Raw genomic sequence first — 57,671 nt, 5'->3', positions numbered from 1 at the left:
GCCAAAATCATTTGCTGAACCAGAACTAAGGGCATACGCTTCATCGATAAACAGCACTCCACCTTTTGCGCTGTCTACCACATGAGAGGTTTTTATAGCAGTTTGTCCAACATAACCTGCTACAAGTCCCTGCTTATCTACTTCCACCAAATGTCCTCTTTCCAATAGACCAAGTGCTTTGTAAATGCGGGCAACAATCCTGGCCACCGTTGTTTTACCGGTACCCGGATTTCCCATAAAAATGCTGTGCAGGGAAAAGCGGCTCAATACATCTTTTCCTTCTTCCCGGTAGAACCTTACCAGCTTTACCATCTCATTGATCTCATTCTTAATATCGTTCATCCCCACGAGCGCATTCAATTCTTGCAAGGCATCTTTCAGCAAAAATTCATCTATCGGAATATCCGGAAGCTCACGATCCCGGGAGGCAAAAATCTTTCGGAAGTCTTCCATTTCCAGCGTTGTGAAGCTCTCTTTGTTTAATGATTTGGGATCTTTATGACGCATCACACGCAATCCCATATTTAGTTTTGCTTCGTCAATCCAACCATTTACCAGCCGGGCATTGCCGAAAGAACGGTCGCGGTTGCGGTATGCTTCCACTAGTTTTTCATAGAGGTATTTTTTGGCGTCCTGCGAAAAAATAAGGTTACGTTCTTTGAGTGCAAACTCAGCAATGGCATCGAGCTCCTGCGGCAGGTAGTCGGGAAATTCAAATACCTGGCTGAAACGCGACTTCAATCCCGGATTAGAATCAAGGAAGGTGTGCATCTCCTCCGGATAGCCGGCAACAATAATGGCGATGTCTCCTTTTCCGTCGCTTATTTCTTTCAGCAAAATTTCAATCACTTCTTTTCCAAAATCTTTGCTGTCATCTGACTTTCGTGCCAGTGCGTAAGCCTCATCAATAAACAGGACACCGCCACGCGCACGGTTGATCACTTCCTTGGTTCGCGGGGCCGTTTGACCGATATATTCAGCCACAAGGTCAGCGCGGTCTACTTCAACAAGGTGACCTTTGCTAAGGAGTCCCATCTTCGCATAAATGCGGCTTAAAAGGCGGGCAACAGTGGTTTTACCGGTGCCCGGATTTCCCGTAAAAACGGAATGCAGATTGAGCTTATCATCTGTTGCAAGTCCCTTTTCCGCGCGAAGTTTTGTAAACTCCAGATACCGGAGGTATTCATGAATTTTTGTTTTGATGGTAGAAAGCCCAATGAGATCATCCAGAATTTTTATTACCTGATCAAGTGTCTCAATTGATTCTGTTGATTGGTTGGGTGCTGTGATTTGATACTGAGGCGTATTCAGGATGGACACTTCTCCTTCTTCTGCTGCCTCCCCCACCGTAAATGGTACCACGCCAATCAGGTGGTCCATAAAAATAATTTCGAGAGTAAAATTGCCCGGATACCACGTGCCTTTAACATCAGAACCCCAACCGGTTGTAAGTGTATATTGACGGTTGCTGTCGGGATTCATGAAAAAGAATTCAATGCACTGTCCTTTTAGCTGACGGGCATCGTTGTAAAAATCAAAGTGTATTTCACATGGCCAGTTAACATCCGGCAGCAGGTTTTGGATCACTACTTCAGCCCATACAAAACGGGTTTCATCTTTGTTAAATTTTGAAAAGTATTTACGTTCCGTAACAGCCAGACCATTATTAGGTCCCTCATATAACTTCACCGATTGAATATTCAAATAAGGATTAGAATCATTGGTCACTCGTCCGCTATTGGCAACATAAAAAGTTTTTGAACCAACCAACATGCCATCTACCCATGCTTCCCAATAGTATTGTTCTTTTTTCCAGAAAGAGCCGGGAGCAGGGTTTCCCCAGCCTTCGCGGATGTAAACAATATTTTCATCGGTTTTTACTATGCGGTCTACCTTTAAGTCACAGATCTCTTTTCCGTTTGAATGAAATGCCTTCAGGTTCACTTTTATGTTCCATTCTTCTTCATCAAATTTTTTATTGAATAAAGAAAGCTCTGCATAAACATAGGTAGTGGCCGTTTCTTCGAGTACCTGCTGGTATTTGCGCTTACCTTCTGCCAAAGGATCAGCAGGGCCGAAAACTTTCAGGTCGCGGAATTTATAGTTTGTGGCCGATGAATTTTTAGGCATGGAGCTTTCTGATCAGATAAAGAAATGAATAATTTGGTTGGACACGGCTGCATTCATTAAAATGATTCATCTGAAACACATAAAATTATGTTGAAAATGTTTTTTTTACCCATTTTGGTTTCGAATGGAAAATGCAGATTCAGAAAAACAATTTCATATTCTTGAAAAACTGTGAAATTCAAACGGTTTCAGAAGAAACCGGAAATAAAACGACCGTTTGATGGCGAATGTTTTTATAGAAAGAAAATTGCTGCAACAACCTTTAATTATCCCGCCAAAAACTGCAAGCGGCGGGATAATCAAAAGATGTTATCAAGCATTGAGGGTGCTTAAAGGAACAGCAACCTTATAATAGCAAAATATTTTACTGGCTTACTTATCGCTTGCCGGCGACAATAAACTTCGAAAAAATCACCTGACTGCCATTGTTGACAGACAGTAAATAAGTTCCATTGGTAAAAGTGTCCGGAAGTTTTAAATCATTATTGTATTGCACTCCGTTAAGAGGTTGCTGATCGGAATACAATTCAACCCCAAGCAGGTTACTGATTGTAAGATGAGCAAGCGGTGCTTCCGAAGAAAAAACTGCGTTAATGTGAATGATGTTGTACGCCGGATTGGGATAGATCGTGATTGTGCTCTCCCTCTCAGATTCATAACTTGCAAGATCTGATTCTTTACAATCGCTTGTAAAAGTGGTCACTTTTGAATCTTCGGTGCAACCATTCAGGTTGGTAACCCTGCACTTATAATCTCCCGCAGTGCTGACTATATAAATACTTTGTGTTGCGCCCGGAATATTTATGTCATTTTTAATCCATTGGTATAAATAGCCGTTTCCAACATAGGCTGACAGCGTACGGGTTGCACCATTGCAAATGTTTTTGGAGCCTGTTAAAGTTACTTTTGCTTTCGGCTTGGTATTAACGGTAATGTCTTTTTCGGGAGATTGGTTAACGCAATTGTTGATATCAGTTATGGTAACCTTGTAATTACCCGTTGACAGAGGGTAATAGTTTTTGCTGGTTGCATTTTCGATATCTTTTGATCCTTTTACCCATTGATAATGCGGATATCCTGAATTAGCCCCTAGAAATGTAGCGGAGTTACCCTCACAAAAAACAGTAGGTCCGTTAGTAGTGACATTGACTGAGGGAAGGGGATTAACAACTACATTAACATATGGTGAAGCCTTACTACAACCATTGATATCAGTAACAGTCGCATTGTAAGATCCTGGATTAGTAACTGTAAGCAGGTGGCCATTTTTACCGGTAGACCATATGCACGTTGGATAAACTGAGCCGGCATCAAGTTGCACAGATTGGCCGTCGCAAAAAGTGAGAGGACCATCGGCGGAAATTACCGGCTGCGGTAAAGGATTAACGGTAATCGTAATGCCATCAGAAACCGATGAACAGCCATTCTGATCAGATTCAGTTACGTAATATGTTCCGGGATTTGTAACCGTCAGCAAAGTACTCGTAACACCGGTAGACCACAAGTAGGTAACATTAGGATCAATGTCTTTCAAGGTAAGTTCTGTGCTCGAACCAATACAGAATGCATCTTTGCCGGTATTCTTGATTATAGGAGTTGCAGGTTTTGGATTCACAGTTAAAGCGATGGTATCGGACGCCCAGTAACCTTCTTTTTTATCCCACACACGCAACCAATAGTTACCGCTGTTTTTTGCCCATATCTTTTTCGTGGTTTCTCCGGTTGACCAGAGATAAGCATAATGATCATTTTCTGACATCAGATTTACACTATCACCCTGGCAAAAAGTAGTAGAACCTGCAGCTGTTACGAAGGCTGAAGGCGGAGCATCAGGCACGTAACTGGAAGTGATCTTTATAATTCCATATGCTTTAACAGTAAAATTTGCTGGAAGCGTGGCGCTTTTGTGCAATACGTCACCATCATTCGCAATGTAATCAAGCGGATCGGCAGAAATAGAGGTATAACTTCCACCACCTTTAAAAACATCCGCTGTACTAATCTTAATGTCGGTGGCGGTGAGATTTACCAGCACAGCGGCTGAAGAATTATTATTGGAAAACTGCCAGCCATAAAGTGCCGGATAACTTACCGTATCATCTTTATCCACTGCTGAAACCATAGGTACCCCCTCAAAACTTAGTTGCGAAGCATACTTCATTCCATTTACTGTTTCATTGATCAATTGAATAGCATTACCCGAAGCAGTAAGATCCCACGCCGTAGTGATAGGTGGTTTGGGCGGTTGTTGAAAACTTCCTCCTGACTTAAACTTAAATCCTGCATTATCTGTGAAATAACCGCCGTAACCTGCGCTGCCGCAAACGGTATGAAAATTTACATTGGTAATTTTTTCACTTTCCAGAAAGTGCAGCGTTTGCGTGGCAACAAATAATGCATGTCCCCATGAACCATGTACAGGAACATTAAAATCCTGCATATTAAATTCTGTGATCCACACTTCTTTTCCCGGCCGAACTGTTGGCAGGTCTTCAGCAGACAAAATATTCCATGCCTTAAATGGACGGTAAAGAAATTCAGGAATATCCTTCACTGTGTATTTTCCATCCCCAGTACCCGTACTACCTTCATTTCCGGATGAGGAATAATATTCATGATAGGTAATAGCATCTTCACCTTCCAGCGTTTTCACCAGATCTTCATCCCACGTAACTCTTCGTTCCTGATTGTTACGGTTAAAAGCTCCTTGCGCTGCCACTTTTGCATTCGGGAAATGAGCATGAATGGAATCAATCCACTTTGAAGCGACTGTTCCATAGACCTGAGCATTCGGGAAAATCGAATAGATATAAGCGGAATCTTCATCTTCATCAAGGTAAAACTCATTACCTAATTCAATGTATTTTATGGCCATTCCGAGGGAATCTGCATAGTGCAGCATTTCCAACTGATAATCCAGTGTTGAACTGATCATATTAACCACAAATAGGGGAACAGCACCCGTGGCATCTAATAATTTCTTGAAATTTTCCAGTGTATTGTATTCAGGAGCTTCATTGGGCTTATGGTTCGGTGAATTAGGATCGTTTACAAACCATCCGGTTTTCCAATCCCACCAGTTGGCATTTCCGCCGGAAGGAAAACGAATCACCTTTGAATTCATCGCCGGCGCGTTTGTAAGCATTTTAGGATGGCTGATGTACATGCCATCACGGGTGCTGTTCTGACTTCCGATACCGGCCCAGTCTGACTGGATGGATCTGCGGTTCGATAATTTAGTAGTGTACGTTTGTCCCATTACCGGCATTTCCTGCAACAGGAGCATCAATAAGGGCATGGCCAAATAGCCAAGAGGGCGAAGTGTAAAATGTGGGTTCATTAGTTTTGAAGTATTGCTGAGGCTTATTAAATGTCAGCTAGAAAACCGGGTTTGGATTTTTAGCAGAAAATGTTGGCTAAGATATCAAAGATATTGGAATGATTGCTATAGGTTTTTTGCTCATATATAATTAGCCATTTTTGGGGGGTGCTTTCGTATAATGATCTGTTGAAATGTAAAAGCGAGATAGACGGGAATAGCGGAATTTGATATTTCTCTTTTTTCGAAGATGATTGCAGCCTCTGGCCAGGGAAACAAATTTTAAAAAGAAGTCAGTTTAGTTAAAAAAACATGCTCAGCTTATGGACTGTTTACTGAATGATTGTGTTAATATTTAAACCACGCGCCATTCTTCGTTGCGCATACTAAAAATTTAAAACAGATGTCGCAGGCATGGTAACTCCGGATAATTATTAATAGGATCCTTTAAATCAAAGGAACCGATGGTAGTTCAAAATATTTCGGCTAACATACAACGTGCACTTCCTCCACCGATACTTTCAATCGTGCCAAGTGGCGCATGAAGTAATCTTCCGTCTTTTTTAAGAATGTCTGCTTGTGAATCCTTCAATGATTGAAAGGCCTGGTCACTCATCACCCAGAATTTTTCACGGTCACGGTTCTTCACGAGCAGCATGTTTCCGGCGAATTGCAGCAACTGTTCATAGGTGATGGTAACAATTTCATGATGGGCTGACAATTGCCGGAGGAGATTTTTTCTTTCTGCTTCGTCCTTAATAATCTCGTCGCACACAACAGCCGTTTTTTCGCCGATGGCCATCAATACATTGGTATGATAAATTTCATTTCCGCTTTTATCAGTTGCAATAAAGTATACCGGGTCAAACTCAAGTTTCCCTATAAAATCCTGTAGCGGTTTTTTATGGGTACGTGAGGAAAGATTTGCATACGCCTTACGATTTATGCGATCGAGCACTAAGCTTCCGGTGCCTTCCAAAAACTGATTTTGTTTTTCGTATCCGGAAAAATCAATCGACTGGTTCAAATGAAATACATCTTTTAATAAGCTGATCCAATTGCTTCGTCGCTCCAACCTTCTGTTTGGCGCAAGCATCGGATACAATACCATATTGCCGTCCTGAAATGAAATCCAGTTATTGGGGAAAATGGAATCCGGCGTAACAGGATTGCCGGGGTCCTGTAATACGATCACATAAATTTTGTTGCTTCTAAGGAGCTGAACAAAATCATCAAATTCTTTGAGTGCTTTTTCATGAATGGTATCACCATTTGCTGCTGACGCATGCTGAAATATATTGGTGGAGGCCGTTTCAGTATTAAAGCCGAAATGTGCCGGCCGCACCATGAAAAGTGTGTCTGTAACCTGGCCGGCTGAACTTGATGTTTTCATTTATGGGATTGCAAATTACTATTTCGCTTTAACCCGCCTGATTCAGGTTAAAACAGACATTCATCATTCAAAAATCTTTGCTCTATATTGTATATTTAATGGGTTCTGGTTTTTCCGGGTTAAGGTTTGTGGAGCAACAACGTTGTATTTCGTCTTATTCCTTACCAGTAGGTAAATTTTTACTTTTACCTCGGGCCACAACCAAAATGCATACACGTATTGATGAAAATTGAAACGAATAAATCCCTGCAGTCCTATAACACTTTTGGCATCGCAGTTACTGCAAAATATTTTGCCGAAATAACATCAACAGAAGAATTTAAGGCGCTGGTTTCCGATCCGGAGTTTAAAAATGAAAACAAGTTAATTCTGGGCGGCGGCAGTAATATTCTTTTCACCAAAAACTTTGACGGCCTGGTGATCAAAAATTCCATTGCCGGAATTAATGTGGTGAAGGAAGATATTTATCACACCTGGGTGAAAGCAGGAGCGGGCGAGCCCTGGCATCCTCTGGTTCTGTTTTGTGTGGCACATAACCTGGCAGGCATTGAAAATCTTTCTTTGATTCCTGGATGTGTAGGCGCAGGTCCCATGCAAAATATTGGCGCGTATGGAGTTGAAATTAAGGACACCTGCGAAGAAGTGGAAGCAATGAATATGCTAACCGGTGAGAAGAGGATTTTCTCAAATGCTGACTGCGAATTTGGCTACCGGGAAAGTGTTTTTAAGCATAAGCTGAAAGATCAATTCCTGATAACAGCGGTTACTTTGAGGCTCAATAAAATTTTTAAACCGCATATCAACTATGGTGATATCAAGCGCACATTAGAAGAAATGCGGGTGAATGAAATCACTATTAAAGCGGTAAGCGACGCGGTGATAAAAATCAGAAGCACAAAATTACCTGATCCGAAAGTGATTGGCAACGCCGGAAGTTTTTTTAAGAATCCGGTTGTCAGTAAAAAGCAGTTCAACGCATTGATTGCAAAAAATCCGTTAATGCCCAACTACCCGCAAAAGGGCGGAGAGATGAAAATCCCTGCAGGCTGGTTGATTGAGCAATGCGGATGGAAAGGAAAAGTGGTGGGTCATACAGGAGCACATAAATCACAGGCATTGGTATTGGTGAACTATGGCGATGCAACCGGAGATGAGATTTATAACCTTGCATTGGATATTCAAAAATCGGTGCTCGAAAAATTCGGTATTGAGATTACACCGGAAGTAAACCTCATTTAAATAAGACTAAGGTTGAAATTCGTAACAACCTATATCCTGCTTTCCATCAGTACGGGGTTTTCCGTCCAGGTCTATTGTCAGGCCGTTTAAAACACCCGCATCAATGCAAGGCGATTCTGCAGAAAGATGATAATCATCATGGTCAAAGGGATCAACAAATAATGGATCCTGGTTATAAATACATTCCACGAAGGAAGTAACGGTTGTATCAATATCCTCATTCACTTTCAGCAGGCAATGATCGAATGTGAAATTGAATTCAGCAAGAGTAGTTGGATCAAGATCCAGCTCTTTTTCCAGCGAGCCATAAATTATACAATTCCTGAAGCCTGCATTGAGATTGGCCGGCAAAATCTGATCCATGCCCTGTTCATCTTTGTAAGCAAAATAATTACTTAACCGAGCCACAGGACTTTGATGATTAATAAGTACGGAAGAGTAGTTGGCAAAAGTGCAATTCTCAAATACATAGTTACCACCATATTCCAGTTGCACATTCCATTCCCCGCATCCTTGTATCAAACAGTTTTCAGCATAAATATCAGCAGTGATACCGAGCAGACCTGACGACAGGGTGAATCTGATTTGTGAGTTTCGCATGGTCAGTTTTGGCGCGGATGTTTCCTTAAGCGAATCAACCCTGATACCGACTATTGCTTCTTTGATAACTGCATAATTGATTTCATTATCATGACTGCTGCGCAAGAGGTGAATGCCTTCCCAATTACCCGGATCATCTACATAATAAGATTCTAAACGGTCTCCACGGAAGATGACAGAATCATTTGCCTGTCCCATCACCTTTAGAGTTCCCTGCACATAGAAACGCGAATCCGCATGCATAAAGATCCGGCAACCTGGTTGAATGGTGAGCACTTCATCAGAGTCAACCAGAATCGAATGAATTATTACGTAGGGCTTTTCAGGCGTCCAGGTTTGTGTACCGATCACTTCTCCATAAATGAAATTTGCATTTTGTCCCCAGGCCTGTAAAGTAACAGATTGCAGATTTCCGTTGGTTTCAAACAGCACGGAATCATACATTACATACGGATTATTTTCATCGTTCGGGTCAATGGTTACCGCTACAAAAATATAAATGCTGTCGTTGGCAGGAATTTCAAGATCAGTTAATTCATTCACCGGATAACCATCAATATTCAAACGATAAATAGATTGATCGCCGCCTCCCAGCCGGATGTTGCTGATGCTGATTTTCTGATTGTGCGGATTATGGACCGTGAAATACAGCGTAGTGGAACCGAGTGATGTAAATACAGTATCAAATGTAAGCGTGTCAGTAGAAAATGAAAGTTTGTCTCCTGAGTTGGTGGTGATGGTATCTTTTTTACAGGAATAAAAAATGATTCCTGTCAAGCATACAAATAGAACCGGTGAAAAAAAATTGCGCACGGATTTCATGAACGGCAAAGATCATTTTTTATTACGACTTGTCGAAAAGACGGAGGTGGCTCATCTTTATTAACCGGCACTATTCAATCATTTCACAGCACATGCAATCGTTGCAATGCTAACTTTTGTATCGGGAATGGCTAATATTATTTGCGCGCAAGCTTCGAGTGTTGAACCTGTAGTAATTACATCATCAGCAAGCAGCACATGCTTGCCTGCCAATAGATCAGGATCAGAGACTTTAAATACTGTACCAACATTCTGCCATCTTTCAAATCTTGATTTATGGGTCTGGGTTTCGGTAGCCGAAATTCTTTGCAAAGCATGTTTGCTCCACGGCTTCGTCATTGCTGTTGAAAGGCCTTCACTGAAAAGATCTGCCTGGTTGTAAGAACGGAGCAGCTCTTTCGATTTGTGCAAAGGAACCGGCACGATCAAATCAACGGTGCGGAAGTCAACAGACTGAAGCAGGTCATGACCATAAATTTTTCCGATGGCAACACCCACTTCTGTTTTTCCTTTGTATTTCAATTGGTGAACAAGGTGCTGAACACGGCTGCCTTTTTGAAAAAAATAACAGGCAGCGGCCCTCGTAATATTCACCCTTCCCCAGAAATGTTTTTCTATGGCATTGTTCCTTTCCAGGTGAAAATATGTTTTAGGAAGGTAATGCCTGCAGAAGGTGCAGATCACGTCTTCTCCTTTTTGAAGCGAATGCCCGCAGGAACCACACAACTGAGGATAGAAGAGCGAAATAAAATCGGAGAGATACTCCTGAACATTATTCATATTAATATTAATAAATACAGCGAAAAGTACTTAAAACCAATCACCTTTGCAAGCAATTGGTAAATGAATTTGTTACCCGTGATTTTTTTTTATTTCTTCACGGCTTCAAAAGGTGAAAACCGGATAGGTTGGTAGCTTAATATTTAGATAATTTTAAAATTTAGTGATGCCTGAAGAAGAAAAAAAAATCATCCCGCCGGCGCAAAGCGCTGTTTTTGAATTGCCGCCCGAAGGTTCATTGGGTTTATTGGCGTTGGGCGCCGTTGCTGTAAAACCATGGCGCCAAAAAAGAATAGAATCCGGCTTCGAAGAGCAACTGATTGAACGTTGCAAAAAGCAGGTGATAGAAGGTGAAAGAAAGAAGGAAGAACGCCAGAAAAGAATAGAAGAAGCGAAACTAAAAAAAGAGCAGGAGCAGCATGAGCAAAAGAACAGCTAAGAAAGTACTATTGATTGGTTGGGACGCTGCCGATTGGAAAGTGATCAACCCGCTGATGGACAATGGCATGATGCCCACTTTGAACAGACTGGTAAATGAAGGCGTGATTGCCAATCTTGCAACACTTGATCCTCCCTTGTCGCCGATTCTATGGACTTCCATCGCCACCGGCAAACTGGCTGATAAACACGGGATTCTCGGATTCGTTGAGCCGGATGCCGGCAAGATGCAGGTGCGTCCTGTATTATCCACTTCAAGAAAAGTAAAAGCACTGTGGAATATATTAACACAAAAAGGATTTAAGACCCATGTTGTTGGATGGTGGCCAAGTCATCCTGCCGAACCCATCAACGGTGTGATGGTTTCCAATTTCTATCAAAGGGCAGTGGCTGCTTACCAGGATCCCTGGCCCATGGCAGACGGTACCGTTTTTCCGAAAGAACTCAGTGCTGTTTTTGAACAGTTGCGGATTCATCCAAGTGAACTTACACTTTCGCATCTCGCACCTTTGTTTCCCAATTTTAAAAAGATTAACCAGGAAACTGATCCGCGACTTGCGCAAGGAGCAAAAATCCTGGCCAATGCTGCCTGCATTCACAATGCGAGCACCTGGATTATGGAGAATAAAGAGTGGGATTTTCTCGCAGTGTATCATGATGCTATCGATCATTACAGTCATGCATTCATGAAATTTCATCCACCGCAACGCAAAGGAATTCCGGATGCCGTTTATGAATTGTATAAAGATGCTGTAAGTGGCATGTATCGCTTCCACGACATGATGCTGGAGAGACTCTTACAGCTTGCAGGTCCTGATACTACCGTAATTCTGATGAGTGATCATGGATTTCATCCCGATCATTTGCGACCGAATAAATTACCGAAAGAGCCAGCGGGACCGGCTTACGAACATTCTCCCTATGGAGTTCTTTGTATGAGTGGAAATAATATTCAGAAAGACCAGCGGATTTATGGCGCAACATTACTGGATATAGCGCCCACAATTCTTACCATGTTTGGTCTTCCGGTAGGACAGGATATGGATGGCAAAGTGCTGGTGCAGGCATTTGAAAAACCTAATCCACCTGATTATATTGAAAGTTGGGAAAATGTGGCAGGGGAAGCAGGCATGCATCCTTCTGAACAACGTGAAGATCCGTGGGCTGCCAAGGAAGCGATGAATCAGTTAGTGGAATTGGGATACATTGATGCTCCCGGTGAAAATCAACAGAAGAACATTGAAAAGATTACGCGTGAGTCCAAGTGGTACCTGGCGCGGGTTTTAATGTATAAGAAAGAATACGACAAGGCCATTGAGTTGTTGGAAGAGATTTATGGTCAGGAACCGGAGATTCGCTATGGATTGTCACTGATCCGCTGCTATCAGCAATTGCGAAAAGTTACAGAGTTCAGGTCCATTCTCGAAAAAGTAAGACAATCAGATTCCGACGCCAATAAGTTGGTGCAACTCGATATGCTCGAAGGTGCTTTGCTTTTGCTGGAATATAAACCCAGGAAGGCTTTGGAGATGTTATTACAAGCGGAAGAAAAAGCTGGCCACATGTCGCAATTACACGTCCAGATCGGGAAAATATATCTGCGCAGTCAGCATTTGGAAGAAGCAGAGCGTGCTTTTGTTAAAGCGTTGTCCATCGACTCACAAAATGCAAACGCGCATCAGGGTTTAGGAGCTGTTTACCTTCGGCAGGGAAAATTTGAAGAAGCTGCCGAATCTGCTTTGAATGCCATCGGACTTCTTTATTATTATCCCATCGCGCATTACAATCTTGCAGAAGCACTCATGAATCTTGGTGAATATGAAAGATCGGCTGAAGCCTTTGAAGTTTGTTGCGCCATTAGTCCCGGCAACCGGAAAGCACATCTTTGGCTGATTAAAATTTATGAAGAGCAACTCAATCAGCCTGAAAAAGCTGAAGAGCACAGGAAATTTATTCGTGAGCGGATTAAAGGCGTGATTACGATTGTCTCCGGATTGCCACGCTCAGGCACCAGCATGATGATGCAGATGCTAAAGGCCGGTGGTGCTGATCTTATTACAGATGAAATCCGTCAGCCCGACACCAACAATCCGAAAGGCTACTGGGAATATGAAAAAGCGAAGAAGATGATGTCTGATATCTCGTGGCTTGATGAGGCTAATAACAAGACCATTAAAATAGTTGCGCCCTTGTTAACTTACCTTCCCGGGAAATATGATTACAAAATTATTTACATGCAGCGCGATATGGCGGAGGTCTTGAAATCTCAACAGGTGATGCTTGGCAGAAAGTCAGAAGTGCAGCAGAATGCTTTTCCCATTGTGCTGAGTGAAGCATTCAAGAAACAATCGGAGCAGGCGGTTGCATGGATCAAAAGGTCACCGCATGTGACAGCGCTGTTCGTCGAATATTCTGATGCAGTTGATCGCCCTGAAGAAGTGGCTGAAAATGTAGCGGAGTTTCTGGGAGAAGATCTTGATATTGGAGAGATGGTGAAGGCAGTTGATAAATCACTGTACCGAAATAAATTTGTCGAAAAGGTATAGCACCTATTCATGCTGAATGAAAAATTAATTTACATTTGAGCCAAACTCTTTGTCTATGAAAAAGGAAAATGCTACCCTCTTAAGAAAGTTAACCTCTTATTCTGCAATGGCAGGATCTGTTATAGCTGTGGCTGGAACCGCCAATGCACAGGCACTTTATACTGATATTGATCCTGACGTAACTGTTGATCAGAGCGGTTCCGTTTACATGATTGATCTTGACAACAATGGATCCAACGACTTTACCATTGGTTTGCTTCACAGCACTTCAGCAGGAGGTAATTCCTTAAATAAAGTCTTCGCTAAACCTTACAACGCTTCAATTGGAGGCACGCATCAGGGAGCTTATAATTATCCTTATGCCATGGTAGCCGGCGAAATGATCGATGCAAATATTCCATGGCAAAATGCAGCTTCGCAAACAATGGGTTCCGGAGCCGTTTTACCAGGATATAGTTCATTATATGTTGTGTACGGAAAGTGGTATGGTGTTGAAGACCGTTACTTACCGCTTCGCTTTAAAATCGGCACAAACAAATTTTATGGATGGGCACGTTTGGATGTGTCAAGCATCGTCAATTCATTTACGATAAAGGATATTGCCTATAACCCAAATGCAAATGAGGGACTGTTTGCCGGACAAGGTGATCCGACGCTGGTGCATGTTACTCCAACAGCACAACCGGTAAAGATTTTTGCCTATGATGGTGTGGTGAACGCAATGCTTTTCAGTCAGAAAATAGAAAATGCTACCCTGGTGATGACCAATATGATGGGAGAACAGGTAAAGAAGCTGAAGCTCACCGAGTCATCAACACAGATTGATGTATCAGATCTGGCATTTGGTATTTACGGAGTTACTGTAATCAATGGTGGCGAATTGTATACTCAGAAAATTGCCATTCGTAAATAAATAATCACTATCGGTTAAAAAAGCTGCCAGCCTGTTGCCGGCAGCTTTTTTTATGCGGTTACAGGATCAGATCAGCCGTTGAATAATTTCTTCCACTTTACCCACCCAGTTAACTTCGATAGCATATTTGGAAACATCCAGACCTTTTCGATTGTATTTCGAAACAAATATTTTTTGCAACCCTAATTTATCCGCTTCACTGATGCGCTGTTCAATGCGGTTTACGGCGCGGATTTCTCCTGAAAGTCCCACTTCTCCCGAAAAACTATAATTATTCTGTATCGGAACGTCTTCGTAGGAAGATAAAAGAGCCGCTACCACTGCAAGGTCAATTGCGGGATCTTCTACACGCAACCCGCCGGCGATGTTGAGAAAAACATCTTTCACTCCAAAATGAAAGCCGCACCTTTTTTCCAAAACGGCCAGCAACATATTCATTCTTCGTAAATCGAAACCTGTAGAGGTGCGTTGTGGCGTTCCATAAACAGAAGGCGTAACAAGAGCCTGCGTTTCAATCAGCATCGGCCGGATGCCTTCCATCATGGAAGCAATGGCGATACCACTCACTGCTTCGTCCCTTTGCGTGATCAATAATTCAGAAGCATTGCGCACTTCCCGCATACCTGCTGCTGTCAATTCGTAGATGCCCAACTCAGAAGCTGAACCATACCGGTTTTTAATGGTTCGCAAAATCCGGTAGGCATAATGCCGGTCTCCTTCCAGTTGCAATACCGTATCCACCATATGTTCCAGCACTTTAGGTCCGGCCAGCGTGCCTTCTTTGGTAATGTGACCGATCAGGAAAACAGGAGTGCCTGATTCTTTAGCATAGCGCAAAAACTCATTGGTACATTCGCGAACCTGTGAAACACTTCCGGCCGTAGCATCAATAGACGGAGTTTGCATGGTTTGAATCGAATCAATAATCAGAATATCAGGTTCAAGGGCAGCAATCTGGAAAAAAATATTTTCGGTGTTCGTTTCCGTGAGCACATAACAATCCGTGTTTTGCTGCTCCAATCTTTCAGAACGAAGTTTTATCTGCTGTTCACTTTCTTCTCCTGATATATAAAGCACTTTCTTGCCATTCAGGCGCAGGGCTAGTTGTAATAAGAGTGTTGATTTGCCAAATCCCGGTTCACCACCAATCAGAATAATGGAGCCGGCAACAATTCCACCACCTAAAACCCTGTTTATCTCCTCATCGGGTGTAATAAATCGTTTATTAAGTTCATTGCTGATTTCATCTATCCTTTGCGGACGCAATTCTTTCAAACCCCTTTCTTTCTTTCGCCAGGGAGCAGCTTTTAATTCTTTCTTGATCACTTCTTCTACATAGGTGTTCCACTCACCGCAGGATGGACATTTGCCGATCCATTTGGGAGACTGGGCGCCACAGTTTTGGCAAAGAAAAAGTGTTCTGGTTGTTGCCATGGTAAAGTGTCCTAAATAAGGGGCAAAATAAATTTTTTCTTTCAGTATAACTTATATAAGTTTACGCCCTCGTTTTCAATAGTCTCCAATCTAATTAATCACTTTTCAAACCCCCTTAACAATCAATGAGAAAAATCTTTTTACTCACTGCTGTCATTGCTATGATGGCTTCTTCAGCCTTTTCCCAACAACTCAATCGTTGTGGTACAACTGAAGTTATGCAACAACTGTTTCAGGAAAATCCAGGATACAGAGAATCGTTGCAACAACTCGATGAATTCACCAATCAATTTATCCAGGCTAATCCCACAGGAACCCGCACTGTTTACACCATTCCTGTAGTAGTTCACGTTGTTTACAATACCACTGCTGAAAACATTTCTGATGCAAAGGTTATTTCTCAGATTGATGTTTTAAATGAAGATTACCGTCGTTTGAATCCGGATGTGAATGAAACTCCGGCGGCCTTTTTAGGTGTTGCTGCAGATTGCGAAATAAATTTCTGTCTTGCCGCACAAGATCCTTCAGGAGTTGCAACAACAGGTATCACCCGCACCTCTACTACCAAGACTTCTTTCTCATCAAACAACAATGTAAAGTTTGCAGCACAAGGTGGACATGATGCATGGGATCGTACAAAATACCTCAATATCTGGGTATGCGATCTGGGAGCTTCTTTGCTTGGATATGCACAATTCCCTGGTGGCCCTGCCAACACGGATGGTGTAGTGCTTCACTACAAATATACCGGTGACATTGGAGCAACTGCTCCTTACCAGTTAGGCCGGTCAGGAACCCATGAAGTGGGTCACTGGTTAAATCTTTATCATATTTGGGGTGATGATGGAACAGGTTGTAATGGTTCTGACCAGGTGGCTGATACACCAAATCAGGCCGATGAAAATTATGGTTGCCCGCTTCCTACAATCCGCATTAGTTGCACCAATGGTCCTAATGGTGACATGTATTCCAACTACATGGATTACACGGATGATGGCTGCATGAATTTATTTACATTAGGTCAAAAAACCAGGATGCAGGCAGTGTTAGCTCCAGGCGGTTCCCGTGCTTCACTTGCATCTTCACAAGGTTGTGTAACTCCAGGCGGAGGGGGCACATGTAATGTACCTGCAGGTTTGAGTGCGACTGCTGTTACAACTTCAGGTGCTACTTTAAACTGGAGTGCTGCTACCGGTGCTCTTAGCTACAATATTCAATACAAACCAACAAGCTCAGGTACCTGGTCGACTACAACTTCTGCTACGACTTCAGTGGCTGTTAGTGGTCTTACCGCTTCAACGCAATACGAATTTCAAGTGCAGTCAGCTTGCGCAAACAGTTCAACCAGCGCATTTTCTGCTTCTACCAACTTTACTACAACAGCACCAACTTGCACTGATGTTTATGAAGCCAATAACAATTTAGGAAGTGCAAAACCAATTACACCTGGTGTAACTATTAATGCTTTGATTCCTGTTTCAACTGATAAGGATTTCTTCAGTTTTGCAAACACCGTTTCAGAGCCTAACATCCAGGTATTACTCACTTCCTTACCTGCTAATTATAACCTCGATCTTTATGACCCAAGTGGTGTAAAAATCGTTGCATCGAAAAAGACAGGTACCACAGACGAATTGATTATCAAGAATGCTGCTGCTGTAGGAACTTACAAAGTGAGAGTTTACCCTGCAAGTGGTGCTTTTAATGCAACTACTTGCTATGCACTCACAGCTTCAATCAGTAGTTCACCTTTCCGTACTGTTGAAATTGCTGCTGCAAAAATTGGTGGTGAAATGACCAACATCTACCCTAATCCTTCCAATGGAAACATGGTAGTTGAGTACAACAGCGCATCTGATGCTTCAGTACAGCTGATTGCTTACGACCTTTTGGGTAAAGTGATTTTCAATCAGGCAACATATGCTAATGAAGGCAGTAACTCTTACAGTGTTAACATCAACAATATCGCTACCGGCGTTTATGTGTTTGAGGTTCGCAATGGAAGCGAAACCAGCCGTATGAAATTCAGTGTAGATAAATAAATTTTATTGAAATTAAATACAAAGCCATCCCATTACGGGGTGGCTTTGTTCATTAATGGAAATGCTATTTGTATTTAAGAGGACCACAGAGCGTTTTTTTTATTCTGAAATGGCAGCAAGTTGACCCGTTTGGTGATCATCTATCTTTTCCACAAAGTGGATTGTTAGTATGAAAATTTTGTTCGCAACGATTTGTTGTAATTTCGGACGCTTAAAAAACAAGTATGATGAAATTCAGATGGACTGCTATTTTACTGGTAATGATATGCCTGCTCAATGCCTGTGTGCCTGCTAAAAAACTGGAAGACGCTAATGCGCTCAACAGTAGACTGATGGATGAAAACAGCAGCATGCGCAAACAACTGGACGATGAAAGCAGCCAGGTTAAAATGTTGACGGAAAAAGTGAATGAAGCCAATGACCAGGTGAAGAAGCTGGCGGGTGACACTGCATATATGGGCGAAAAATTTCGTAAAGCAGAGGGCCTGAACAAAGACATCAATGAATTATATGAACAAGCCATTCAGCAAAATCAATTGCTTGTTTCGAAAACTTCTTCCGAAAGATTGGCACTGAATGATTCGCTGAAAAAAAAGCAACAGGATTTGTACATCAAAGGAAAGGAACTGGATTCTTTACAACGAAACCTGACAGCACGGGAACAAAAACTTTCGGAGTTACAATCGCTGCTTCAACAGAAAGATTCCGCTGCATCTGCATTGAAAGCGCAATTGAATAAAGCCTTGCTCGGCTTTGAAAAAAGTGATTTGACTGTGGAGCAGCGTAATGGAAAAGTATATGTTTCAATGGCTGAAAAACTGTTATTCAAATCAGGCAGTACAGCCGTCGATCCAAAAGGCGTAGATGCCTTAAAAAAACTTGCAGCAGTGTTAAAACAAAATCCGGATCTTGCGATTGATGTGGAAGGTCATACGGATAATGTACCTCTTGCCGGAACCGGCGCCTTAAAAGATAATTGGGACCTGAGTGTTTTACGCGCCACCAGCATCATCAGGATACTGACAGAAAGTGGAGTTGATCCAAAACAAATAACCGCATCAGGCAGAGGTGAATATTTTCCGGTTGCTTCAAATAGTTCTCCGGAAGGAAAATCAAAGAACAGGAGAACAGAGATTATTCTTTCGCCACGACTGGATGAGTTGATGAAGATTTTGGGAAATTGAAATGCAGAAACAGTGAGGGGAATTTGCTGACGTGGATTGGAAGTCATCTTAAAAAAGCCAAAATAGCGAGGTCATTCCGAACTTGTTTTCCAAAAGATCCTGTGGACGGAATCTCAGGGATATGGCAGATGCTGTCCCCATGATCCTTCGGGAAATAAATTCAGCATGACCTATCAATTTGGAGATGGCTTCTGGTTACAAGTGGTTCATAAATGTACAGTGTTATAACAGCTAATATTTTTCATGGCCTGGCTTGATGGGTTTATAAAACGCAGAGGAGGCTCCGATGCGGAAATGTCGTTTCTCGAACACCTCGAAGAACTTCGATGGCATATCATCCGGTCTTTACTCGCGATCGTTGTTGTCGGTATCGTTTTATTTCTCAACAAGTCATTTATATTCGACCAGGTAATATTAGCCCCTAAGAATCCGGATTTCTGGACGTACAAAATAATGTGTCAACTCGGAGACCTGCTGCATTGGAGTGGATTATGTACCACAGAAATTTCATTTACGCTTACCAATATTGATCTGTCTGCGCAATTTATGATTCATTTGCAGATTGCATTTGTGTTGGGCCTCATCTTCACATTTCCCTATATTTTCTGGGAGTTCTGGAGATTTGTGAAACCTGCTTTATTTGAAGGAGAACAAAGGCAAGCTTCAGGCGCTGTAGTTGCGGCATCAATGCTTTTTTACCTGGGAGTTTTGTTTGGATATTATCTCATCGTTCCATTCACTGTCAACTTTCTGGGATCTTACCAGGTGAGTGAAGAAGTGAAAAACAATATCAATCTCTCTTCGTACATCGATACGGTAACCGGTTTAAGTTTTTCCTGCGGATTGGTTTTTGAGTTTCCATTGCTGATATATTTTCTGGCTAAAGTTGGATTAACAACTCATGAATTATTGTCGCAGTACCGCAAAATGGCGTTGGTGATTATTTTACTCGTGGCTGCTGTCATCACACCTTCACCTGATATGTTTAGTCAAACACTGGTTGCAGTGCCATTGTATGGATTGTTTGAGATTGGAATTATTATTTCAAGAAAAGTAGCGCGCAACAAAATAAGAAGTCAGGAGCAGGAAGAATTGGGAGATGAAAATTAAACAGCATAGCGAATAAAAAATCTTATACTAATTTTGATTCAAAGTGATGAGCCATGAATAATCAGGAAATACTTGCAATTGGATGTGACCATGCCGGTTTTGAATACAAAGAAGCATTACGTGAATGGCTTGTAGCTGATGGGTATACTGTAATCAATTTCGGAACAGATTCTCCCGCTTCCGTTGATTATCCTGATTTCGTTCATCCTTTGTGTAAGGCTATTGAAAAAGGTGAGGCCGGATTAGGAATTCTCCTGTGCGGAAGTGCGAATGGAGTGGCCATTACAGCAAATAAACATTTGCAGATTCGTGCCGCGATAAGCTGGACTGTTGAAATCGCGCATCTCGCACGTCAGCACAACAATGCAAATGTGATTTGTCTTCCGGCAAGATTTGTTTCTCTTGATGCAGCAAAAGCTATGGTGAAGGAATTTCTCCATACTTCCTTTGAAGGAGGACGTCATCAGCTCCGCGTAGAAAAAATAGCAGACCTTTCCTAGGTCCATTATATTATCGCATAGAGAAGATTGCATAACTAACTTTAATAAATTTTCTCACCATTCCTGCCTCTCAGCTTTTTCCCTATATTTATCATCATGAGTTACAGTAAACACTGTGTCAAAGTGAATAAAGTCAATCAGCTTTTCTTTCGTGTTAAAGAAACAGGTTAGTAGTATAAAACTTACCTGTGAGAAAGAACAATGGTTGTTTGAAATTTCCTGATAAGATAAAAGTGTAAAATCGAATGAAAGGCATCCGGAAATTATTGTTGGGTTTCTTATTATGCAATTGTGCTTTCAGTACAAATGCTCAAAAGCTGTATTCCCATACCGGACGCGCTTCTTTTTATGCTTCGAAATTTGACGGACGCAAGACAGCAAACGGAGAAATATTTTCAAACAAAAAGCTTACGGCCGCACATCTTACGCTTCCATTCGGAACACTGTTAAGAGTAACCAATCTTAAAAACAATAAATCTGTGGTTGTGCGGGTGAATGACCGCGGGCCTTATGTAAAGAGCAGGATCATTGATCTTTCACGTGCTGCAGCAGACTCACTGGATTTTATACACTCCGGCTGGACCATGGTGAAAGTGGAAGAAATAAAACCTGAACCAATCCTGGCCTTAAACAATCTTCCTGTGCCTCCACTCTCTGATCCATATCAAATGCAATTTCCCAAAGACTGGATTGGTCAATGGGATGGAATTCTGAAAGTATATTCTGAACGTGGACTGGAGCAAAATGTGCCTATGAAACTTTCCATTCAGCCAACTTCAACGGCAGACCGTTACGCATGGACGATTGTTTATGATACCATACCGCGCAATTATGAATTGGTGGTGCGTGATTCTTCGAAAGGATATTATTCACTGGATGAAAGGAATGGCATCGATATCATGAGCGGATTATTCGGCAATCATTTTACCAGCAGGTTTAGTGTAACAGGAAATTTGCTGGATTGTGATTATGAATTACTGAATTATGAAGAGATGAAGTTCACGATTTCAACAGGCAGGAGTGCAGTGCAATGGACTACAGGGAATATTATTCATCCTTCTGATACCATTCCTGAAATTGGTGTGTACAACATCACTAATATGCAGGTGGCAACGCTTCAGAGAATTAAGAATTAGGAATTAGGAAGTACAAGATAGGATTTTCTAACAAGACTAAAGACTAACGACTAAGGACTAAGGACTAACGACTCAGGACTCACTACTCACTACCCGTCACGTCTCTTTTTCTATCTTCGCAAAAAAATAAAATTTATGCAACAAGGTCCGGTTTCGCAGTTCATGGAAAAACATTACCGTCACTTTAACGCCGCGGCCATGATGGATGCTGCAAAAGCATATGTGCATCATTTAGATGAAGGCGGGAAAATGATGGTGACTCTTGCGGGTGCTATGAGTACGGCTGAACTCGGAATTTCCTTTGCCGAAATGATACGTCAGGATAAAGTGCAGATTATTTCCTGTACCGGAGCAAACCTCGAAGAGGATATCATGAACCTGGTTGCACACAGTCATTATAAACGTGTCCCTAACTACCGCGACCTGACACCGCAAGATGAGTGGGATTTGCTGGAGCATCATTACAACAGGGTAACGGATACGTGCATTCCTGAGGAAGAAGCTTTCCGCAGAATGCAGCAACACATTTATAAAATCTGGCAGGATGCAGAAGCAAAAGGGGAGCGGTATTTTCCACATGAATACATGTACAAGATGTTGCTGAGCGGCGTGTTGGAACAGTATTATGAAATCGATCCTAAAAATTCCTGGATGCTGGCAGCGGCGCAGAAAAATATTCCGATCGTTGTGCCGGGTTGGGAAGATTCAACCATGGGAAATATTTTCGCCAGCTATGTGATCAAGAATCAGTTGAAGGCAACTACCATGAAATCGGGAATTGAATATATGGTGCAGCTTTCAGATTGGTATCGTAAAAATTCAGGCGGAAAAGGCGTGGGATTTTTTCAGATTGGTGGTGGCATTGCCGGCGACTTCCCGATTTGCGTAGTGCCGATGATGTACCAGGATTTAGAATGGCATGATGTTCCTTTCTGGAGTTACTTCTGCCAGATATCTGATTCAACTACCAGTTATGGATCTTACAGCGGCGCCGTTCCGAATGAAAAAATTACGTGGGGCAAACTCGGCATTGATACGCCAAAATTTATTGTGGAATCGGATGCAAGTATTGTGGCTCCGTTGATGTTCGGTTGGATTTTGGGATGGTAAACAGTTTCATCTGATTATCTTTTAAGTGTGATTTCTAAGAATATCGAATTCGAATATCGATTAACGATTTTTGATTTTAGCATTAATAAAACAGGATACCCTTCAATGCCCACAATGGTATTTAATTTTGGGAGTTGAATTTCCATCACCAGATTCTGTGAACTAAATTCCATTACCTGTTTAAGCATACGAAAATTGAAGTCTCTGGAAGCACTCAATGTTGTTTTGTTGGAAATCATAGTTGACCGCTATATATCGAATTCAATAATTGCTTATTTTTATTCCTGATGAAAACACTCCAAAAAATACCACGTAAAGCAGTGGATGTTTTTAAGTTATTGCCGGAAGGCACATTATGTGAGGTTATCAATAACGTTATCTATAGGTCACCATCACCATCTTCCATTCACCAGCGGTTTTTAAAAATTATATTCAGACAAATTGACCAATATGTTGAAGATAAAGATTTGGGAGAAGTTTTTTTCTCAGCTATTGATGTCTATTTTGATGATGAGAATGTATTTCAACCCGACTTGATTTTTATTAGTAAAGAAAATCAAGGCTTCCTTGATCCTGATGGAGGGTTTCATGGAGTACCTGATTTTATTGTGGAAATTCTATCTCCCTTCAATAAAAGCCGTGACCTTACTATGAAGAAATCAGTGTATGAAAAAAATGGCGTAAGGGAATATTGGGTTATTGATCCTAAAACAAAGGAAGCCATTGGTTATGAACTAAGAGAAGGAAATTTTCAGAATCTTTCAAAAAGTAAAGGCAAAATAAAATCAATGTTATTCAGAGAAGCTTTCAATTTTTAATTTTAATCGGCTTGAAATCAACCCATGTAAGGCTGTTATTTTCTGACAATATTAAGTTCTTCCAAAATTTTCAGAGTAATCTGCTTGCTTACCCTGCCGAAATTTTCAGGAGCAGGTTCAGGTGAACTGATATTCGTTGCAAAAAAATAAACTTCATCACCTTTTTCAACATATCCCACAAACCATCCGATATTCAATTCCTTACCTCCTGTTTCTTCTCCCTTCATCATTCCCCAACCGGTTTTACCACTGAGGCGATAACCTAAGGTATCATCCTGCACCAGGATTTTCTTTACAATGTCAACTGACGGTTGTGAAAAATGATAGGTGTTCAGGTAAAAGTCTTTCAGGAATTCAATCTGTTCATCACATGAAATGCGTAAGCCTCCTGTGAGCCAAAAACTATCGATGGCGCCGCTCATATTCATATTTCCATAGTGAACAAGGTTGAGATACTGCTGCATTTTACCTGCGCCAATCCTGCGTGCAATTTCCTGGTAATACCAAACTGTTGAATTGTGAATGGCTTCTTCCATATCCTGATCGTGGTTCCACGATGGAACTGATCGTGTAATGCTGTCCCACTTCATCATATAATGCTCATCCGGAACAGCACCGACCTGCAGACCAACTAATGAATTGAAAATTTTGAAAGTGGAAGCAGGAATAAACCGTTGGCTGCAACGATCGGCATTGCAATCTGTGAACTGTGATTTTTTCAGATCAAATAATTCAAAACAACCATCTACATGATATTCCTCAAAGTATTTATTGAAATCCTGACGGTGATTACCAATAGGAGTACAGGAATAGAAAGTGGTAGGAACAATAATTGAACTTGAAAAAAGCAGAAATGAGAAACAATAAAAAAAATAGTTGCGCTTCATCTATTAGGTGCAATGAACGTTGCTTAAGAAATAGGCTACCAACTGCCGCCTGCTCCGCCGCCACCGAAGCTTCCGCCACCAAAACCGCCGAATCCACCTCCGCCACCTCCGCGCCCTCCACCGCCGAAGCCGCCAAGTCCACCTCCCCAGATCCATGGAGTAAATGTTCCGCCGCGGCTGATATATCTGCCACCTCCGCCCCGGTTGTTTCTTGAAATGATGAATATAATAATGATGACGACGATAATGATGGGTATCAATGGTATTTTATCATGCTGCTGTTGATCACCCAGCTCATCTACAAATTCACCCGAAGCCAGTTTGATAATGGCATCGGTTCCCTGATCCAACCCGGAATAAAAATCTCCGTTCCGGAAATTCGGTAGCATGATATTATCGATGATTTTTTTCGCGGTTACATCAGGCACCGGACCTTCCAAACCTTTTCCGGTGGCAATCCAGACATCTCTGTCTTCTTTTGAAAGCAGGATCACTATACCATTGTCCTGGTTCTTTCCGCCAACGCCCCATGCATCGCCGATGCGGTAAGCAGTTTGCGTAATGTCACTTCCTTCGAGTGATACAAGGGTAACAACAGCGATTTGAGTGGAAGTAGAATCACTGTAATCATCCAGCTTTTTTTCCAGTTGATCAGCTTGTTCCCTGCTCATCATGCCGGCAAAATCATTCACGAGTTTTGGCGGATCAGGCCGTGCTGGAATATCGATCGCTATTGAAAACTTCCATCCTGCCATTAACAGCAACATGAAAACCAACAGGAATCGAGAAAGCTTATTCATCGCTGATAATGATGTCGTCAGAAATTTCATTGGTATCATTACCAATCAATTCAAAATATTTGTGCAATTGTTGTCCTGCAAGCGAAATTCCTTTCAATAGTCCTTCCTTGTATTTTCCATCTTTGAAGTAGCTTTCCATTAACATTTTTGTTTCATCCCAGAAATTTGCAGGCACTTTTTCATTGATGCCTTTGTCACCGATGATAGCAAAAACCCGATCAACATGAGCAATGTATATCAGGATGCCGGTCTTCAGTTTGGTCTGCTCCATCTTTAACTTATAGAAGATTTCCACGGCGCGATCAAGCAGTTCTGTTTTACAATTTTGTTCGAAATAAACTTTGATCTCACCGGAAGATTTCCCTTCCGCCTCTTTGATGGCAGCAACAATTTGTTCCTGTTCTTCAGGAGATAGAAATGTTTTCGGAGAAGCCATGCTGGCAGTGAAAATTACTTCGCCGTGTCGGGCGCAGATGAATTGATTTTGAAGTTGATGTCAGGCGCATTTTCTGATCCTGCATTGGATTTGAAATAACCTTTCTCCGTAAATCCAAACATGCCGGCAATAAAGTTGGTCGGGAATTTCTTGATGTATGTATTGTAATCCTGCACCGAAAGGTTGAAGTCGTCGCGGGATTTGTTGATGCGGTTTTCCGTTCCTTCAATCTGCGTTTGAAAATCCTTGAATTGCTGTGTGGTTTGCAGTTCAGGATAGCGCTCAACCACCACCATGAGCTTGTTAAATGCTGAACTCAGCTGATCCTGCGCCTGCTGGAATTGCTGAATCGATTCAGGCGTAAGCTTGGAAGCATCTACATTAACGGCTGTCGCATTGGCTCTTGCCTGTATAACGTCTACCAATGTGTTTCTTTCGAAGTTGGCTGACCCTTCAATCACTTTCACTACACTGTTGTAAAGATCGGTGCGGCGCTGATACTGGCTTTCCACCTGCGACCACTTGGATTTTGTATCCTCTCCCTTGGTCACCATGTTGTTATAGGCGCCTTTGAACGTAGAATACAGAATGAACGCAATCAATGCAATGACTGCAAGCGTGATGATGGTTTTATTCATGGCAACAATTTTTTTTATGTTTACTTTGAAGTAAGACGAGTAACAAAGATAATTATTTGAATTTCTTAACCAGATCAAAAAAAATAAGTTATGGGTGAATTAGCAGATGAATTCAATGCATACCGCGCAAAAATGAATGATAAGATTCTTTCACAAAACAACAAGGTGATCAACCGGCTGTACAATCTTGACACCAATACGTATGCGGAAGGTGCGTTGCCTGTAAAAACAAAAGAAATGCTTGGACTGGTAGCCTCGATGGTGCTTCGTTGCGACGATTGCATCAAGTATCATCTCGGAAAATGTAAGGAAGAAGGAATAACTACCGATGAAATCTATGAAGTTTTTGCTGTTGCAAATATTGTAGGTGGTACGATTGTGATTCCGCATTTCAGAAGGGCGGTGGAGTATTGGGAGGAGTTGGGGTGAAAGGATGTGCCGATGAAGTTGATGTGCCGATGTGCCGATTGAAAAGGATGTGCCGATGAAGTTGATGTGCGGATGTGCCGATTGAAAAGGAGACTCCGATGAAATTAATGTGCCGTTGTGCAGATTGAAAAGTATGTGCCGGTGATATGAATGTGGATATGAAAGAGAGTTGCAGGGGTCAAATGGAGACGGATGAAAAGTGATTGGGTGGTGTGATGTTTTTTATTGTGGAAGTGTATCTTTAGCATTAAAGGATATTTATATGAATACTATAAAAATTAAGGATAACCTGATTGTTGATTTGAGTTTCAATTTTGGATTGGCGATTGTAGAATTTACGGATGAATTGCAAGTCAGGAGAAAATTTGCAGTTGCCAACCAGTTGCTAAGGTCAGGTACAAGTGTAGGTGCTAACATTTGGGAATCACAGAACGCAGAAAGTAAAAGAGACTTCATTCATAAACTAAAGATTGCCGCAAAGGAAGGTGAGGAAACGGAATTCTGGTTGTTATTGTGTAAACATTCAAAAAACTACCCTGATCCAGAGGAATTACTTTACACCTTAAAGTCAATTAATAAAATCCTTAATAAAATAATCAGTACCTCAAAGAAAACCATTAATAGCAATTACAAAACCAGTTAAGAAAAATAAAACATTATCAACTTATTTTCTTCATCAGATAATCTGTACATCTTCACATAAAATAATCTGCTTTCCCTATAATTGGCACATCGGCACATCAATTTCATCGGCACATCCAATAATCATCCACTTCGAACAACCAAGCTACCAACCCATCCCATGACCGACAAACGCCTCTTTCTACTCGATGCCTTCGCACTTATCTATCGCGCCTATTTCGGACTGGCTAAAACTCCGTTTTACAACTCCAAAGGAATCAATACTACCGCAGTTTTTGGATTTACAAATACACTTGTAGATTTGATTCAGCGCGAAAAACCGACGCACATTGCAGTGTGCTTTGATACAGCTGCAAAAACAAATCGCGAAGATGACTTTGCAGCGTACAAAGCCAACCGCCAGGAACAACCCGAAGACATTACAATTGCTATTCCTTACATCCGTAAAATTATTGAAGCATTCAAAATTCCCATTGTAGAATTGGATGGATTTGAAGCGGACGATGTGATTGGTACGCTGGCGAAGAAAGCAGAGAAAGATGGATATAAAGTTTTCATGGTAACGCCTGATAAAGATTATGGTCAGCTGGTTTCTGAAAATATTTTCATGTACAAGCCCGCTTACCAGGGAAGACCGGTAGAAATTTTAGGTCCTGCAGAGATTATGAAAAAATGGGAGATTGATGATGTATTGAAAGTGATTGACATTTTAGGACTGATGGGTGATTCAGTTGACAATATTCCCGGACTTCCGGGAGTAGGAGAAAAGACTGCCAAAAAATTGGTGAATGATTTTGGATCGGTAGAAAACCTGGTGGCACATCCGGAAATGTTGAAAGGAAAACTACAGCAAACAGTTATTGATCTGAAAGAACAGGCACTCCTTTCCAAAAAATTAGCCACTATCATTACAGATGTGCCTGTTACTGCAACAGAAGAACAATTAGTGATGGAGCAGCCGGATAAAGAAGAACTCACCAAACTATTTAACGATCTCGAGTTTCGCTCGCTTGGTAAAAGAATTATTGGAGAAGGGTATTCTGTTGTTGGCGGAGAAGGAAAGCAGAAGGATTTATTCGGACAGGACGTAGCTGTTCCGGCGAGTGCAACATTGCAGGAGACCTTTATAACAAAGCAACCCGCCGCGAAAAATGCAGCCAACACACCACACACGTATCATCTTGTTGACACAGAAGAAAAAATGAAAGCGTTGGTTGTAGAGTTAATGAAGCAAAAGGAATTCTGCTTTGATACAGAATCTACGCATGTGGATGCTAACCTGGCGGAATTGGTAGGTCTTGCCATATCATACAAAACCTTTGAAGCGTATTACATTCCATTGTCTGCTGATCGCAATGCCGTTATGCGAACACTTGCCATTTTTAAGCCCGTGCTGGAAGATGAAACGATTGTGAAGATTGGTCAGAATATAAAGTACGACATGCTGTTGCTGAAATGGTATGATGTGGAAGTGAAAGGGCCGATGTTTGATACGATGCTGGCGCATTACCTGATTGAGCCTGATCAGCGGCACAACATGGATATTCTTGCTGAAAATTATTTAAGCTATGAACCCATTCATATAGAGGAATTGATTGGAAAAAAAGGAAAGGGCCAGGGAAACATGCGTGATGTGGAAGTGGGAAAGGTGGTAGAATATGCAGGAGAAGATGCGGATGTAACATTACAGCTAAAACAAATTTTCGCTCCACTGCTCATAGAGAGAGAAGTGGAAAAGCTTTGTTTGGAAGTGGAAGTGCCACTCGTGCCGGTACTCGCAGATATGGAATTTGAAGGTGTGAAAATTGATAAGCAGTTTCTGAATGATTATTCGACACAGTTGGAGAAAGAAATTATGCAGGTGGAAAAGGAAGTATATGAATTAGCAGGTGTGCGATTTAACCTTGCTTCACCCAAGCAACTCGGTGAAGTGTTGTTTGATAAATTAAAAATTCCTTACCAGGGAAAGAAAACAAAAACCGGCCAGTACTCAACGGATGAAGATACACTCAGCAAGCTCGTAAAGGATTATGAGATCGCGAAGAAGTTACAGGATTATCGTGAATGGTCGAAGCTGAAATCAACTTATGTGGATGCACTTCCCTTGCTGATCAATCCGAAGACCGGACGTGTTCATACTTCCTTTAACCAGGCTATTGCAGCAACCGGAAGATTGAGTTCGGTGGATCCTAACCTGCAGAACATTCCGATTCGCACTGATCGTGGTAAAGAAATCCGCAAAGCATTTATTGCACGCGATGAAGAACATGTATTGCTGTCCTGCGATTATTCCCAGATTGAGTTGCGCATCATTGCTGCGTTGAGTGAAGATGAAAATATGCTGGATGCATTTAAGAAAGGACTTGACATTCATTCAGCTACCGCGGCAAAGGTTTATAATGTAGCGTTGAATTTGGTAACTTCCGATATGCGGCGCAATGCAAAAGCAGTGAATTTCGGCATCGCTTACGGACAATCCGCTTTTGGATTGTCGCAGACGCTTGGCATTTCAAGAACTGATGCGAAAGAAATCATTGACAACTATCAAAAAGAATTTCCAGGTGTGAGTCAATTGATGGCTACGAACATTGCGTTTGCGCATGAACATGGATATGTAAAAACAGTGCTTGGAAGAAAACGCTACCTGCGTGATATCAACTCTGCAAATTTTACAGTGCGGGCACAAGCAGAAAGATTAGCGATCAATGCACCCATACAAGGTTCGGCAGCAGATATGATCAAGGTGGCGATGATCAATATTCACAAAGAGTTTAAGAAAAGGAATTTCAAAACGAAGATGACTTTGCAGGTGCATGATGAATTGGTATTCGATGCGCATGTTTCAGAAGTGGAGGAAGTGAAAGGCATTGTGGTGGAACTGATGAAGCATTCCATGCCGCTTGGTGTTCCGATTGAAGTGGGAGCGGGTAGTGGAAAAAATTGGCTGGATGCGCACTAATTTGTGGTGGGTTCAAATTGTAATTAGCCGTTGATTAAAATCAACGGCAATAGATACCAGCGTCGCATGATGTAGCTGATGTGCTGTTGTTAGCAGAATGATAGCATGTTATCAATTGCACCATTTTTTTAGCAGGTGAAATGAATAGTAATTGGTCATTGATTAAAATCAACGTCGATAGATGCAGGAGTCGTAGATTGTTTTGTGTAATGCTTTGACAACATCGACAAATTAGCATGCATATCATTTAATTTTTCACACGAGAGATCTTAAAAGAAATTTATATAGATGACGAAAATTGATCCAATAATCGCAGTAAAGGATGTTGAAGCCAGCTCCAAATGGTATCAACAAATTTTTGGATTTAGAATAGAACATGGTGGTAAGGATACATTTGCCGTTTTGGTATCAGAGAATGATGAAATTCTACTCTGTCTTCATAAATGGGGAGAACACGAACATCCTACTATGACCAATCCAACGATTACTCCCGGAAATGGACTCATCCTTTACTTCAGGACGGAAAATATGAACGCCATACGACAAAAGGTTGAGGAGTTAGGGGGTATTGTAGAAGAAGAAATTCATTTAAATCCGAACGCTACGAAAATGGAATTTTCTCTTAGAGATCCAGACGGATATTATTTGACCATAACTGAATTTCACAAGTATGATGCTTAACATTTGGAAAGAATTGCTGAAGCAACTGAAGCAGGCAACAAGTCCTGAAATTAACTTTGCTTGCACGTAACGGAATGTTAGCATATTGTTTATTGCGCACGGTTTTATCCGGGTGAAATGAATTGAAACAAATTGGCCGTTGATTAAAATAAACGGCAATAGATAACGGAATCGTAAGATGTTAACTGCTGAGTCTGTTGGTAGCAGCATGCCAGAATGTTATCTATTGCAACCGATTTTAATCAAGTGAAATCTATTCGCAAAAAATTTCTGATTCTATTCAACGATAATTTTCTGTTGGCCCAACAATTCATTTTCATTGCTTAACCGAAGTATATATATTCCATTCACGAGCGATGAAATATTTATCTGGAAATGATTAGTATTTCCGTTTTGAAGGGTTTCAGTTTTCAGTGTTTGTCCCATCACATTAAGGATCGTGATGGTTGTGTTTCCAGGCAAATTATTTTTAGTAGTAATAGTTACATTGTCTGTTGCAGGATTCGGATAAACACTAAGTCCATTGATAGAAGAAGCAATTTCTTCCACACCCACATTGCAATTGTAATAAGCGGCTGCATTCAACAGTGCCTGGTTTACGTTCAGCCGTCCGCCGCTTACTGTTAAGCCATCCAGACTTGTAGCAGGATCAACTCCATCAAGGATAAATCCTTTGATGCGCAACATTGTTGCCGGCCTGTCATGCTTCAGATCATTGCTTAAAGAATCGCAAGGGAGTGAACAGATCAATGCAACGGCACCGGCCAGGTGTGGTGATGCCATGGAAGTGCCTGTTTTCGACCCGTATAAATTTCCAGGTATTGTAGAAAGTATAGAAGTGCCGGGTGCTCCTACATCAATGGTGGTCGCTCCAAAAGCTGCGGTTCGGTTGTCATTTTTATCTGTATTAGTTACCGTAATAAGGAAATCACTGCTGCAGGCAGTGGGCATGTCACTTTGTACATCTACATTCACATTGCTTCCGTTGTTGGTGGCTGCCGCACTCAATATGCCTTGCATACCCATTGAATCATACATGGCACACCAGATCGGAAAGTTTGCAGGCAAGGCAAAATCTGTTCCCCATGATGAATTGGTTGATACAACAAATGCACCTGAATCTCCATTGGTCTCATTGTATTTTGCGCGCATTTCAAGTATGTAAGCATAACCGGCAACAGCAATGGATTCAGTTCCTGAATTTCCCTGCACCGGTAAAATTTTTACATTCCAGTTTACGCCGGCTACGCCAATCGTGTTGTTTCCTTTTGCGCCCGCAATTCCTGCCACGTGTGTTCCATGTCCGCTTGAAAGTGAAGTGATCACGCCACTGTTTGTCTGCGAATTCCAGCCATCATAATCATCCACATAACCATTGTGATCATCATCAATTGAGTTGCCCGGAATTTCATAATGGTTCTTCCAGAAACTTAAATCCTGGTGTGTAAGATCGAATCCATCATCATCAATAGCCACCACAATGGTATCACCTCCGGCAGTAAAGCCGCCTGTTGTAATGTCCCAGGCGTTTGTTGCCCGCACATCTGCGCCGGCAGTGCCGCCTGTTTGCCCGATGTTGAGCATGTTCCATTGTTCACCAAACCGTTCATCATCCGGAACATTACGTGATTCGATAAAATGATTGTATTGTGCAAGCGCAACGGATGCGTTTGTTTTAATTCCTGCAAGCATTTTTGATTCATCAACAATAGCGTCATTAAAATGCAGGAGCCAGATATTTAATCGTTTTGAAAGTTGTTGTGAGATGACAAGATCAGTGGGCTGATTTTCGAATATCCTGAAACCGGCAATTAATTCATTCACATCACTTTCATGATGCAACATTACAATCAGGTCCCCGGGAATATGATCAGTTTCCTGTGCAAATAATTTTTCCTGATAAGTAAAAAACAAAGTGGCGATGATTAACAGCAGCCGCTTTTTTTCATGTGAAAAAAACATAATGAAAATGGTTTGGTGGTGTGAAAGCTTTAAATCGGTTTAGTTTTCAATTACTAATTTTCGGTAAACGACATCATTTCCTGTTTTAATTCTCAACAGATACATCGCATCTGCTAATGGCTGAACGTTGAAAGTTAAGGTGCCTGAAAGTGAGGGTGTGATCGCGAGCGGCATGATGAGTTTTCCCGATAGGGAAAAGATGCTGAGCTCCGTAATTTCCTTCGCCGGATTATTAAATGATATAGTGAATGTTCCATTATTTGGCATTGGAAAAATTTTGAGGTCATCGTTGTCTTGAAGGTGAGTGACTCCTTCACATACATCCACAGAGATAGTTGCTGTTTGTATTGCAGAACATCCGTAAAAGTTTACGTAGGTGTAGGTAATGATGTGTACTCCCAGACCGGCAACAGCAGGACTAAACACTGCGCCATTCATTCCGTCACCATTAAAAATGCCGCCTTGTGGATTGCCGATGAGTGTATCCGGCATCTGGAAATCACAGTAAAACGGATCAATGCCTTCAATGGCAGGTTGAGTGGGTAAACCGGTTGTTACCGTTTGTGAAATATTTGAACAACCCGAACCATTTGTTACAATGAATGTATAAACGCCCACCTCACCTGCAACATAAACCGGAGAAGTAGCTCCGATAATGTTCACATTATCGAGCTGCCACTGATAGGTATTTCCAGTAGCGGTAACTGCATGCAGTTCTGTGCCGACACAAACTGCTGAGTCAAGCGAAAAGGAGCCATCGTTATTTGCAAGAATTTTTGCAACAGGTAAACAGGCCGTGTCGGTCACATTGTAAATCTTACCATTTGTCACATTTGCAACATAAAGCTCACCGAGATGATCTTGTCCGAATGTAGAAAAAGCAAATTCATCCTGGCTGATTATTTCATCTCCAACCAATGCAGTAGTGAAAGTGCCATTTGTATTTTGTGTAGTGGCCCGGAATTTTCCACTGCAGTAATCAACGCAGACATATTTCCCATACAAATTAGCATACTGTGCTCCCCGATAAACATAGCCGCCTGTCAGCGAGCAATCACAATTGGATCCGGTGCAGTGCTGGTATTCATAAACAGGCCAGGTGATCACATCATTAACAGAACAATTGCCTGGTTCAAAATTATGAGTTCCTTCATAACAATCCCAGCCATAGTTCTGACCACCGCCATTAGCCACCGGCATAAAATCAATTTCTTCCCAGGTATTCTGACCAACATCACCAATCCACAAATCACCGGTAAGTTTATCGAAACTGTAGCGCCATGGATTTCTCAATCCATACGCCCATATTTCAGGATAATAATTAACGGTGTCTCCAACAAAAGGATTATCTGCAGGAACAGCATATGGTGAACCATTGTCAACATCAATCCGCAACATTTTACCCAAATATTTTTTTGTGTTTTGCGAATTTTCATCAGGATCGCCACCACTGCCGCCATCACCGGTGCCTGCATACAAATAGCCATCAGGCCCGAACTGAAGACAACCACCATTATGATTGTTGTATAATGGATGCGGGATTTCCTTCAGTATCAATTCGCTGTTAGGATCAGCCACATTCTCATTCAGCGAATCAACACTATAGCGCGCAATCCGGATCGTACCATCAGGCGACCTCGTATAATACACGAAAAAATATCCATTGTTGAAATAATCAGGATGAAAAACCACGCCCAATAAACCACGTTCACTGGATTGGAGGATCTTGGTATGAATATCCAGGAATGGTGTTGGATTTTTAATTCCTAGAGAATCGCTGATATAGATGTAACCATTTTGTTGCACAATGAACAAACGGCTGTCGCCACAATTTTTAATATCAACCGGACTGGTGTAACCGGTTGAAAATTCCTGCAGGGTAATTACCGGATCCTGCGCAGAAAGTTGAACCGATAGCAAAAGGAAAAATATAAAAACACAATCGTAAAAGGCTTTCTTCATGGTGGCATTTTAGGGGAGTAAATTTAGGCTAAAATAAATTGAGTGACACGTCATAGGAAGTGAATGGTGAATGGTGAAAATTGAAGATGGAAGAGTCAATGAGAAAGCAATCCGGAGCCCCTTGATTGTTGTAAATTTGGTGCAGGTTATTTTCAGGCTTAAAAAGAAATTAAAGACTGTAAGAAAGGTTGGGTGCCAGCCACTTCTCTGCTTCTTCAATTGTCATTCCTTTTCGGTTTGCATAATCTTCCACCTGGTCACGTGCGATTTTTCCGATGCCGAAATATTTTGATTGCGGATGAGAGAAATAAAAACCACTGACGGATGAAGCCGGATACATCGCAAAGCTTTCAGTCAGTTTGATTCCTGCATTTTTTTCAACCTGCAACAACTCAAATAATTTTTTCTTTTCAGTATGATCAGGGCAGGCAGGATATCCAGGCGCGGGACGAATGCCGTTGTAATCTTCTTGGATCAATTGAGGTGCTGATAAATTTTCCTCTTTTGCATAGCCCCAGTATTCTTTGCGCACCTGTTCATGCAGTTTTTCAGCGAATGCTTCAGCCAGGCGATCAGCAAGCGCTTTAATCATGATGGCATTATAATCGTCATGGTCTTTTTCAAACCGTTCAATTAACGCTTCAATTCCAATTCCGGCAGTCACTGCGAAGAAGCCAAGATGATCGTTATTGGATGTAACAGCAGTGGCGGGTAAGTTTTTTGGTTGAATAAAATCAGCGAGGGAGAAGTAGCTTTGTGACAGCGCCTTTTCATTTTGCTGACGCAGGAAATGAAAAGTCATTTTTTCATTGCTGTTTTCGGCTGATCCGGATGTATTTGTTTTAGGTGGCACCAATGTGATTTCAATATCATCATCGTTAACGACAGCAGCCGGATAAAAACCGATAACTCCTTTGGCTGTTAGTAATTTATTGCTGACTACTTCATCGAGTAATGTATTTGCGTCATCAAATAATTTCTTCGCTTCAACACCAACTTTTTGATCAGTTAAAATTTCAGGATATTTTCCGAAAAGCTCCCACGTTTGAAAGAAAGGCGTCCAGTCGATGAGCTTTCGTATTTCTTCCAAAGGAAATTCATCAAATACTTTTATTCCCGTGAAGGATGGTTGCGGAGGCGAATAATTTTCCCAGTCAATTTTTATTTTGTTCCTGCGCGCAAATGCAACCGGTACAAATTTTTTGTCCTGCTTGCGGCCTGCGTACTGATCCCGCAATTCCTGGTATTCCTTTTTTATTTTTTGTGAAAATAGAGGCTTCGAATCTTTGCCCATTAAACTTCCTGCTACTGTAACACTTCTCGAAGCATCTAACACATGAATCGTATCTCCCGAATATTGCGGTGCAATTTTTACAGCCGCATGAATGCGGGAAGTGGTGGCACCACCAATAAGCAAGGGTGTTGTAAATCCAAGCCGTTCCATCTCACGCGACAAATGTACCATCTCATCCAATGAAGGCGTGATCAATCCGCTCAATCCGATGATGTCGACGTTTTCCTTTTTTGCAGTCTCCAGAATTTTATCTGCTGCCACCATTACACCTAAATCAATAATCTGGTAATTGTTGCAGGCCAGTACTACACCAACAATGTTTTTACCGATGTCGTGTACATCGCCTTTTACTGTTGCGAGTAAAACTTTACCCGCATTTTTTGAACTGCCTTTTGCTTTTGATGCTTCAATATATGGCGTTAGAATAGCGACCGATTTTTTCATCACCCGCGCGCTCTTCACTACCTGAGGTAAAAACATTTTTCCGGAACCGAAGAGATCTCCTACTACGTTCATTCCTGCCATCAGCGGTCCTTCGATTACTTCAATGGGTTGATCATAATTCAAGCGTGCTTCTTCTGTGTCGGCTTCAATAAATTCCGTAATGCCTTTCACAAGTGCATGTTTCAGTCTTTCTTCTACCGGAAGCTTTCGCCATGCATCTTCTTCAACAACTTTCTTACCTTTTGCTTTAATGGTTTCCGCAAAGTTGACTAAACGTTCAGTTGCATCGGCACGGCGATTAAAGATGACATCTTCCACCAACTCCAGCAGATCCTTCGGAATGTCATCATAAACGCTGATCATGCCTGCATTCACAATGCCCATGTCCATGCCTGCTTTGATGGCGTGATAGAGAAAGGCCGTGTGCATGGCTTCACGAACAGTATTGTTACCACGAAAGGAGAAAGAAAGGTTGCTCACGCCGCCACTTACATTTGCATGTGGAAGGTTTTCTTTGATCCATTTTGTGGCGCGGATATAATCGTTTGCATAATTATTATGTTCTTCAATTCCTGTTGCAATGGCAAGAATATTGGGATCAATGATGATGTCCTGCGGCGGGAAATGAATATTTTTTGTAAGCAGGTCATACGATCGTTTCGCGATTTCAATTTTCCGTTCAAAAGAATCGGCCTGGCCTTTTTCATCGAAACACATCAATACAACTGCTGCACCGTAACGTTTTAGTTTTTTCGCCTGCTCTAAAAATTTGGCTTCTCCTTCTTTTAACGAGATGGAATTTACAATACCCTTTCCTTGCAAACATTTTAGTCCCGCTTCAATGATTTCCCATTTTGATGAATCAATCATCACGGGAACTTTAGAAATGTCGGGTTCGGCAGCAATCAGGTTCAGGAATTTTACCATGGCAGCTTTGCCGTCCAGCATACCTTCATCCATGTTCACATCAATAATCTGCGCGCCGTTTTCTACCTGTTGACGGGCAACAGCTACAGCGGCTTCGTAATTTCCTGCAAGTATCAATCGCGAAAATTCTTTAGAACCGGTAATGTTGGTTCGCTCGCCAATGTTGACGAAGTTGGTTTCAGGAGTAAGTGTAAGTGGTTCGAGCCCGCTGAGCCGGAGATAAGGGTTGATCATCTGCAATTTTATAAGTCGTGCAATTTCATTTTTATAAATACTAATAGGCAAGTTGCGGAACGTGTCTTGGTTCCATTTCTTTAACTGCTTCTGCAATTGCTTTGATGTGCTCAGGTGTGGTACCGCAACAACCACCAACAATATTCAGGAATCCGCTTGATGCAAATTCATGCAATACTTCAGCCATGTGCTTCGGAGTTTCATCGTACTCACCGAACTGGTTGGGTAATCCGGCGTTCGGATAACAACTGAGAAAACATGCACTCACGTTGGATAATTCTTCGATGTAAGGACGCATCAGTTCCGCGCCAAGCGCGCAGTTGAGACCAACCGATAAAGGTTCAGCATGTGAAACCGAATTCCAGAAAGCTTCGGGTGTTTGTCCTGATAAGGTTCTGCCGCTTTGATCGGTAATCGTTCCGGAAATCATGATGGGCAATTCACGTTTGATCTTATCGAAGTATTCATGAATGGCAAACAAGGCAGCTTTTGCATTCAGTGTATCGAAGATTGTTTCCACGAGAATTAAATCAACGCCACCGTCTATCAATCCACTCAATTGTTCTGTATAAGCTTCCACCAATTGATCAAATGTGACCGCACGAAAGCCGGGATCATTTACATCAGGAGAAAGCGAAGCCGTTCTGTTGGTAGGTCCGAGTGCTCCGGCAACAAAGCGTGGTTTGTCCGGAGTAAGCAGTGTAAATTTTTCTGCAGCCGCTTTGGCAATTCTGGCTGATTCAAGATTTATCTCATAGGCCAGTGATTCCATTTTATAATCTGCCAGTGAAATTTTTTGCGCATTGAAAGTATTGGTTTCAACGATGTCGGCGCCGGCTTCAAGATAGGCTTCATGAATGTCGCGAATGATGGTAGGCTGTGTAATGCTCAGCAAATCGTTGTTGCCTTTCAGGTCGGAAGGATAGTCTTTAAACCGTTCACCGCGGTAATCAGCTTCTTTCAGTTGATAGCGTTGAATCATAGTGCCCATTGCACCATCAAGGATCATGATTCTTTGATCGAGAATTGATTGGATATCCATGGTAATAATTTTTTTAACGATGAATGAAATTGAACAAGACGAAAGCGCAGTTTTGCAACTTTCATTTATTGTTCATTCAACACTGCTTACCAGGAAAAATCTTCGGTTGAACCGCTGATCTTATCTTCATCCCGACTGAAACCGGGATTAGGAATTAGCACCCACCGGGATGGGTTGCCAAGACATCGCAGGGCCTATTCCCTCCGTCTTTCTTGATAAGTGGGGCAAATATACTACTTCGTTCATAAAAATATTAAGTTGCTATAAGGCGGCTAATGGAATCTTTTCTCATTCAATTAAACATTCAAAAATTTGTGAAAATCAGTTGATGTTAAATACTCATTTCATTTTAAAAGCTTGAAGTTTAAAATAAAGCGACGCCCGATCATAAAAAACCGAAGTAGTCAGATAATTTGAAAGAGTACTATTGAATATGTAAATCTGTATCAACCACAACTTTTTGAGTTACCACTGATGTTTTTTCAACCAGCCTGATAATATACATCCCATCTGTAACATTGCGGAATTGAAAGGCAGACTTTCCCTGTAAAAAACTTCCGGCAGACATGCCTGCGATATTTCTTCCCTGTATATCGAGTAATTGAATAGCGGCTGTTTCCGAATTGGTGGTCACTTCAAAATTACCATCGTTTGGATTTGGGAATACAATTATACCCGGTAAAGTATGAATAGAAGAAACGGCTGAATTTAATGCACCATCATATCCGTCAATCATTGTTGTACCTGTATTGTCTGGATCCAGCCAGCGTTTTAACTGTGTTTCATCTGTACCATTACCCAGCCATGAAACAGAAAACTTTCCATAATAATCAGTCATCAGGTTAGAAGGCTGATTGCATGCAGAAGGTCCGTCGTAAAGTTGTCCGACAATGTGATGATGCTGATCGAAAATTGGTGAACCGGACGAACCTCCTTCCGTGCATCCTTCTGTCCACTCACCAATTTTCCAACATTGCACTCCGTTATAATATTGTGAAGTGACAGGATTCGATGCCCCTGAAATTTTTTTAACATCTCCGCCAGGATGATGAATGGCAATGATGGAATCAGCAGGTACATCCGCATTGGACCATCCGTTGAAAAATGGTGCATAAGATGCGGGAATGGTGCCACCGGATAAGCCACCGGTAATTTGCACCAGGCAAAAATCGGAAGTATCACTTCTTGCCTTGAGCTCACCTCCGCTCAGCGATTGGCTGAACGGGTTTGTTGCGGGTTCTTCACAAGCAGGCGTTTCCCAGTTGAATCGAAAAACCCATGATGCTTCATCTCCATCGTTGCAATGATTAGCTGTTAGTACGTAAGGAGTTCCATCCTGGGGCACATCATTCACCAGTACTGCGGAGCAAAATTCATTGCCACCTACTACAAGACAAATAATGCCACGTTTTTCATGTTGCCATAAATCGCCGAGTGGACAATTCACATTTATCTGGCAACTTCCTGCGTCGCCAAATGAGCGTGTGGAAACAAAATCATTTATTCCACGATAGCCATGTGTGACACGGTATAAGTGCAGGTGTCCTTCATTAATTGTTGTTGCGGGTGCATCGTATTCAAGAATGATGGAATCATCAGGTATCAGATCTGTAGCAAACTGGTGGCTGGCATTGTTGTTCTTCGATGTGAATGCACCGAGTAAAAATTTCTTATCAGGAGTGTAGATAAAAAGCTTTGCACCTTCAGGCAATTCATACTCATCAAATGTAAGATTGATGGTCGACGCACCGGATGAAGTAATACCGGTTCTCCAAATGCGGGTTCCATTATTTGAAGTAAGAGGTGTTGAACTTTTCAAAATGTCAATGTCAACCATGTGATTGTAACCAAACCGGTAAGCACCTTTGCTTTGATCGTTTACGCTGTCGGCTGCGTGCATTGTGGTAAAGTCGAACGGAGGCAGATTAGTAAATGTAACGGCAGCAGATAATTGAGAAAAACTCTCCGGCATTCCCCCTTCGCTCCATTGTGCGAATGAAATGGAATGAAAAAACAGTAATGTGAGTAAGAATAGGAAGTATCTCAAGAAATTATTTACGGATAAAGATATGCTATCGTTAATTGAATAACGATTTGTACTACAAGGTTACTTTACCGGTTTATTTTACATAGGAAACTGTTTTTTTTTTTGCCCCCCCTCCCTTTTTTCTTTTTTTGTTTAAAAAAAAAAAAACCCCCCCCCCCCCCGGCGGGGGGGGCGGCGGGGCCCGGGCCGCGGCGCCGCGCGGCCCGCCCTTTTTTCACACGGGGGGGGGGGGGGCCCCCCCCCCCCCGGCCCCCCCCCCCCCCCGGGGGGGGGGGGGGGGGGGCCGGGGGGCGGGGCCGGGGGGGGGCCCCCCCTTCTTGGGGTGGGGGGGGCCCCCCCCGGGGGGGGGGGGGGGGGGGGGGGGGGGGTTGGGGGCCGTTTCCCCCCCCCCCCCCCCCCCCCCCCCCCCCCGGGGGGGCCCTCCCCCCCCCCGCCCCCCCCCCCCCCCCCCGGGGGGGAAAAAAAAAAGGCAGGGGCCCCCCCCCCCCCCCCCACCCCCCCGGGGGGGGGGGCCCCCCCCCCAAAAAAAAAAAGGGGGGGGGGGGGGGGAGAAAATAAATTTTGCGGCGGGGGGGGGCCTCTGGGGGGCCGCGCCCCGTTCCCCGGGGAAAAAACCCCCCCCCCCCCCCTTTGGGGCGGGGGCCCCTTCCCCGCCCTGGCCCCACCATTTTAACAGCTAACAATTTAGCAATTTATCCAAGCAGCACCTTCTCAATCACCTTCGGATACCATTCATGTTCCAGCGCATGCACCTTTGTTGCAATGGTTTCTGCGGTGTCATCAGCGTCAACAGCAACATGTTGCTGAAGTATAATTTCGCCTTCATCATACTTTTCATTCAGGTAATGAATAGTGATGCCGGTTTCTTTTTCATTGGCCTGTAATACAGCTTCATGAACTTTACTGCCATACATTCCAGGCCCGCCATGAGCAGGAAGCAGGGCCGGATGAATGTTGATGATGCGTTTTGGAAATTCTTGCAAAATGTTTTCAGGAATCAACCATAAAAAACCTGCAAGCACTACAAGATCGCTGGCTGAGCTAATCAGCAGATTCAGTACGTGATCAGATTCATAAAGATCTGTTTTCGAAATCAGGTAATAAGGAACCTGGAATTCCTGCGCAACATCAATCACTTTTGCGTTTGGTTTGTTGCAGATGATCCCTTCAACCTTCACGCCTGGATTGTGACGAAAATGCTGCAGAATGGCTTTTGCATTAGTACCGGTTCCTGAAGCAAAAATGGTGATGCGTTTCATAACTGTTACAATCCGAATTCATTGATGAGCACCTGATGAAAGAAATCATTCATGTTGCCCAGGCCATCAATTTTTTGTAGCTCCAGTGTGGAGATAATGAAGTTGGTGGCACCGGATCCGTTTGATTTTTTCGCCATTACCGTTGAAATGCCTGTCCAGCCTGAAAGTTCCAGCGTGCTGTTGTCCTTTGCAATCAGTGAAGCATCGTACAATGAGGTTGCACCAACAGCAAGACTAAACGGCCGCACGACACCCAGAAAATAAGCACTTTTCAAATCAGGATAGCCAACCGCTGTAGATAAGATTTTAGAAGTATCTGTTAACAGTAATGTGGTATCAACCGGTACAATGAATGATTGAATGGGTGTGAAATCAAGAAAATCAGATTGTTCGTCAAACAAAGAAGAAACATACACTGACATCAGCAGTTTTCCATTGTTATTAAAAAAATCATTTAGCGTTCGCTGACCGAGTGACAATGAATTTACAGCATCATTACTAAACCAGATAATGGTTTTGAACAGCGCGAACAACTTTGATTGCGATAGGTTGTCAGGAGAAAGTTGGGTGTAGGCATTATTCAATTGCTGGAAGATCTGCATCGTATCTACCGACGGAAATCCGGCTGAAATAAGATGTTGCGTATAAAAACTTTCCACTGCCGAACCTCCGGATGTATATCCATCTACCAGCAAGATGGAACTCACCGGTTTCTTCACATAAATTTTATAGGACGCCACGAAAGGTGAAAGTGCCAATGCATTGTCTACCGCACGGATGTACAAAACATTTGTATCATTTAAAGCCAGTCCATTCATCAATTCAGGTTGAGCATCTGAATTGTTATTCAGAAAAACTTTGCATTGTGGAAAATTATTGAGCAAGTCATCTGCTTCAAAAACGGCACCCGTTGCGCTGATGTCAATCACATAAGGCAGTTGTGTAGTATCATTCCAGCAACATTCAAAATGATTCAGATTTTCATAACCATCCGGATCACTTCCTTCCCAGTAAAAGCGGATGACCGGAAAGGTGATGACAGGACTATTTTCTGCATCAATAAATGCAACGGCCGGTGCAGAATTTTTTACGGGATAAACAAGTGTTGCGGGAGTTGGATCTTTCGCGCCCAGGTTGTCAATGGCGCGCACTTTAAAATTAAAATCAATCGTGTCTTTTCCCGGTGGCGTGGCGAGCAGAAAAATGCTGTCCTGCTTTGTAGTAAAATGCCAACTACTTGATTCATCAATAATGCTGTCGAAGGTATATTCATATCCTGCCACCAACCCATCAGGATCATTTGCCCACCAACTGATTTCAACCTGTGAATTAAACCGGTCGTCACCAAGGCGGATAATGGTGTCTACTATGGTAAATGTTTCGGGTGGAATATTAGGCGTTAAATCTCCCTCTAATGAATTTTTGCATGCTGAAAAAAGCAAAACATTCAAGAAAAATAAAACTATATATGAAAGTTGAATCAGGCGCATGACGAGTAAGCGCTCAAAAATATCCTTTTGATTCGAATGAAGGAAGTATTGTAAGAATCATCTTCAAGTTACCAGGAAGAGTACCTTATCAGGAAGGAAAATAGTAGCGGTAGATTGAGTGCTATTGGGACATCGCAGGTCCGCCCAACGGAATTTGAACAAGCACTTTATTCCCGGCTTCGAGGAATTGAACAGGATACAACGCGTTGAGAATTGCAATGCCTCTGCCATGGTTATCGAAAATGCGGACATCTTCAAACTGAAGGTATTTTTTAAAGTTGAAACCTTTACCCATGTCTTCAACCAGGATCGAAAAATATTCGGTGGTTCTCGTTAGTTTGACTGTAACGAACTTGTGCATGTTTTCGGGAAGGGCCAACCGGCGCGCAACTTCAGATGCCAGTTGATTGAACGCTATCAATTCGGTTTTCTCTTCATAAGTAAGTCCGGCATTACCGTGTTCAACTGCATTCGACAATAGTTCAGAAATGTAGATGGCTTCCTGCGGATTCGGACATTCATTGGCTATGTGCACTGCAAGGTTGTCGCCTTCCTCCACTGTTTGAAACCGAAAAGTACCTTCCTGAAGATTACGGAACATGCGCTCACTCTCTGCCAGTTTTCTGAGCAGTTCCTTTTTCCTCTGATAATCAACAATGGCTGCCTTTATGGTTGACATCAGCAAGTTCTTTCTGACAGGCTTCACGAGGTAAAAAAAAGCGCCTGCCTCAATACCCTGCTGAATGTCTTCAGAATTGCCCATCACTGTTTGCATGATCACCTGGATATCCTCATAGCTTTTGTTTTGCTTCATGCTGCGCAGTAATTCTATACCTGAAATCCCGGGCATGCTCCAATCCAGCAGCATCACTTCAATTTCACGGGCATGTTTAGTCAGATAGGTCATGGCCTCTGTGGCATGATGCGCCGAGTGCACAGTATAGCCTTCTTTCTCAAGTGATGATTTTACAACATTGGAGAAAGTGACGTCGTCGTCAACGAGTAAGAGTGTATGAGCCAAAAGGAGGTGTTATGATATCTAAAAAATTTATGTACGTAGTAAATAATAAAAAGTTTTTATATACTGAAAAAAAATGAAATAAATGAAGCTTTCGAATTTCGAAGTGAGTTTAAAGGATGTTATCAATGAAAGATAATTGTTACTGCGTTTTCGGATTCGTGGTACCCGCTAAAAGTTGCTTCGGAATTTTTTCAGCTTTTTTTGGCGGCTACAACGCATGCTTTTTTATATTTTTTTACGGTGCCATCAAGGTTGAACAGCTCTACATATACCATGTAAATACCGATAGCGGCTTTTTCATTTTTATCTGTAATGCCATCCCAGGTAAACAAACCACTTTGTGATAACAATGCATTATGAACGAGATCAGTAACCAGCCGTCCCTTCTCATCAAAAATCCGGATGTTCGCGGTATAACCCGACTGGTCAAATTGATAACTAATGGATAAGACATCATTAAACCCATCCTGGTCGGGAGAAAAGGCTTCGGGCGAAATCGTGATTTCATCGCTTGTGCCTGGTTGTATGTATTGTGAGTTTTTATAGGACGGCGTGCCAAACCCAATGGTGGAAGCGGCGGAATGCCAGTTGAGCGAATCCTGTGTGGGAGAATTAAAATAGATGCGTTCAAGTGCTACACCCTCCACATCATCAATCAATGCAAACTGCCACGATGCATAATAATGAAACTGATCAATCCTGCTTCCGGACTGATTAACCAGAACAACTACGCCTTCATCATCATTGAAAGTGGGAAGATCCATGTCAATAAACCAATCAGGATTTTCGGCGAGATAAGATTGTTTTATTGAAACAGGATTTTCAGTCAGCACCATATACTGACCTGGAAAAAGAAGCGCACTTTCGGTTACAATATTTTTTATGCTGATGAGCGAATCATTGTTGTCAGTGGTGGCAACAGATAAATCTTTAAGGTCGATTATCTTCTCAGCATTATTATATATTTCGAGATAATCATAACCGCCACTCATTGGATTGAAAAGCAATTCATTAATTAATATTTCACCTGCAGCTATTTCACCCGGAATTGCAAACTGTGCTGTGTTATTGGTATCAATCACATTGCCGGAACAATCAGAAAGTGAATTCACCGTAACAGTGTAAACAACATTGGAATCTATAGCCGGATTCAACAGCAATGCTACCGTTGTAAAATCAGGAGGAACAACGGTAACGGCAAGCACTTGTCTTGACGGATCAATTTGATAATTGGATAATTGAGCAGCAACTGCACTGTCGAGCGATTCATTAAAAATCAATTGTACGCCTGATGCATCGATCAAGGCAGCACTGATCAAATGCGGCGCTTCGATATCAGGGTTTGAACCGAAAACAGAATTTTTTTTACCCGGAGTTCCGCCGGAAGCATTGTTGGAGGCAATCCAGTTATTCGTTCCCTGGCATGGACTATTGGGATCAATCAATTCCAGCGACCAACCTCCTTCCGCTTTTATTACATCTCCATACCACGAACTGCTATAAGCCACGGTATTGATCACACTGCCAAAAGAATTTTTAATGGTCAGTTCATCGCCATCATTATTCAAAGATGGAAAAGAAGGCAATCCAATCACATTTCCAAAAGAAGTAAAAAGGCTTGCATTTCCATCATCACATAAAATAACAAATGAATCGGGTTGCAAAATAAACGCTGAAAGTGTTTGCGTAGAAGTGGCATCACTAAAGGTCCATCCTGTAAGATCAATGGGCACAGCTGATTGGTTGAACAGTTCCGTGAATTCCGCTGCAGGCAATCCAACGGCGGGATCAGGATCCGACATTATTTCATTGATCACAACATCATTTGCCTGTGCTGTGTAAAATGCAAAGTCCGCTGTAGCGGTTACGAGCATATTTCCCAGCAGGTCTTTTATATTATTCACGGTAACAGTACTGGTGATTCCATTTGGAAATGAGTTGGTAAAGGTAAGATGTACCAGTTGCGGATTCGTGATATCTCTTTGCACAATGGAAGGATTTCCTACACTGTTGTTCACCGAATAATTGAATTCTTCTTCTGCTGATAGTTGTTCAACGGGTTCATTAAAAAGAAGATCGAGTTGATTGGGAGAGATGGCTGTAGCGGCTACTATCTGTGGCGGATCGATATCCACCACAGGTTCACCAACATGAATATTGTCAAAGTAGAAAGCATCCGAACGTGTGCTGGTGTATTTGCAAAAAAAACCAAAGTATCCTGTTGTGGTAATTGTATTATCAGTTACAGTGCCTTCCAGCGAATAATTCGTTCCGCCTGAAATATCTGAATATACCTGCCAGTTGCCTGCGTTGTCGCGGGTAACCTTAATGCCAATACTGTTAACAGTTGCAGCAACATGTCCGTCAATACCTGAAAGAATCAATGTTTCAGTAGTGCCTTGCTGAAGATAAAGATCGATTGCATCATTACTGCCATCTTCACCCATTTTTAAAAAATAACCATTCTGCGGCAGCTTAAGATTTGACTGGTCAGCTACCAAATATGCTTTCAGATAATTACTGTTAGATGGAGAAAAATCCATCTTGAAATAGAAAACCCATTCTAAGTTGTCAATGATGATATTCGGCGTGGAAAGATTAGCAGTGTCTGCAACGGCCGGTGCATTCAGGTGTAATTGCTGCGCAACATTTACTTCAAACTTCGCATCATCACCGGTCCATGCAGGATTTGTTGAAAAATTGCCGTCAGAAAAATCATCCTGCACTTGTGCAAAAGTGGTTGCAGCAAAAAATATGGAAAGTAAGAAAGTGAAGAATTGCTTCATACTGCTTATTGATATCCTGATTTATCTTACCAAAGTAAGAATGTTTTGAAAATATAAAAGGTGACTGATAAATGCTAAGGTTTATTCTGCAACACTAGCTCAATGCGTTGCATCACCTCATCTGTGAGCAGCGGTATCGCTTCTATGGCTTCCAAATTTTCTTTGAGCTGCTGCACCCGTGAAGCACCTAAAATTACTGTGCTCACATTGGGATTTTTCAAACACCAGGCGAGAGAAAATTTAGCCAGTGAAATATTCAGTTCATCAGCAATTGCTTTCAAGCTTCTTACTTTTTCTAATGCAACCACATCATTCAGCTTTTGTTCTTTCAGCCATTCCATTCCGGCCATGCTCAATCTCGTTTCGCCCGGTTTATCCGATAAATATTTTCCTGTTAAGAATCCTGAAGCAAGCGGCGACCAGATGGTAGTTCCCATGCCATAACGTGCAAATAAAATGGAGTATTCCGATTCAAAACGCTCCCGATGTAACATGTTGTATTGAGGTTGTTCCATGGTGGGACCAATCAGGTGGTGTTTTTCGGCAATGGTGTGTGCCTCGGTAATTTCATTGGCACTCCATTCCGATGTTCCCCAATATAAAATTTTCCCCTGCTGAATAAGCTGGTGCATTGCCCATACCGTTTCTTCAATTGGTGTTTCCGGATCGGGGCGATGACAGAAATAAAGATCAAGATATTTTACATTCAGCCTTTTCATAGCTTGTTCGCAGGCTTCGGTTACGTGTTTGCGATGAAGACCTTTTTGTGTGGGAAGTTTTCCAACGCCAAAGAATACTTTACTGGAAACGCAATAGGAATCGCGATCCCATTTCATTTTCTTCAGTATTTTGCCCATCACCTTTTCCGACTTGCCACGGGCATATATTTCCGCATTATCAAAGAAATTGACGCCATGATCATAAGCCGTCTTCATAAGGTTTTCAGCTACGTCATCTTCTATTTGCTTTCCGAAAGTGAGCCAGGAGCCCAGCGACAATACACTGAGTGGCAGTCCTGATTTCCCCAAACGACGGTATTCCATATTGTTTTTTTTAAGAATGATTATAGGCTGCTGATAACATACTTGTTTTGCTTTCTCATGCACTTCTTGAAATTACATCCGCACTTTAAAACATCTGAGTCGGGCAAGTTGTGCAGCACTCAGTAAAAGTATTTAATTAAGGCCAACTGTAAAAACGCCCTCCTCAATGAACAGGTTTGTCATTCTAATAAAACTTTAAAGGGTACCATGATCTGATACATTTTCAGCTAACTTATAAATTCATTGTATTTTACCTTGATAATTAGGGTTCACGTTATCCTTTTTCTATTTTTGTACGAAATGTCTGGTTCCACTCATAAAACCTTGATGATTGTATCAGTTGCATTAATGATACTGTTGGCTGTTTCTTGTGACAATCGGGAAGTTGTAAATGTCACGCGCGTGGGCGAATTGGAGAAGCTCATTCGCGATGGCGATCTTACTACACATGCAAAACTTAAAGAACTTACAGCCCAGCCAAATTTATATGCCATTGGCAACACCACGAATAATGAAGGATTTATTACTGTGATTAACGGTAAGTGCTATGCAAGTTCGGTTGATACAGCAAGGCAATTGATGATTGATTCTTCCTGTAATTCAGAAGCAACCCTGCTCCTTTATTCTAATGTTACGAAATGGAAGCAATTTGAAATTCCGGCTGATATAGTTACTTTGAAACAACTTGAGCAGTTTATATCCAATATGGCCGCGAAATATAACGTGTCAAAAACAGCAGCGTTTTGTTTCCGGTTAAATGGAACCGCAGCGGCAATTAACTGGCACGTGGTGAAATGGAGAGCGAACATGAAGGAAATTACCTATAAAAAGATGCATACGCTTGGACTTACCGGTAGCTTAACGAATGAACCTGTTGAAGTGATTGGTTTCTATTCTAAAGAATCCAAAGAAATATTTGTGCACCAGGAGACGGTGCTGAACATGCATTTTGTGAATCACGATCATTCTATAGCTGCACGCATTGAGGATATCAAACTTGATGGAAGAATGAAATTGTACCTGCCGGAATCTTCGCCTGAATAAAGGTGCATTAACAAACAATTTGCAAAAGCCAGGATGAAAAAATTAAATCAGGTCAACATCTTTGCGGCGACATTTTAAAAAAATCATGATCCATCATTTCAAATTGTTGCCCGTGTTGCTGATTGCAACAGCAGCATTGTTGAATTCCTGCAATTCGGCTAAAAGTTACAATGCCACCACCATCGGCGAGATGGAAGATCTTATAAAAAAAGGCGACATGACAACACATATAGCATTGAAGGATATTCAAAGCGCGCCACACAGTTATGCAATCGGCTCTGTTACCAATCTCAAAGGTTTTATTGTAGTGAATGATGGTAAGCCTTACACTTCTTTTGTGCAAGGGGATTCAGTGGCCATTGATTCCAGTTGGAATACGGCAGCGACCTTGCTCGTTTATGCGCATGCAGAGAACTGGAAGGAAATTTCCATTCCTGCTGAAGTAAAGAACTGGAAGCAATTAGAAGATTTTGTGATGACAACCGCAAAAGAAAATAAGATCAACCTGGATGTTGCTTTTCCGTTTTTGTTAAAAGGAAGAATGGTGAGCGTGAATTGGCGGGTGACTGATTGGGACATCAATGATAAAGAAGTCACCAACAAAAAAGTAAAAAATTCCGGATTAAAAGGCGAAGCAAACGATGTGAATGCAACAATCGTTGGTTTCTATTGCACCAAACAATACCGTGTGCTTGCTGAACACAGCACCAAAATGCACTTACACTTTGTGAGTGATGACAAAAAAGTTTCAGGCCACGCTGATGATATTGCGCTGGATGGAAATATGAAATTGTATTTGCCTGAGGAAGCAGGAAAGGAATAAGATGAAAATCGAATAAACTTCCCGATAAAAAATAAATAAAGTACGGGTTAGAAAGTGAGGTCAGAAGCGGATTCGAACCGCTGTAGAAGCTTTTGCAGAGCTTTGCCTAGCCACTCGGCCATCTGACCTTATTTATTTTAAGGGGAGCAAATCTAAATGATATTTTCGATTTTCACCCTATGCTAAAGCATGGAGTTCGAGATATCGTAATGAATGTTGTTATGCAGAAGGAAAAGTGATGCAGTTTATTTAAGCTTCAATTTCCGATTTCTTCATCGCAGTATTGTATAAAATGTATCCCATTGCTGCAAAGAAAAACACACCCAACAACTGATAACCGTTTTCACCCAGCATCGCTGACAATGCATGTTCCCTGCTGATATTGTTCAGCCATTTGCTGATACTGTCCGATGCCTGCAGGAAGGCTACAATCACACCCATCAATGCACCTCCGGCCACCAATCCTGTTGCCAGCAAGCTTCCTCTTCCCAATTCCGCATCTTCCTGCTTGTCGCCACGACGTTTGGTAAGATAATCCACCAAACCTTTGATCGCTCCACCAATAAAGATTGGAAGTGTTGTAGAAAGTGGTAAGTAAAGACCGACTGCAAAAGAGAGCGATTTCACTCCGCAGAGTTCAACCACTATTGCGATGAATACACCTACCAGCACAAATTGCCAATCAAGGTTGAATGACAGCAGACCTTTGATGAGTGTGGCCATCAATGTTGCCTGTGGTGCGTTAAACTCTGTGCCGATGCGATGGGTGATGCCTTGTGCAATCTGATCTGCGGTAGGTTTATCAAGAAAGGCAACCGTAAATCCAATCACGAGTGAAGAAACAATTACGCCAACAAACAAAGCTATCTGCTGATATCGTGGTGTGGCACCAATAAGATAACCTGTTTTAAGATCCTGTGAGGTAGCACCGGCATTTGCCGCGGCGATACAAATCATGCCTCCAACCACTAATGCCATGGGTTCATACACATGACCTGTCCATCCAATGGCGATAAACACGAGCGCTGTGGCCATGATGGTGGCGATGGTCATTCCCGAAATGGGATTGTTACTGCTTCCGATTAAACCCACAATACGACTTGAAACGGTAACAAAGAAAAAACCGAAAATGATGACCAGCAGTCCAAGCAACAACTTGTATAAAATATTCGTACCCGGAATTTGCGGTAAAAAAGCCATCAAAGCAACCAATGCAATGCTTCCGAAAATCACCACCTTAAAGTTCAAATCATTTTCTGTACGTGAACGGACAACATCACTTTTTTCGCGCATCGAAGCCATCCCACCTTTGAAGGCGCTTGCAATGGTTGGAATCGATTTCAAGAGTGTAATGAATCCACCTGCAGCAACGGCGCCTGCACCAATCTGACGAACATAAGCACGATAAATCGCTTCCGCCATGTTTCCCCATTCATGTGTATCAGGATTCCATGCGCCACGGCCACCTGCAAGTAAAACATCTTTCAACATTCCAAGTTTTACCTGCTGCAGGGCAATTAAATCAGGTGAAATTAAAGTAGCCAAAAGTGGAATCAGGCACATCCATGCCAGCACGCCGCCGGCAACGAGCACGCCTGAAATTTTTGGACCTATGATGTATCCCACCCCTAAGTATTCTGGTGTAATGTCGCCGGCAATTTGGGCCGAAGGGAAGTATTTGTTTTTTTGAGAAGTAATCCAGGTAGGTGATTCAGCAACGATATGCAACAAGTGTTGCAGTATTGCATAACCGGTAGAAACTGCTAAACCGATGTAAGCAGGCTTGGCAAAGTCGCCGCCTTTTTCCCCGGCAATAAGTACCGAAGCGCAGGCAGTTCCTTCCGGATAAGGAAGATTACCGTGTTCCTGTACAATCAGTGAACGGCGCAACGGAATCATCATCAATACACCTAATATGCCACCAAAAATTGCCAGCGTTAGAATAGTCCAGTAAGAAAAATATTCGATGCCTATACTGTTGCCTGTTGCATCATCTGTGCTGAGAAACAGGAAAGCGGGCAGTGTAAATACAACACCTGCTGCAATGGATTCTCCGGCAGAACCGGTGGTTTGAATGATGTTATTTTCCAGAATGGTGGTTCCCAGAAATCTTTTCCCAAGGGAAATGGCCAATACCGCAATTGGAATGGAAGCAGAAACAGTGAGACCTGCTTTAAGTGCCAGGTAAACAGTTGCTGCCCCAAATAATATTCCGAAGATGCCACCAAGAATAATGGCACGCGGTGTAAATTCTTTCATCGAAGATTCTGGATCGACGTAGGGCTTGAATGCTTTTGTGGGTTCGGACATTAGGAATTAGGAATTAGGAATTATGAGTTATGACAGTTGACAGTTGACAGTTGACAGTTGACAGTTGACAGTTGACAGTTGACAGTTGACAGTTGAAATCGAATGCTAAAAGAAAGGTTAATCATCGACATTTCAAACATTCATTACAGTAACTTTTTCACCATTGTAATCAACAGCAAGTTATTCACCAATGCCCAATGCCGCGCAACTGACAACCGACAATTCACAACTGACAACTCACTACTCGCTACTCACTACTCTTTTCATTCCTTCCAAAAAGCAAGCCCTGCACCGCGGTTCATAAAGATCTTTTTCGCCAAGCAGCACCTGTGATTTTTCTGCTGATTTTCTAAATGAATAGGATGCGAGATTTCCGCACACCATGCAGATGGCATGCACTTTTGTTGCATATTCTGCCCTTGCCAACAGTTCCGGCATTGGGCCAAATGGTTTTCCGGCAAAGTCCATATCGAGTCCGGCTACAATCACGCGAATGCCTTTGCCCGCAAGCGTATCGAGCACACGCGGTAATTCCATGTCGAAGAATTGTGCTTCATCAATTCCAATCACTTCAATATTATCTGCCATCAGTAAAACCTGGTCAGAATGAGTTACAGGTGTTGAATGAATAGAGTTGGTATCATGCGAAACAATATTGGTTTCGTGGTAACGCACATCATTTGCGGGTTTAAAAATTTCCACTTTCTGGTTGGCGATTTTAGCACGCTTCAACCTGCGGATGAGTTCTTCCGTTTTTCCGGAGAACATGCAGCCGCAGATCACTTCAATCCAACCGGCGCGCTGCTGGCGTATGTAAGGTTCTATAAACATGCAGCCGTGAAAATAAAATAATCCGGGCTTCCGTTTTGGTTTGTATTTTTGAACATCAAAAAAATTGTAAGGATGAGTGACTACCAAAGAATCAGTGAACTGAATTCAAAAATCAGTTTTTTATTGGAAGCCGTCAGAAAAAACGGTGGTCATTTTACGGGCATTGACAAAGACCTGATCACTAATTATATGCGGGAACTGTACGAAATGGTGCTTGCAGTTCAGCCTTCGGCCCATTTGCATGCACAACCTGCAATCGAAATTCCATCTGTAATTGAAAAGACGGATCCAATCACAATTACAGACTTACCGAAACAAATAGAAATAATTCAGGAAATTGTTGTGGAACCTGTCCTGAGTACCGATAAGATGTCGGTAGTTGCGAATCATGTAGAAACTGAACCTGAATTAATTCCTGATAAGATAGCAATAAAACCAACCGAAAATTCGCAACCGAAAGAAGAAAAAGTGCCGGAACGTGAAGTGAAAAAAAATCCTGCGTCCGTTTCTAAAAAAAGTATTTCAGAATTGTATGCTGAAAAAACGGAAGCAACAGCAGGTACTTTAAATGATAAATACAAAAGTCAGGGAAAGGAAATCGCTGACACGCTCAAATTAACACCTATTAAAGATCTCAAGTCCTACATCGGGCTCAATAAACGCGTCAATTTTATCAGTTCTTTATTCAACGGCGGTGAGCAACAGTATGATGCGGCTATTTCAAAAGTCAACAGCTTTGTAAATTATCAGGAAGCATTGAACTATGTGCAGCAACATATTGCGAACGAATACAAATGGAAGGAAGAAGAGCCGCTTGTGTCAGAATTTTTTACGTTGTTGATGCGGCGGTATCTGAATTGATTTTTTCCAGGTACTTCATGATTTGTTCTGTTGCTCCTTTTTTTGATGCAACATACTCAAGGTTCAGTATTCCGGGCGAACCTGGTTGCTCAGCAAAATTCTTAAACGCGTCAATTAATTCTTTGCCGCATGTAATTGATTTAGCAGTTCCGGACTTGAGTAGTTCGTGCGCTTCATTAAATTTTTGAAAGTGCGGCCCGAACAAAACAGGCACACCATATACTGCTGCTTCCAGTATGTTATGAATGCCTTTTCCAAATCCACCACCGATATACGCCATGTCTGAATAACTGTAGATGGAAGACAGCAAACCCATTTCATCCACTATAAGAATGCGTTTACCGGCAATATTTTCCCTGGTGGCTGATGAATAGAAGATGGCTTCCTCTTTAAACTTATTGCTCAATGCGGCAAGATGTTGTTCACTCAATTCATGTGGAACAAGCATCCATTTCCATGGATAAGTTTTGAGTTGAATGAGTTCCAATAATAATTTTTCATCTTCAGGCCAGGTGCTTCCTGCAACAAACAACTTATTTCTTCCTCTAAATGATTTTATAATTGGAAGATCTTTCGGATGCTCTGCGATTTGCCATACACGATCAAAACGCGTGTCGCCTGTTATGCTGGCATTTTGAATATTAATCGACAGTAACAGTTGAAGAGAATCGTGATCTTGTAAAAAGAGATGTTGAAAAAGATGAAGCACATTTCTCCAGGGTTTTCCATACCATTTAAAAAAGAGCTGGTGTTTCCTGAACACTCCCGAAATTAATATGGCGGGAATTCCCTTCTGCTTTAACGCTTTCAGATGATGGTACCAGAATTCATATTTCACAAAAACAGCGAGTTGCGGATGAACCATGGCAACAAATTTTTGTGCATTGGAAAAAGTATCCAACGGCAGGTAGAAAATATAATCTGCTCCTGCATAATTTTTCCGCAGCTCATAACCCGAAGGCGAAAAAAAAGTGAGTACGATTTTATGGTGTGGCCATTTGTTCTTATAAGCTTCCATCAAAGGTCGTCCTTGCTCAAATTCACCTACAGAAGCGCAATGAAACCAAACACGTTGTTCATTTTTTTGCAGTGCTGCTTCCATCCGCTGAAACTGATTTTTCCTCCCTTTCAGCCATTGCCGAGCTTTATTGTTCCAGCCACCTGATAGCAGAATGCCCAAGTGATAAAACTGAATGCCCAGGGAATAAAGCAGGGTGAAGAAAAAATTCATGGAAACAATTTAATGGAGCATGGAATTTTCACGAAGGTGAAGAATCTTTCCTGCTTCGTAATTTGAAGGAGTTAAAAAGTGTACACCCGTTCTTCGCCGCTGCCATAAAAGGGAAGAATCCAGCTCAGTTTAATGCCCAGCAAAACATCAAATCGTTTTTGCTCATCCTTTTTCATCTGATCAAAATTCCAATCGCGGCGGTTTTGGGTAAAGCCTTCCGTAGCCTCCAGTCCTATGTTGAAATTGACCAGCTTGCGTTTGTCGAGGTGCGTATATCCAACATACTGTGAAAGCGCTAGTCCATTAGTAAGTCGGTCATAACCTTTGGCATAGTCATCCAAAACATTCGGAAGTGTATTATTGGGGGAAGAAAGTTTAATCCTGTGTTGAAGAAATCCTACACCGGCCATCAGGGTAATTCCAGAGTTGGGATTGGATTTTCCTACAGGAAAAATCTTCCCGAACTTACCTAAGAAAGTGGTGCCTCTTTCGAAAAGAAAAACGGTTTCATAATACCCGTCAATTCCAATCAGTCCGCCGGATGCTGTATAGAGATAATTTAAAATGGTGTCTTCGCGAACACTGCCGCCAAAAAGGTAACCGGCCTCCACACCGAGCAGATAATTATGAGAAAGCTTGAAATAAAAACCGGCAGCAAGATTATTATTCACACCAAAACGGTCGGCCATATCACCAAACGGAAACTGGAATGCATAACTGAATGTCAGCAATTTTGCATTGACCGTAGTGTCGTTGATATTGCTTTTGAATTGTGCGTGCGATAATAACGGGCAGGCAAGTGCCAGTGAAATTATGAAGCAATATTTTTTGATCAGTCGCATTAACGACAAAAGTAATCGAATTAAATTTTTTGAATAAAGCCAGCAATAATGGGTGCAACCCAAATTGTTGCATTGATAGTTGGAAAAAAAGTAAAATCATAGCTGTCATCCCGAATTTATTTCGGGACCTCCCAATTTACCAGAGATGCTGCCCGCAGAATCCTTTGGAAAATAAATTCGGCATGATGGTTCCATTTAGCGACAATGCTATGCAACTGAAATAATGGAATGTCTGCGACAAACTATTCAAATAACTGTTCAGTCTCTCTTTATGATTCGCAAAATGTTAAGACAAGCCGCAATAGTTTCTTTTTGTTTGAATGCTTAAACTCACTAAGAAAATTTTCGAGGAAGAGCCACTCGCAAAGACGCTAAGCACGCAAGAGCAGAAACTGCATTTTCTTTGCGCGCTCAGCGCCCTTACGAGGAAACTTTGAAGAGGAAATTGTCGCGCACTTATAATGGAAAATCCGAATTGACAAAGGGATTTTTTACAGGTAGTCAGCAAGTCAACTTTCCCTTTCTTATTCACCGCCGCTGTATATCTTTGCGGCTTCAATTCAGAACTGCAGCATGCGAAAGATAGAAATGGTGGATTTGAAGGCGCAATATCAACAGATAAAACCTGCTATTGACAGCGCCATTCAGGATGTGGTGACTTCGGCTGCATTTATCAATGGAAAGCCAGTGCAGGATTTTGCCAGGGAGCTCGAATCTTATCTCGGAGTGAAACATGTTATTCCATGTGCCAACGGTACTGATGCTTTACAGATTGCCATGATGGCGCTCGACCTGCAACCAGGAGATGAAGTGATTTGTCCTTCCTTCACCTATTATGCAACAGTTGAAGTGGTGGCACTGCTGAAACTAACACCGGTTTTTGTGGATGTGAATCCGCGGACATTTACGATGGAGGCCAATGAAGTGGCGAAAGCAATTTCCCCCAAAACAAAAGCGATTGTGCCGGTTCATTTGTACGGGCAGGCTGTTGATATGGAACCATTGCTTGCTTTGGCCAAAAAATATTCCATTCCGGTGATTGAAGACAATGCACAAGGAATAGGTGGTCATTATATTTTTTCTGACGGAAGCAAAAAGAAGACGGGTGTGATGGGAGAAATCGGATGCACTTCTTTTTTTCCTTCGAAAAACTTAGGTGGCTATGGTGATGGTGGTGCAATGTTTACCAATGATGATGCATTGGCAGCTAAGCTTCGGATGATTGCGAATCA

Annotated in this window: 41 protein-coding genes, 1 tRNA gene, 1 pseudogene and 1 riboswitch (1 of these 44 running past the window's edge); of the genes and pseudogenes, 19 read left to right on the top strand and 24 right to left on the bottom strand. The window is 42.1% G+C overall.

The annotated features are described in order from the left end of the window. From IPO83_05065 to IPO83_05055, 3 genes are all read right to left on the bottom strand, one after another. A protein-coding gene (locus IPO83_05065) for an AAA family ATPase (GenBank protein ID MBK9730647.1) crosses the window boundary here: on the bottom strand, window positions 1-2,130 show its 5' portion. 486 nt of this gene lie to the left of the window's left edge; 2,130 of the gene's 2,616 nt are visible here — the first part of the coding sequence; the start codon lies at window positions 2,128-2,130; the stop codon falls past the left edge of the window. Between the two features lie 376 nt (window positions 2,131-2,506). Next, complete coding sequence (locus IPO83_05060) at window positions 2,507-5,470, bottom strand: T9SS type A sorting domain-containing protein (protein MBK9730646.1); 2,964 nt, start codon at window positions 5,468-5,470, stop codon at window positions 2,507-2,509. Between the two features lie 451 nt (window positions 5,471-5,921). Further along, window positions 5,922-6,797 carry an amidinotransferase gene (locus IPO83_05055; protein MBK9730645.1) on the bottom strand — a complete coding sequence of 292 codons (876 nt, stop codon included), beginning with the start codon at window positions 6,795-6,797 and terminating at the stop codon, window positions 5,922-5,924. 267 nt (window positions 6,798-7,064) lie between these two features. On the opposite strand from IPO83_05055, the gene murB reads away from it, so the two are divergent. After that, window positions 7,065-8,081 carry a UDP-N-acetylmuramate dehydrogenase gene (gene murB, locus IPO83_05050; protein ID MBK9730644.1) on the top strand — a complete coding sequence of 339 codons (1,017 nt, stop codon included), beginning with the start codon at window positions 7,065-7,067 and terminating at the stop codon, window positions 8,079-8,081. 6 nt (window positions 8,082-8,087) lie between these two features. On the opposite strand, the gene IPO83_05045 is transcribed toward murB, so the two are convergent. Beyond that, complete coding sequence (locus IPO83_05045) at window positions 8,088-9,503, bottom strand: hypothetical protein (protein MBK9730643.1); 1,416 nt, start codon at window positions 9,501-9,503, stop codon at window positions 8,088-8,090. Window positions 9,504-9,581: 78 nt separating this feature from the next. After that, window positions 9,582-10,283, bottom strand: a complete 702-nt coding sequence (locus tag IPO83_05040; GenBank protein ID MBK9730642.1) for a ComF family protein — start codon at window positions 10,281-10,283, stop codon at window positions 9,582-9,584. 166 nt (window positions 10,284-10,449) lie between these two features. Between IPO83_05040 and IPO83_05035 the strand changes: the two genes are divergently transcribed. From IPO83_05035 to IPO83_05025, 3 genes are read left to right on the top strand one after another with little or no spacing between them, the layout of a single operon-like run. Further along, on the top strand, window positions 10,450-10,722 hold the full coding sequence (locus IPO83_05035) for a hypothetical protein (GenBank protein MBK9730641.1): 273 nt from the start codon (window positions 10,450-10,452) through the stop codon (window positions 10,720-10,722). Beyond that, a complete protein-coding gene (locus IPO83_05030) occupies window positions 10,703-13,267 on the top strand; it encodes an alkaline phosphatase family protein (protein MBK9730640.1) in 2,565 nt (854 codons plus the stop codon). Before IPO83_05035 ends, IPO83_05030 begins: the two co-directional genes overlap by 20 nt. Before the next feature lie 55 nt (window positions 13,268-13,322). Continuing rightward, window positions 13,323-14,180, top strand: a complete 858-nt coding sequence (locus IPO83_05025) for a T9SS type A sorting domain-containing protein (GenBank protein ID MBK9730639.1) — start codon at window positions 13,323-13,325, stop codon at window positions 14,178-14,180. Between the two features lie 66 nt (window positions 14,181-14,246). On the opposite strand, the gene radA is transcribed toward IPO83_05025, so the two are convergent. Next, the gene (gene radA, locus IPO83_05020; protein ID MBK9730638.1) at window positions 14,247-15,614 is read right to left on the bottom strand and encodes a DNA repair protein RadA; all 1,368 of its coding nucleotides are present in this window, start codon (window positions 15,612-15,614) and stop codon (window positions 14,247-14,249) included. Between the two features lie 125 nt (window positions 15,615-15,739). Between radA and IPO83_05015 the strand changes: the two genes are divergently transcribed. The 7 genes from IPO83_05015 to IPO83_04985 all read left to right on the top strand — a co-directional run bounded on the left by IPO83_05015 (window position 15,740) and on the right by IPO83_04985 (window position 23,514). Continuing rightward, window positions 15,740-17,656 carry a T9SS type A sorting domain-containing protein gene (locus tag IPO83_05015; protein ID MBK9730637.1) on the top strand — a complete coding sequence of 639 codons (1,917 nt, stop codon included), beginning with the start codon at window positions 15,740-15,742 and terminating at the stop codon, window positions 17,654-17,656. 332 nt (window positions 17,657-17,988) lie between these two features. Continuing rightward, window positions 17,989-18,840, top strand: coding sequence for an OmpA family protein (locus IPO83_05010; protein ID MBK9730636.1), 852 nt, complete (start codon window positions 17,989-17,991; stop codon window positions 18,838-18,840). A gap of 243 nt (window positions 18,841-19,083) precedes the next feature. Beyond that, window positions 19,084-19,950, top strand: coding sequence for a twin-arginine translocase subunit TatC (gene tatC / locus IPO83_05005; GenBank protein ID MBK9730635.1), 867 nt, complete (start codon window positions 19,084-19,086; stop codon window positions 19,948-19,950). 53 nt (window positions 19,951-20,003) lie between these two features. Then, a complete protein-coding gene (gene rpiB, locus IPO83_05000; protein ID MBK9730634.1) occupies window positions 20,004-20,450 on the top strand; it encodes a ribose 5-phosphate isomerase B in 447 nt (148 codons plus the stop codon). Window positions 20,451-20,695: 245 nt separating this feature from the next. After that, complete coding sequence (locus IPO83_04995) at window positions 20,696-21,586, top strand: septal ring lytic transglycosylase RlpA family protein (protein ID MBK9730633.1); 891 nt, start codon at window positions 20,696-20,698, stop codon at window positions 21,584-21,586. Window positions 21,587-21,721: 135 nt separating this feature from the next. Further along, entirely contained in the window at window positions 21,722-22,696 is a 975-nt protein-coding gene (locus IPO83_04990; protein ID MBK9730632.1) for a deoxyhypusine synthase family protein, read from the top strand. 287 nt (window positions 22,697-22,983) lie between these two features. Further along, window positions 22,984-23,514, top strand: a complete 531-nt coding sequence (locus IPO83_04985; protein ID MBK9730631.1) for a Uma2 family endonuclease — start codon at window positions 22,984-22,986, stop codon at window positions 23,512-23,514. Window positions 23,515-23,549: 35 nt separating this feature from the next. Here the strand turns inward: IPO83_04985 and blaOXA are convergent, their stop codons facing one another. From blaOXA to IPO83_04965, 4 genes are read right to left on the bottom strand one after another with little or no spacing between them, the layout of a single operon-like run. After that, window positions 23,550-24,401 carry a class D beta-lactamase gene (blaOXA, locus tag IPO83_04980; protein MBK9730630.1) on the bottom strand — a complete coding sequence of 284 codons (852 nt, stop codon included), beginning with the start codon at window positions 24,399-24,401 and terminating at the stop codon, window positions 23,550-23,552. A gap of 35 nt (window positions 24,402-24,436) precedes the next feature. After that, entirely contained in the window at window positions 24,437-25,201 is a 765-nt protein-coding gene (locus IPO83_04975; protein MBK9730629.1) for a TPM domain-containing protein, read from the bottom strand. Next, window positions 25,194-25,637 carry a TPM domain-containing protein gene (locus tag IPO83_04970; GenBank protein MBK9730628.1) on the bottom strand — a complete coding sequence of 148 codons (444 nt, stop codon included), beginning with the start codon at window positions 25,635-25,637 and terminating at the stop codon, window positions 25,194-25,196. The genes IPO83_04975 and IPO83_04970 overlap by 8 nt, the downstream gene beginning before the upstream one ends. A gap of 14 nt (window positions 25,638-25,651) precedes the next feature. Beyond that, on the bottom strand, window positions 25,652-26,275 hold the full coding sequence (locus tag IPO83_04965; protein MBK9730627.1) for a LemA family protein: 624 nt from the start codon (window positions 26,273-26,275) through the stop codon (window positions 25,652-25,654). A 90-nt stretch (window positions 26,276-26,365) separates the two neighbouring features. On the opposite strand from IPO83_04965, the gene IPO83_04960 reads away from it, so the two are divergent. From IPO83_04960 to IPO83_04945, 4 genes are all read left to right on the top strand, one after another. Further along, a complete protein-coding gene (locus IPO83_04960) occupies window positions 26,366-26,704 on the top strand; it encodes a carboxymuconolactone decarboxylase family protein (protein ID MBK9730626.1) in 339 nt (112 codons plus the stop codon). A gap of 262 nt (window positions 26,705-26,966) precedes the next feature. Then, window positions 26,967-27,347, top strand: coding sequence for a four helix bundle protein (locus IPO83_04955; GenBank protein ID MBK9730625.1), 381 nt, complete (start codon window positions 26,967-26,969; stop codon window positions 27,345-27,347). A 159-nt stretch (window positions 27,348-27,506) separates the two neighbouring features. Further along, window positions 27,507-30,305 carry a DNA polymerase I gene (gene polA / locus IPO83_04950; GenBank protein ID MBK9730624.1) on the top strand — a complete coding sequence of 933 codons (2,799 nt, stop codon included), beginning with the start codon at window positions 27,507-27,509 and terminating at the stop codon, window positions 30,303-30,305. Window positions 30,306-30,593: 288 nt separating this feature from the next. After that, a complete protein-coding gene (locus tag IPO83_04945; protein MBK9730623.1) occupies window positions 30,594-30,986 on the top strand; it encodes a VOC family protein in 393 nt (130 codons plus the stop codon). A gap of 276 nt (window positions 30,987-31,262) precedes the next feature. On the opposite strand, the gene IPO83_04940 is transcribed toward IPO83_04945, so the two are convergent. The 9 genes and pseudogenes from IPO83_04940 to IPO83_04900 form a co-directional block, all read right to left on the bottom strand. Beyond that, entirely contained in the window at window positions 31,263-32,948 is a 1,686-nt protein-coding gene (locus IPO83_04940) for a S8 family peptidase (GenBank protein ID MBK9730622.1), read from the bottom strand. Between the two features lie 39 nt (window positions 32,949-32,987). After that, window positions 32,988-34,910: a PQQ-dependent sugar dehydrogenase gene (locus IPO83_04935; protein MBK9730621.1), complete on the bottom strand. Its 1,923-nt coding sequence runs from the start codon at window positions 34,908-34,910 to the stop codon at window positions 32,988-32,990. Window positions 34,911-35,079: 169 nt separating this feature from the next. Next, window positions 35,080-38,851, bottom strand: a pseudogene (metH, locus tag IPO83_04930) (methionine synthase). Between the two features lie 117 nt (window positions 38,852-38,968). Beyond that, window positions 38,969-39,073, bottom strand: a riboswitch (SAM riboswitch). Between the two features lie 202 nt (window positions 39,074-39,275). After that, window positions 39,276-40,898, bottom strand: coding sequence for a trypsin-like peptidase domain-containing protein (locus tag IPO83_04925; protein MBK9730620.1), 1,623 nt, complete (start codon window positions 40,896-40,898; stop codon window positions 39,276-39,278). Between the two features lie 692 nt (window positions 40,899-41,590). Beyond that, on the bottom strand, window positions 41,591-42,157 hold the full coding sequence (gene purN / locus IPO83_04920; protein MBK9730619.1) for a phosphoribosylglycinamide formyltransferase: 567 nt from the start codon (window positions 42,155-42,157) through the stop codon (window positions 41,591-41,593). A gap of 5 nt (window positions 42,158-42,162) precedes the next feature. Beyond that, a complete protein-coding gene (locus tag IPO83_04915) occupies window positions 42,163-43,608 on the bottom strand; it encodes a hypothetical protein (protein MBK9730618.1) in 1,446 nt (481 codons plus the stop codon). Between the two features lie 160 nt (window positions 43,609-43,768). Then, entirely contained in the window at window positions 43,769-44,668 is a 900-nt protein-coding gene (locus tag IPO83_04910; protein MBK9730617.1) for a response regulator, read from the bottom strand. A 191-nt stretch (window positions 44,669-44,859) separates the two neighbouring features. Continuing rightward, on the bottom strand, window positions 44,860-47,454 hold the full coding sequence (locus tag IPO83_04905; GenBank protein MBK9730616.1) for a lamin tail domain-containing protein: 2,595 nt from the start codon (window positions 47,452-47,454) through the stop codon (window positions 44,860-44,862). Window positions 47,455-47,528: 74 nt separating this feature from the next. Next, window positions 47,529-48,497: an aldo/keto reductase gene (locus IPO83_04900; protein ID MBK9730615.1), complete on the bottom strand. Its 969-nt coding sequence runs from the start codon at window positions 48,495-48,497 to the stop codon at window positions 47,529-47,531. Between the two features lie 327 nt (window positions 48,498-48,824). On the opposite strand from IPO83_04900, the gene IPO83_04895 reads away from it, so the two are divergent. After that, on the top strand, window positions 48,825-49,541 hold the full coding sequence (locus tag IPO83_04895) for a hypothetical protein (GenBank protein ID MBK9730614.1): 717 nt from the start codon (window positions 48,825-48,827) through the stop codon (window positions 49,539-49,541). Between the two features lie 85 nt (window positions 49,542-49,626). Beyond that, window positions 49,627-50,364 carry an acetolactate decarboxylase gene (locus tag IPO83_04890; GenBank protein ID MBK9730613.1) on the top strand — a complete coding sequence of 246 codons (738 nt, stop codon included), beginning with the start codon at window positions 49,627-49,629 and terminating at the stop codon, window positions 50,362-50,364. Window positions 50,365-50,421: 57 nt separating this feature from the next. Here the strand turns inward: IPO83_04890 and IPO83_04885 are convergent. The 3 genes from IPO83_04885 to IPO83_04875 all read right to left on the bottom strand — a co-directional run bounded on the left by IPO83_04885 (window position 50,422) and on the right by IPO83_04875 (window position 53,505). Continuing rightward, window positions 50,422-50,492 (bottom strand) — tRNA-Cys (locus tag IPO83_04885). A gap of 121 nt (window positions 50,493-50,613) precedes the next feature. Further along, window positions 50,614-52,674: an oligopeptide transporter, OPT family gene (locus IPO83_04880; protein ID MBK9730612.1), complete on the bottom strand. Its 2,061-nt coding sequence runs from the start codon at window positions 52,672-52,674 to the stop codon at window positions 50,614-50,616. Between the two features lie 240 nt (window positions 52,675-52,914). Beyond that, window positions 52,915-53,505, bottom strand: a complete 591-nt coding sequence (locus tag IPO83_04875; protein MBK9730611.1) for a thymidine kinase — start codon at window positions 53,503-53,505, stop codon at window positions 52,915-52,917. A gap of 72 nt (window positions 53,506-53,577) precedes the next feature. Between IPO83_04875 and IPO83_04870 the strand changes: the two genes are divergently transcribed. Then, a complete protein-coding gene (locus IPO83_04870) occupies window positions 53,578-54,366 on the top strand; it encodes a hypothetical protein (protein MBK9730610.1) in 789 nt (262 codons plus the stop codon). On the opposite strand, the gene IPO83_04865 is transcribed toward IPO83_04870, so the two are convergent. Beyond that, window positions 54,335-55,597, bottom strand: a complete 1,263-nt coding sequence (locus IPO83_04865) for a 3-deoxy-D-manno-octulosonic acid transferase (GenBank protein ID MBK9730609.1) — start codon at window positions 55,595-55,597, stop codon at window positions 54,335-54,337. The two genes, IPO83_04870 and IPO83_04865, sit on opposite strands and share 32 nt — an antisense overlap. A gap of 71 nt (window positions 55,598-55,668) precedes the next feature. Then, window positions 55,669-56,439: a hypothetical protein gene (locus IPO83_04860; protein MBK9730608.1), complete on the bottom strand. Its 771-nt coding sequence runs from the start codon at window positions 56,437-56,439 to the stop codon at window positions 55,669-55,671. A 573-nt stretch (window positions 56,440-57,012) separates the two neighbouring features. On the opposite strand from IPO83_04860, the gene IPO83_04855 reads away from it, so the two are divergent. Next, window positions 57,013-57,671: aminotransferase class I/II-fold pyridoxal phosphate-dependent enzyme (locus IPO83_04855; GenBank protein ID MBK9730607.1), on the top strand; the 659-nt coding region annotated here is incomplete at its 3' end.

It is taken from the genome of Chitinophagaceae bacterium, from assembly GCA_016717285.1.
Classification (GTDB): Bacteria; Bacteroidota; Bacteroidia; order Chitinophagales; family UBA10324; genus JACCZZ01.
The sequence above is the reverse complement of the archived record's forward strand: the minus strand, read 5'-3'. Positions and strand labels throughout refer to the sequence as shown.

What these genes read in the sequence shown, in the direction of transcription:
- IPO83_05055 (MBK9730645.1), bottom strand. Translation starts at nt 6,797, where the DNA reads ATGGTGCGGCCGGCACATTTCGGCTTTAATACTGAAACGGCCTCCACC.
- IPO83_04905 (MBK9730616.1), bottom strand. Translation starts at nt 47,454, where the DNA reads ATGAAGCAATTCTTCACTTTCTTACTTTCCATATTTTTTGCTGCAACC.
- radA (MBK9730638.1), bottom strand. Translation starts at nt 15,614, where the DNA reads ATGGCAACAACCAGAACACTTTTTCTTTGCCAAAACTGTGGCGCCCAG.
- IPO83_05040 (MBK9730642.1), bottom strand. Translation starts at nt 10,283, where the DNA reads ATGAATAATGTTCAGGAGTATCTCTCCGATTTTATTTCGCTCTTCTAT.
- IPO83_04990 (MBK9730632.1), top strand. Translation starts at nt 21,722, where the DNA reads ATGCAACAAGGTCCGGTTTCGCAGTTCATGGAAAAACATTACCGTCAC.
- IPO83_04860 (MBK9730608.1), bottom strand. Translation starts at nt 56,439, where the DNA reads ATGCGACTGATCAAAAAATATTGCTTCATAATTTCACTGGCACTTGCC.
- IPO83_04880 (MBK9730612.1), bottom strand. Translation starts at nt 52,674, where the DNA reads ATGTCCGAACCCACAAAAGCATTCAAGCCCTACGTCGATCCAGAATCT.
- IPO83_04940 (MBK9730622.1), bottom strand. Translation starts at nt 32,948, where the DNA reads ATGTTTTTTTCACATGAAAAAAAGCGGCTGCTGTTAATCATCGCCACT.
- IPO83_04935 (MBK9730621.1), bottom strand. Translation starts at nt 34,910, where the DNA reads ATGAAGAAAGCCTTTTACGATTGTGTTTTTATATTTTTCCTTTTGCTA.
- murB (MBK9730644.1), top strand. Translation starts at nt 7,065, where the DNA reads ATGAAAATTGAAACGAATAAATCCCTGCAGTCCTATAACACTTTTGGC.
- IPO83_04965 (MBK9730627.1), bottom strand. Translation starts at nt 26,275, where the DNA reads ATGAATAAAACCATCATCACGCTTGCAGTCATTGCATTGATTGCGTTC.
- IPO83_05010 (MBK9730636.1), top strand. Translation starts at nt 17,989, where the DNA reads ATGGATGAAAACAGCAGCATGCGCAAACAACTGGACGATGAAAGCAGC.
- IPO83_05025 (MBK9730639.1), top strand. Translation starts at nt 13,323, where the DNA reads ATGAAAAAGGAAAATGCTACCCTCTTAAGAAAGTTAACCTCTTATTCT.
- IPO83_05030 (MBK9730640.1), top strand. Translation starts at nt 10,703, where the DNA reads ATGAGCAAAAGAACAGCTAAGAAAGTACTATTGATTGGTTGGGACGCT.
- polA (MBK9730624.1), top strand. Translation starts at nt 27,507, where the DNA reads ATGACCGACAAACGCCTCTTTCTACTCGATGCCTTCGCACTTATCTAT.
- IPO83_04975 (MBK9730629.1), bottom strand. Translation starts at nt 25,201, where the DNA reads ATGAATAAGCTTTCTCGATTCCTGTTGGTTTTCATGTTGCTGTTAATG.
- IPO83_05045 (MBK9730643.1), bottom strand. Translation starts at nt 9,503, where the DNA reads ATGAAATCCGTGCGCAATTTTTTTTCACCGGTTCTATTTGTATGCTTG.
- IPO83_04865 (MBK9730609.1), bottom strand. Translation starts at nt 55,597, where the DNA reads ATGAATTTTTTCTTCACCCTGCTTTATTCCCTGGGCATTCAGTTTTAT.
- blaOXA (MBK9730630.1), bottom strand. Translation starts at nt 24,401, where the DNA reads ATGAAGCGCAACTATTTTTTTTATTGTTTCTCATTTCTGCTTTTTTCA.
- IPO83_04995 (MBK9730633.1), top strand. Translation starts at nt 20,696, where the DNA reads ATGAAAGGCATCCGGAAATTATTGTTGGGTTTCTTATTATGCAATTGT.
- IPO83_04985 (MBK9730631.1), top strand. Translation starts at nt 22,984, where the DNA reads ATGAAAACACTCCAAAAAATACCACGTAAAGCAGTGGATGTTTTTAAG.
- IPO83_04945 (MBK9730623.1), top strand. Translation starts at nt 30,594, where the DNA reads ATGACGAAAATTGATCCAATAATCGCAGTAAAGGATGTTGAAGCCAGC.
- rpiB (MBK9730634.1), top strand. Translation starts at nt 20,004, where the DNA reads ATGAATAATCAGGAAATACTTGCAATTGGATGTGACCATGCCGGTTTT.
- IPO83_04960 (MBK9730626.1), top strand. Translation starts at nt 26,366, where the DNA reads ATGGGTGAATTAGCAGATGAATTCAATGCATACCGCGCAAAAATGAAT.
- IPO83_04900 (MBK9730615.1), bottom strand. Translation starts at nt 48,497, where the DNA reads ATGGAATACCGTCGTTTGGGGAAATCAGGACTGCCACTCAGTGTATTG.
- purN (MBK9730619.1), bottom strand. Translation starts at nt 42,157, where the DNA reads ATGAAACGCATCACCATTTTTGCTTCAGGAACCGGTACTAATGCAAAA.
- IPO83_04870 (MBK9730610.1), top strand. Translation starts at nt 53,578, where the DNA reads ATGAGTGACTACCAAAGAATCAGTGAACTGAATTCAAAAATCAGTTTT.
- IPO83_05060 (MBK9730646.1), bottom strand. Translation starts at nt 5,470, where the DNA reads ATGAACCCACATTTTACACTTCGCCCTCTTGGCTATTTGGCCATGCCC.
- IPO83_04890 (MBK9730613.1), top strand. Translation starts at nt 49,627, where the DNA reads ATGATCCATCATTTCAAATTGTTGCCCGTGTTGCTGATTGCAACAGCA.
- IPO83_05015 (MBK9730637.1), top strand. Translation starts at nt 15,740, where the DNA reads ATGAGAAAAATCTTTTTACTCACTGCTGTCATTGCTATGATGGCTTCT.
- IPO83_04955 (MBK9730625.1), top strand. Translation starts at nt 26,967, where the DNA reads ATGAATACTATAAAAATTAAGGATAACCTGATTGTTGATTTGAGTTTC.
- tatC (MBK9730635.1), top strand. Translation starts at nt 19,084, where the DNA reads ATGGCCTGGCTTGATGGGTTTATAAAACGCAGAGGAGGCTCCGATGCG.
- IPO83_04875 (MBK9730611.1), bottom strand. Translation starts at nt 53,505, where the DNA reads ATGTTTATAGAACCTTACATACGCCAGCAGCGCGCCGGTTGGATTGAA.
- IPO83_05035 (MBK9730641.1), top strand. Translation starts at nt 10,450, where the DNA reads ATGCCTGAAGAAGAAAAAAAAATCATCCCGCCGGCGCAAAGCGCTGTT.
- IPO83_04895 (MBK9730614.1), top strand. Translation starts at nt 48,825, where the DNA reads ATGATTGTATCAGTTGCATTAATGATACTGTTGGCTGTTTCTTGTGAC.
- IPO83_04970 (MBK9730628.1), bottom strand. Translation starts at nt 25,637, where the DNA reads ATGGCTTCTCCGAAAACATTTCTATCTCCTGAAGAACAGGAACAAATT.